Here is a 55656-nt window from a genome sequence, read left to right as displayed (position 1 = left end):
CCAGGGGACGATCTTATCCAGCACCGAGGTGCGGTCGGTCGGGCCAGCGGCGTTGGTGTGGTTGTACACCACGTCCATAATGACGTTCATTCCCAGATCCTGCTTGATCGCCTGAATCATGGTGCGGAACTCTTTAATGCGCGCCGTGCCTTCCGGGTCGGTGGCGTAGGATCCTTCCGGTACCGTGTAGTGGAACGGATCGTAGCCCCAGTTATAGGAATCGGTCTGCGCCACCAGCGTATTCAACGCCTGCACCTGAGGGTTATCCTTACTGTCGTTCTGCTTCAGCTGAGTCAGCACCTCTTCAACCGTCGAACCGCTGTCGCAATAGCCCGCGAACTCGCTGCTCTTCACCGCGCTGTTGACCTCGCACAGGCGACTGAACGGCTGCTGAATATCGGCGACTTTGTCGCTGAACTCATTGACCGTCGCCAGATCGAAGACCGGCAGCAGCTCAATATGGGTCACGCCCGAGGCCGACAGCTGCTTCAGATGCTGAACCATATTGCTCTCCTGGGCGGTGAGCGCCAGATACTTACCGCGCAGCTCCGCAGGAACGGTTTGATCCCAGGCGGAGAGATCGCGAATATGCGATTCGTGGATCGTCATCTTCGCCAGATCAGCTTTGGTTTTCTGCGCGTGCGGCATCGTCAGCCCGTCCCAGCCTTCCGGCTTCAGCGCGCTGTCGTTCAGATCGACCACCTGGCTGTACTCCGAGTTGGTCGACAAACTGTGGGCGTAGGGATCGGTCACTTCGTACTGCTCGACTTTGCGCGACTGCGGGTGGTAGACCGTCATCGCGTAGCGGTAGAACGCGCCCTTCAGGTCGCTCCCTCCCTGCCAGGACCAGGCGCCGGAGGCGCTGTCGCGGGTCATCGGGTGGCTGGCAACCACTTTCTTGTCCGCACTGTAGAGCACCAGCTCGACCTGCTGCGCCGTGGGCGCCCAGACGCGGAAGGTCACGCCGCTATCGGTTAGCTGGGCGCCATAGCTCAGCGCCTCGGCGGCGGCGGCATAGGTATCATCCAGCACGCCGGCGGTCTGCACCTGGGTGGCGGCGCTCAGTATCCCGTCGCTTTCGGCGGATATCGCCACCGTCTCGCCCTGCAGCAATTCCTCGACGTTGACGTCATCCGGCAGCTTAAAGGCAGGATAGCTGGCGAGATGCGGGAAGCGCATGCTCACCTGCTGGCTGACGGTGGTCGGGGTCAGCTTGACATACTTATCGGTAAATTCGCCGTTACTGTCGGCGGCCACCTTACTGCTGTGGCTGTAATAGAGACGCACAATGGGTTTATTTTCCCCGCCCGGCCACAGCAGAGTGGTCTTATCGACCCAGTGCGCATCGGCCAGCGCCACGCCAAAGGCGGCGCGGAAGGCGTCGGCGCGGGAGTCATAGACCGCGCTGTTGCCGGCGATGACCGATACCGTCCGATCGGTGAAATCACTGAAAGAGACGCGCAGGTCGCTGTCGATAAGCTTATTGGTGCCATCGCGGACGATCACGTTGATACACCCGCTCTCTTTAGTCAGCGGGATCACCCAGTAAGGGCCATATTTGTCGCTGCCGGTCGGCGTGGTGCTGACATCATTCCAGTCCGCCACCGGCGCGCTCAGCGCATCACAGGTTTCGTTATTCCACAGATAGAGGTTTTTGCTGGCATAGTCGGCCGGCGTGCTGCTGGTGATGCCGGCGATATCGACGAGGTGAATGACAGCCTGGTTGGCAGAGGCCTGTACCGCTTCGCCAGGGACGGCAACGTCCGGTAAACGGACGACGACATCCTGCGGGTCGGGCGTGCCAGGATTACCGGGTTCGCCAGGTGAGCCAGAGGAAGAGGAGGAAGAGCTGTTATCACAGCCACTCAATAATACTAACGATCCAAGAAATAGGGCATGACAGGTATATCTGAGCATTCGATAGTCCCTAATATGCTTATTAAATTATAAAAGGTAAGAAAGGATGAATATCTTTACAGCGCGCTAATTAGATATTTTTGCTTTCTCAGGCGCAATCATCCCCCACAAATGAGAGGGGGGCGTAGGAAGCCGGGGGAGTAAATGAATAAAGGGAATGACGACCGCAAACCGCAAACTGATTATGATTCGCCACGCTTATCGCCACTCTCCGGCAATAATTCATTCAAAAGCCAATAATCACCTACCTGTTTCGGTAGGGTATTACGCCAGCGTGCAGAAAAATAAATTAGCAAAGGGATTAAAATGCCAATTTCTGTGATGGGGTTAACAAATATAAATAAAGGGATAATTAAATTATTACCCCGAATTGTGACGCTCATCATATTAATAACCGCCATTCCGCAGCTGGCGAAATTAACCTGGCGAGTGGTATTCCCTGTCAGTTCTGAGGATATTTCCGCCCTGCCGTTAACTGCGCCTCCGGCAGCGGAACCGGAATTAAAAAACGTGCGGCCCGCGTTTACCCTGTTTGGCCTGGCGACGAAAAACCCCCCCGCGCCAGCGGAGGCCACCAGCCTCGATCAGGTGCCGGTTTCCAGCCTGAAGCTACGCCTGGCCGGGCTGCTCGCCAGCAGCAACCCGGCGCGTTCCATCGCGATTATTGAAAAAGGAAATCAGCAGGTTAGCCTTAGCGTCGGCGATACCACCCCGGGATACGATGCACAGATCGCTGCCATCCTGCCAGACCGGATCATCGTCAACTATCAGGGGCGCCAGGAGGCCATTTTATTATTTAACGATACCCGCGCGTCGTCGTCATCGCCCGCCGCCGCGCCCCGTCCGCCCCTTATGAAGCGACTCCGCGAGCAGCCGCAAAATATCCTCACTTATTTAACGATTTCGCCAGTACTCAGCGGCGACAAACTGCAGGGCTACCGACTTAACCCTGGCAAAGACGCCTCGCTGTTTCGCCAGGCCGGCCTGCAGGCAAATGATTTGGCGATCGCCTTAAATGGCATCGATTTACGCGATCAGGAACAAGCGCAACAGGCGCTGCAGAATCTGGCCGATATGACCGAAATAACGCTAACCGTTGAGCGGGAAGGCCAACGACACGATATTGCTTTCTCCCTGGGGGATGAATAATTGCCAACCATGAAACGCCTGCGAAAAATGCTTCCTGCGCTGCTGATATTAACCCCGCTGCTATTTTCTCCGGCCGCAGCGGAGGAATTTTCCGCCAGTTTTAAAGGCACCGATATCCAGGAATTTATCAATACCGTCAGCAAAAACCTGAATAAAACGGTGATTATCGATCCCAGCGTACGCGGCACTATCACCGTGCGCAGTTACGATATGCTCAATGAAGAGCAATATTATCAATTCTTCCTCAGCGTGCTGGATGTATATGGCTTCGCCGTGATTAATATGAATAACGGCGTGCTGAAGGTGGTCCGCGCCAAAGATGCCAAGACCTCGGCCGTTCCGGTCGCCAGCGAGGCCGCGCCGGGCGAAGGCGATGAGGTCGTCACCCGGGTGGTGCCCCTGACCAACGTCGCCGCTCGCGATCTCGCGCCGCTGCTCCGCCAGCTGAACGATAACGCTGGCGCCGGCAGCGTGGTCCATTATGAACCTTCCAACGTCCTGCTGATGACCGGCCGCGCGGCGGTGATCAAACGCCTGCTGACCATTGTCGAACGCGTCGACAACGCCGGGGATCGCAGCGTGGTGACCGTGCCTCTCTCCTGGGCCTCCGCCGCGGAGGTGGTCAAACTGGTTACCGAACTCAATAAAGACACCAGCAAGTCGGCGCTGCCGGGATCGATGGTGGCGAACGTGGTGGCCGATGAGCGCACCAACTCGGTGCTGGTGAGCGGCGAGCCAAACTCGCGCCAGCGCATTATCGCCATGATCAAACAGCTCGACCGCCAGCAGGCGGTGCAGGGCAACACCAAAGTGATCTACCTGAAGTACGCCAAAGCCGCCGATCTGGTGGAGGTCCTGACCGGGATCAGCAGCTCGCTGCAGAACGATAAGCAAAGCGCCAAACCGGTGGCCGCGATCGATAAAAATATTATTATCAAAGCCCACGGCCAGACCAACGCCCTGATCGTCACCGCGGCGCCGGACGTGATGAACGATCTGGAGCGGGTGATCGCCCAGCTGGATATCCGCCGCCCGCAGGTGCTGGTGGAGGCGATTATCGCCGAAGTGCAGGATGCCGACGGACTCAACCTCGGTATCCAGTGGGCCAATAAAAACGCCGGCATGACCCAGTTTACCAACAGCGGATTGCCGATCTCCACCGCGATCGCCGGCGCCAACCAGTACAACAAAGACGGCACCATCAGCAGCTCGCTGGCCAGCGCCCTCGGCTCGTTTAACGGTATCGCCGCCGGCTTCTACCAGGGGAACTGGGCGATGCTGCTCACCGCCCTCTCCAGCAGTACCAAGAACGATATTCTGGCCACCCCCAGCATCGTCACCCTCGACAATATGCAAGCCACCTTCAACGTCGGCCAGGAAGTCCCGGTGTTAACCGGCTCGCAAACCACCTCCGGCGACAACATCTTCAATACCGTCGAGCGCAAAACCGTGGGCATTAAGCTGAAGGTGAAACCGCAGATTAACGAAGGCGATGCCGTGCTGCTGGAGATTGAGCAGGAAGTATCGAGCGTCGCCGATTCGGCCTCCAGCACCAGCAGCGATCTCGGGGCGACCTTTAATACCCGGACGGTGAATAACGCCGTGCTGGTGGGTAGCGGCGAAACGGTGGTGGTTGGCGGGCTGCTGGATAAAAGCGTCACCGATAGCGCCGACAAAGTGCCGCTGCTCGGCGACATCCCAGTGATCGGCGCGCTGTTCCGCTCCGACAGCAAGAAAGTGTCGAAACGCAACCTGATGCTGTTTATCCGCCCGACCATTATTCGCGACCGCGATGAGTACCGCCGGGCCTCCTCCGGCCAGTACACCGCCTTCAACGATGCGCAAACCAAACAGCGGGGCAAAGAGAGCAGCGAAGCATCGCTCAGCAACGATCTGCTGCACATCTATCCGCAGCAGGAGACCCAGGCCTTCCGCCAGGTTAGCGCCGCCATTGACGCCTTTAACCTCGGAGGCCGCCCATGACGCCAGCCGCCGAACGCCGTCCGCTGTTGCCCTTCGCGTGGGCCCGCGCGCACCATCTGGTGCTGCTCAGCGACGGCGAACGCTGCGAAGCGCTGTGCCGCGCTGATACCGCCGCCCGGGCGCTGCTGGAAGCGCGCCGCCTGGCGGACGGGCCGATGAGCGTCAGCCGTCTGGCGCCGGAAGCGTTCGAGAAAGTGCTGGTGCTCAGCTATCAGCGCGACTCGGCGGAAGCGCACCGGATGATGGCCGACATCGGCAATGAGCTTGACCTCTATACCCTCGCCGAAGAGCTGCCGGATACCGACGATCTGCTCGACAGCGAAGACGATGCGCCGATTATCCGTCTGATCAACGCCATGCTCACCGAGGCCATCAAAGAGAAAGCCTCCGATATCCATATCGAAACCTATGAGCGCCATTTGCAAATTCGCTTTCGCGTCGACGGCGTGCTGCGGGAAATTCTGCGCCCGCAGCGGCGGCTGGCCGCGCTGCTCATTTCGCGCATCAAGGTGATGGCGAGCCTGGACATTGCCGAAAAACGGGTGCCCCAGGATGGCCGCATGGCGCTGCGTATCGGCGGGCGGGCGATAGACGTGCGCGTCTCCACCCTGCCCTCCAGCCACGGCGAACGCGTGGTGCTGCGCCTGCTGGACAAAAACAGCGTCAACCTGGATCTGCAGACGCTGGGCATGCCCCCCGCCCTGCTTGACCAGGTCGACGCGCTGATCGCCCGGCCACACGGCATCATTCTGGTCACCGGGCCGACCGGATCCGGGAAAAGCACAACGCTCTACGCCGCCCTCAGCCGCCTCGACGCCCGGGAGCGCAACATCATGACCATTGAAGATCCGGTGGAGTATGAGCTGGAAGGTATCGGCCAGACCCAGGTCAACGCCAAAGTCGAGATGACCTTCGCCCGCGGCCTGCGCGCCATACTGCGCCAGGATCCGGACGTGGTGCTGGTGGGCGAAATCCGCGATGGCGAAACCGCCCAGATCGCCGTCCAGGCCTCGCTGACCGGCCACCTGGTGCTGTCGACGCTGCACACCAACAGCGCGCTGGGGGCCGTTTCCCGCCTGCAGGATATGGGGGTGGAGCCCTTTTTACTCTCTACTTCGCTGCTGGCGGTGATGTCGCAGCGGCTGGTGCGTCGGCTGTGCCCGCACTGTCGTCAGCCCTGGCAGGCGGATGCTGACGCCGCCCGGCAGATGGCGGTCCCGGCCGGTACGCCGCTGTGGCAGCCAAAAGGCTGCGCCCGGTGTAATTTCACCGGCTATCGCGGACGCACCGGCATTCACGAGCTGCTGCTCATTGACGACCGCGTCCGCGCCGCCATCCACCGCGGCGAAAATGAGATCACCCTGATCCAGCAGCTGGGGCCAGCCTGGCAGACCCTGCGCCATGCCGGGCGCGATAAAGCGCTGGCGGGGATCACCAGCTGGGAGGAGGTGATGCGGGTCACCGAACAGCAAACGGCGGACAGCGTCTGAGATGGCCCTCTTTCGCTATCAGGCGCTGGACGCGCAGGGCAAAACCCGCCGCGGCGTTCAACAAGCCGACTCCGCCCGCCACGCCCGCCAGCTGCTGCGGGACAAGGGTTGGCTGGCGCTGGAAGTGGCCGCCGCCGACCCGGCGAGCCGGCTGTGGCGCGGCGGGCTGATCGCCCGGCGCACCAGCGCCGGTGATTTAGCCCTGCTCACTCGCCAGCTGGCCACCCTGGTCGCCGCCGGCATTCCGCTGGAAAAAGCGCTCGATGCCGTCGCCCAGCAGTGCGAAAAGGCGTCGCTGAGAACGTTAATGGCTGGGGTGCGCAGCAAAGTGCTTGAAGGCCATTCGCTGGCGGAGGCGATGCGCGCCTATCCCGCCTGCTTCGATGGCCTGTTCTGCGCCATGGTGGCGGCCGGCGAAACCTCCGGCCATCTCGACGGCGTGCTGAACCGGCTGGCGGACTATACCGAGCAGCGCCAGCAGCTTCGCGCCCGCCTGCTACAGGCGATGATCTACCCCATCGTGCTGACGCTGGTCGCCATCAGCGTGATCGCCATTCTGCTCTCCACCGTGGTGCCGAAAGTCGTCGAGCAGTTTGTTCACCTAAAACAGGCCCTGCCCTTTTCTACCCGGCTGCTAATGAGCCTGAGCGACATTGTGCGCAGCGCGGGCCCCTGGCTGGTGCTGCTGTCATTCCTGGCGCTGCTGGGGCTGCGCTATCTGCTGCGCCAGCCCGCCCGGCGGCTCGCCTGGGACCGGGCGCTGCTGCGTCTGCCGGTCATCGGCCGCGTGACGCGCAGCGTCAACAGCGCGCGCTACGCCCGCACCTTAAGCATTCTCAACGCCAGCGCGGTGCCGCTGCTGCTGTCGATGCGCATCAGCGCCGGCGTCCTCAGCAATGCCTGGGCGCGCAGCCAGCTGGAGACCGCCAGCGAATCGGTTCGCGAGGGCGTCAGCCTGCATCGCGCGCTGGAGGCCACGGCGCTGTTTCCGCCGATGATGCGCTACATGATCGCCAGCGGCGAGCAGAGCGGTGAGCTGACCGCCATGCTGGAGCGCGCGGCGGAGAACCAGGACCGGGAGCTGAGCGCGCAGATCCAGATGTCCCTCAGCCTGTTTGAACCCCTGCTGGTGGTCACCATGGCCGGCATGGTGCTGTTTATCGTGCTGGCCATCCTGCAGCCGATCCTGCAACTGAATACCCTTATGAGTATGTGACTGTATTAATGGAGAAAACTATGCAACGGCAACGCGGCTTCACGTTACTGGAAATTATGGTGGTGATCGTCATTCTCGGCATCCTCGCCAGCCTGGTGGTACCTAACCTGATGGGCAACAAGGAGAAAGCGGACCGCCAGAAGGTGGTCAGCGATCTGGTGGCGCTCGAGGGGGCGCTGGACATGTATAAGCTGGACAACAGCCGCTACCCGAATACCGAACAGGGACTGCAGGCGCTGGTAACCGCCCCGGCCGCCGAGCCGCATGCCCGCAACTACCCGGAAGGGGGCTATATCCGCCGCCTGCCGCAGGACCCGTGGGGAAATGAGTATCAGCTGTTAAGCCCCGGTCAGCATGGCGCCATCGACGTCTTCAGCGTCGGCCCGGACGGGATGCCCGACACCAATGACGACATCGGCAACTGGACCCTCGGGAAGAAATAGTGTCTCAGCGCGGTTTCACCCTCCTGGAAATGATGATGGTCCTGCTGCTGATCGGCATCAGCGCCAGCATGGTGCTGCTGGCGTTTCCCTCCGCCCGCACCCAGGAGGCCACGCAGATCCTGGCGCGCTTTCAGGCACAGCTGGACTTTGTCCGCGAGCGCGGGCAGCAAACCGGCCAGCTCTTCGGGATCGTCATCCACCCTGACCGCTGGCAGTTTATGCGCCTGCAGCCTGCAGACGAAGGCGCCCCGGCGGCGGCTGACGACCGCTGGGGCAACGCGCAGTGGCTGCCGCTGCAGGCCGGGCGCGCCACCACGGCGGAAACCCTCCCGCAGGCCAGGCTGACGCTGCGCTTTCCCGCCGGCCAGGCGTGGACGCCGGGCGAGCAGCCCGACGTGATCATCTTCCCCGGCGGCGAAGTCACGCCGTTTCAGCTGCGGATTGACGCCGCGACGGGCATCAACATCGACGCCCAGGGCGACAGTCAGCCGCTGGCGGCGCGGGAGCAGCCATGAAACGCGAGAGCGGAATGACGCTTATCGAAGTGATGGTCGCGCTGGTGATTTTCGCCCTCGCCGGCCTGGCGGTGATGCAGTCCACCCTGCAGCAGACGCGCCAGCTTGGGCGTATGGAAGAGAAAATCCTCGCCAGCTGGCTGGCGGATAATCAGCTGGTGCAGCTGCGGCTGGAGAAACGCTGGCCCGCCCTCAGCTGGTCCGAAACCACCGTGGAGGCCGCCGGGACGCGCTGGTTCGTCCGCTGGCAGGGGGTGGAAACCGCGCTGCCGCAGCTGCGGGCGCTGGACGTGGAGGTCCGGCGGCAAAAAAGCGATCCCGCACCGCTGGCGACGCTTCGCACCTGGGTGACGTCGCCATGATAACGAAAATGCGCGGTTTCACCCTGATTGAAACGCTGCTGGCGCTGGCTATCCTCGCCGTCCTCAGCGCCGCCGCCGTGATGGTGCTGCAGAACGTCATCCGCGCCGATGGCCTGACCCGCGAGAAGAGCCAGCAGATCGCCGCCCTCCAGCGCGCCTTTCGCCAGATCGCCGATGATGTCACGCACATCATTCCCCGTCGCGCCAGAAACAGCGACACGCTTTTCTTCGCCGGACGTTTCCAGTTGCAGAGCGACGACTGGGGGCTGGCCTTCAGCCGCAGCGGCTGGCCGAATCCGCTGGGGATCCTCCCGCGCTCGGAGATCCAGAACGTCAGCTACCGCCTGCGCCAGCAGCAGCTTGAACGACTCAGCTTCGATCAGCAGGATCCGCTGACCGGCAGCCAGCCGACGGTCCGGGTGCTGCTGCGCGAGGTGACGGCGTTTCGCCTGCGGTTTTATGCCGACGGGCGCTGGCAGGAGACCTGGGACCGCTCGCAGTCGCTGCCGCAGGGGCTGGAGATCACCCTGACGCTGGCGAACAGCGGGGAGATAACCCGCCTGTTTTTACTCACCCCGGGAGGCGGCCAGTGAAAAATCGGCAACGCGGCGTCGCGCTCCTGATGGTGCTGTTCATCCTCGCCCTGATGATGATCCTCGCCAGCGCCATGACCGAACGCACCTCGGTCATGTATCAACACACCGCCGTGACCCTCGATAATCTGCAGGCCAGATGGTACGCCCTGGCGGCGGAAAACATGGCCGCCGCGCTGCTGCAACGCGACGCGCTGGACTCGCCCAGTCAAACAAACCTGGCGCAAACCTGGGCGCAGGAGGGACGCCGCTTTACCCTCGACGATGGCGAAATCCTCGCCACGATCCGCGACGGGCACGCCTGCTTTAATCTCAATGCCATCAACCATCGCGCGGATGAGACCAGCGGCGGTACGCCCTACCCGACCGACGTCTTCGCCCGGCTGCTGGCGCTGCTCGGCGAGTCGCCGCTGCGCGCCAGCCAGATCGCCGCCGCCCTCGGCGACTGGACGGACAGCGACGGCCAGCCGCGGCTGAACGGCGCGGAAGACGAGGTCTATATGGCGCAAACCCCGGGCTATCTCGCCGCCAACCAGCCGATGCAGGATGTCAGCGAGCTGCGCCTGCTGGCCGGAATGGACGCCGCGCTCTATCAGCGCCTGCTCCCCTTCGTCTGCGTCCAGCCGGATGATGCGCTGCAGGTCAATGTCAACACCCTGCGCCCCTCCCAGGCCGCCCTGCTGGCGGCCCTCTTTCCCGGCGATCTGACGCTGCAGGAGGCGCAACAGCTGCTGCACAACCGCCCGCGAACCGGGTGGAGCAGCGTCGCCGCCTTTCTCGCGCAGCCGACGCTGCAGAAAACCGATACCACGCTCGCCCGTCCCTGGCTGACGGTGCACAGCACACGCTTTATCGCCGCCTTCACCGTGGTGACCGGCAACCTTCGCTTTCAGCTGCACAGCGTCCTGCAACAGGAGGGGCGCGCCTTTACCGTCGTCCAGCGGCGATACGGACTTTCTATGGTGGTTGATGAATAAGTTTAACGCTTCCCCCCAGGCCATGCTGATCGTGCGCTTCGCCCCCGGGCAGGCGCCGCTGCACTGGCAACTCTTCGCCCCCGGCGAGCCGCATCACGAAGCCAGCGGCCGGTGGCCGGCTGACGACGCCAGCCCTTTCCCGACGCTGGCGGCGCATTACCCGGCCTGGGTGCTGATCCCGGCCAGCGACTGCGCGTTTCACACCCTCACCCTGCCGGCGGGCCTGCGTAAACCGCCGCTGCAGGTGGCCCCCTTCCTGCTGGAAGAGCAGCTGGCCGACGAGGTGGAAGCCACCCATTTTGCCCTGCTCCACCGCCAGCAGGCCCAGTGCGAGATCGTCGCCGTGCAGCGGCAAAAAATGCGCGACTGGCTGGCGCGCTGCGAGTCGCTCTCGCTACGGCCCCTGGCGTTGACGCCCGATGTGCTGGCCCTGCCCTGGCAACCGCCGGCGTGGAGCGCGGTGCAGGCGGACGACCAGTGGCTGATCCGCCACCAGCCATGGGCCGGCATGGCGGCGGAAAGCCCCTGGCTGGCGGAGCTGCTGCAGGGCGAGGCGGAAGAGCACGTCATCGACAGCTATTCGCCGCCGCCCGCGGCGCCGGGAGAGTGGCGCGCGCAGCCTGCGCAGACGTTGCTCTCCCTCGCCGCAAGTCATCCGGCGGCGCAGAAGCTCAGTCTGCTGCAGGGGGAGTTCGCCGTCCGCCGTCGGCGGCCTGATCAGACGAGCTGGCGTCCGGCGCGGTATGCCGCGCTGGCCCTGGCGCTGCTGCTGGCGGTTAACAGCGTGCTGGATCATCGCGATCTGGCGCGTCAGGCCGAGGCCGCCCGGCAGGCCAGCCGGGCCTACTATCATCGCTGGTTTCCAACGGAGAAAAAGGTGATTAACCCGCGACTGCAGATGCAGCAGCATCTGCAAACCCTTGCCCGTCAGGCGCAGCATGCCCCCCTCGTCGACCGCCTCAGCGCGTTGCAAAATATCATCAGCGAAACGCCGGGGATCCGCCTGCGGGCGCTGAGCTGGGATGCCGCAGGCAACCGTCTGCAGCTGGATATCGCCGCGGCCTCTTCCCGGGCGCTGGAGCAGTTTACCCAGCGAGCGCAGCCGCGGTTTCGCGTCCGGCCAGGCGACATGACCACCAGGCCGGATGGCATTGAAGGACAGCTGACGCTGAAGGAAAACGATGGCTAATCTGCTCATCTGGTGGCGACAGCGCACGCTGTCGGAGCAGCGCCTGCTGCTCGGCCTGGCGGGATTGCTGACAGCCTGCGCCCTCTGGTACGGGCTGTGGCAGCCCTGGCGGGCCCGCGAGGCGCAGTGGCGGCAAACCCTGGTGAAAGAGCAGGCCAGCCTGCGCTGGATGACGCAGCAGGGTCCGCGCCTGCAGCAGCTCAGCCAGCAGCCCGCGCCGGCGGCAAAAGAGGCGCTCACCGCGCTGGTGATGCGCGAGGCGGCGAGCCACGGGCTGGAAGTCGTTCGTCTGCAGCCGCAGGGGAAACGTCTGCAGGTCACCCTTCAGCCCTGCGCCTTCCAGGCGCTAATGGACTGGCTGGACGCCCCGGCGATGCGCGGCGTCAACGCGGTCTCGCTGTCCGTAACCGGGCAGCCGTCGCGGCCGGGCTGGGTCACGGTCAACCATCTGCTGCTGGAGCGCGACGATGAAAGCTAACGGGCTCACGGGTGGGCTACTGCTGGCGCTCTATCTGCTGTGGTTGACCGCCACCGCCCCGGCGCGTCTGTTAGTCCCGATGCTGCCGCCCGAGGTACAGGTGGCCAACCTCAGCGGCAGCATCTGGCGCGGCGCGGCGCAGTCGGTCTCCTGGCGCGGCGTGCGGCTTGAGCGGCTGACGTGGTCGCTCACCCTGGCTGGCTGGCAGATCGCGCTCAGCGATCCCCGCGGCGTGGAGGGTCAGGCCCGGCTGTGGGGCATCCGCGATCTGCGTCTGCAGGAGGGGCGGCTCACCGCCCCCGCCAGCCTGCTTGGACGCTGGCTAACGCCGACTATGCCCGTCAGCGCCGAGGGAGAGGTCACGTTCAGCCTGGCCGAAGCGCACTTCAGCGAGGGGCGCTGCCGGCAAATCACCGCCGGACGCGCGCAGTGGCGTCAGGCCCGGCTGCACTCTCCGGTCGGTAGCCTGGAGCTGGCCCAGGTCAGTGGCGCCTTAAGCTGTACGGCGAACGGCGCCGTGGCGCTGGCCATCCGCCAAGATTCTCATCAGTTGAGCCTCAGCGGCCAGGGAACCCTGTCGCCCGATGGCCGCTATCTGTTTCGCGGTACGCTACAGCCCCGTCAGGGGATGCCGCCCCTGCTGGCGCTGCTGGTCACCCGCCCGATGGCGAAAAACGCCCCGGGCCCGACGCCGTGGCAGCTGCAGGGAAAATGGTGATTAAAGGAGCAAAAATGACGACATTAGCCGCATTATCGCTGCATTTTCCCCTTGTCTGGTATGGTTTCCTGCTGCTGTTCGGCCTGGCGCTGGGCAGCTTTTACAACGTGGTGATCTACCGTCTGCCGCGCATGCTGACCCAAACCGCGGACGACGAGCCGATAACCCTCAGCACGCCGGGCTCATCCTGCCCGCAGTGTCGCCAGCCGATAGCCTGGCGGGACAATATCCCGCTGCTCAGCTTCCTCTGGCTAGGCCGTCGCGCCCGCTGCTGTCAGGCGCGCATCTCGTGGAGCTATCCGCTGACCGAGCTGGCCACCGGCCTGCTGTTTATCCTCGCCGGGGCGCTGCTCGCGCCGGGCCTGGCGCTGGCGGGCGGCCTGGTGCTGCTCTCCTTCCTGCTGATACTGGCGCGGATTGACGCCCGGACCCAGCTGCTGCCCGATCGCCTGACCCTGCCCCTGCTGTGGGCCGGACTGCTGTTTAATCTTAACGAGGTGTACATTGCGCTGCCGGACGCGGTCGCCGGGGCGATGGCCGGTTATCTGGCGCTGTGGTCGGTCTACTGGCTGTTCCGCCTGCTGACCGGCAAAGAGGCCCTGGGCTATGGCGATTTTAAGCTGCTGGCGGCGCTGGGCGCCTGGTGCGGCTGGCAGGCGCTGCCGCAGGTGCTGTTGCTCGCCTCGGCCAGCGGGCTGGCGTGGACCCTGCTGCAACGCCTGTGGACCCGGCAGTCGCTGCAGCAGCCGCTGGCCTTCGGCCCCTGGCTGGCGCTGGCGGGAGGGGGCGTTTTTCTCTGGCAGCAGATGGTCTAGCGTGAGTGGTTCGCCTGGCCGGGCAGAATGCCGCCCGGCGCCTGGGGCTACGAATATTTTTTGCTGCGCCGGGTCGGGGCGGCGTTGGCCGGATCGTCCGGCCAGACGTGTTTCGGATAACGTCCCTTCATCTCTTTTTGTACCTCGCGGTAGCTTCCCTGCCAGAAGGCGCTGAGATCGCGAGTGATCTGCAGCGGACGCTGGGCGGGCGACAGCAGCTCAAGCACCAGCGGCACCCGCCCCTCGGCGATAACCGGCGTCGTGGCCTCGCCGAACATCTCCTGCATACGCACCGCCAGCGCCGGCGGGTTCTCCGCATGGTATCGGATCGCCAGACGGCTGCCGGTCGGCACGGTATAGTGCGTCGGCAGCTCGCGATCCAGCTTCTGGCGCAGCGGCCACGGCAGCCAGTCCTGTAGCGCCTGACGCAGATCCAACGCCTTCAGCGCCCGCAGCGAGTGAACGCCGTTCATCTGCGGCAGCAGCCATGCCTCGAGCGAGGCCAGCAGCGAAGCGTCATCCACCGCGGGCCATGCCTCTTCCGGCAGCCACTGCGCCGCACACTGCAGCCGCAGTCGCAGCTGCTCGGCCTCCGGCGTCCAGTTGAGCACCGCAAGGCCTTTCTCACGAATACCGTTGAGCATCGCCTGATGCAGCTCCGCCTCAGAAGGCTTCGCCAGCGGCTGGGTCTTGATCACCAATTGGCCCGTCACGGTCCGCCGCCAGGCTTTCAGCGTCCCCTGCGCTTCATCCCACTCCACCGTGTCGGAACGCTGCGCCAGCTCGGGACGGGCGGCGATCAGCTCGCCGATATCCACCGGCAGAGCCAGCAGCATGCGGGCATCCGGCGAGGCGCTGCCCTGCAGCAGCAGCGGGGCGATCAGCCACTCATGACGGCCCAGCGCGTCGTCGGCGTCAAGCATCGCGCCCATGCCGTTCGCCAGCTGATAGCGCCCCTCCTGACCGCGGCGACGGGCGATGCGGTCGGCGAAGGCCGACGCCAGTAGCGCGGCCATTCGTCCGGCGTCGGGCTGGCCGCTGCGGCAGGCCAGACGCTTCATCAGCTGCTGCGCCCGCTGTTGCCAGTTGGCCTGCTGACGGGAAAAGACGGCGGCCAAATCCACCAGCCCGCCGCGCGGCGGCTCCTCGAGGATCGCCGCCAGCCTGGCCGCCGTCGCCACCTCGTCATCGGTCTGCGCAGCGGCCAGCATCGCCGCCAGCCGGGGCTCGTTGCCGAGGGTCGCCATTTTGCGGCCAAACGCCGACAGCCGCTCGCCGTCCAGCGCCGAGAGCGCCTCCAGCAGGCGGCGCGCGGCGGCCAGGTTCACCGCCGGCGGCTGATCCAGCCAGGCCAGCGCAGCCGGATCGTGGCACCCCCACTGCAGCAGCTCCAGCAACAGCGCCGACAGATCGCTGTGCAGGATCTCCGGTTCGCTCTGCGCCGCCGCTCGTTCGGCCTGTTCTTTGCCAAGCAAATGCAGGCAGATCCCCGGGGAGAGACGACCGGCGCGTCCGGCGCGCTGCGTCATCGATGCCTGGCTGATGCGCTGCGTCACCAGCCGGGTCAGGCCGGTGCGCGGGTCAAAGCGGGCAACCCGCTCCTGGGCGCTGTCGACCACCAGGCGGATGCCCTCGATGGTCAAACTGGTCTCGGCAATGTTGGTGGCCAGCACCACTTTGCGCTTCCCGGCCGGCGCCGGGAGGATCGCTTTGCGCTGCTCGCTCAGGGGCAGCGCGCCATACAGCGGACAGAGGATGACATCCTCCGCCACGCGTTCCGTCAGCTGGTCGAGAACGCGCTGGATCTCGCCGACGCCGGGCAGAAACAGCAGCATCGACCCCTGTTCATGCCGCAGGAGCTCCGCCGCCGCTACCGCCACCGCCTCATCAAAACGCTGGTGCGCGGAGAGCGGGCTGAAGCGACGCTCCACCGGATAAGCGCGCCCCTCCGAGACCACCACCGGCGCCTCCGGCAGCAGACGCTGCAGGCGCTCGTTATCGAGGGTCGCCGACATAATCAGCAGTTTGAGATCGTCACGTAACCCCTGCTGGACATCAAGCAGCAGGGCCAGCGCCAGATCCGCCTGCAGGCTGCGCTCGTGAAACTCATCGAGGATCACCAGCCCCACGCCCGTCAGCTCGGGATCGCGCTGGATCATGCGCGTCAGGATCCCCTCCGTGACCACCTCCAGGCGGGTCTGCGGTCCGACGCAGGTTTCGGCGCGCATGCGGTAACCCACGGTCTCCCCCGGCTTTTCGCCGAGCAGTTCAGCCAGCCGCTGCGCGACATTGCGCGCCGCCAGACGCCTCGGCTCCAGCAGGATAATGCGTCCCGTGATGTTGCCCTCGGCAAGGATCTGCAGCGGCAGCCAGGTCGACTTCCCGGCGCCGGTCGGCGCGTTGAGCAAAACCTGCGGCGCATGCTGCAGGGCGGATAACAATTCTGGGAGGACGGCGGCAACCGGCAATGAGGACACAAAAGGCTCCGGGGGTTAACATTCAGGGGCTCGCATTGTAGCATCCCCCTAATTCATTACCGAGTCTCTATCATGTCTGAGCCGAAAAGGCTGTTTTTTGCGATTGAACTGCCGCCTGCCATCCGCAAACAGATTGTCCAGTGGCGGGCAACGCACTTCCCGGAGGATGCCGGCAGGCCCGTCGCGGCGGATAACCTTCACCTCACGCTGGCGTTTCTCGGCGAGGTGAGCGCGGAAAAACAGCGGGCGCTGACCGCCCTCGCCGGCCGCCTCCAGCCGCCGGGCTTTACCCTGACGCTGGACGATGCCGGACAGTGGCTGCGCTCGCGGGTGGTCTGGCTCGGGACCCGTCAGCCGCCGCGCGGCCTGCTGCAGCTCGCCAGCATGCTGCGCGCTCAGGCGGCGCGCAGCGGCTGCTATCAGAGTCCGCAGCCGTTTCATCCGCATATTACCCTGTGGCGCGACGCCCGCCAGGCGGTGCCGATCCCGCCGCCCGGCTTTCGCTGGACGTTTCCGGTGAACGAGTTCGTGCTCTATGAATCCAGCTTTAGCCGGGGGCGCACGCGCTACACGGCGCTGGAACATTATCCGTTTGATAAGGAAAGTTGATGCAGTTTGATCCGCCGTTGCAGCCCGCCATTTTGCTTAAACGTTACAAACGATTTCTTGCCGACGTGGTGACCCCCGATGGCCGCGAGCTGACGCTCCACTGCCCGAATACCGGGGCGATGACCGGCTGCGCCGCCCCGGGCGACACCGTCTGGTATTCCACCTCTGACAATGTGAAGCGCAAATATGCCCACACCTGGGAATTAACTGAAACGCAGCAGGGCGCCGTTATTTGCGTCAATACGCTGCGCGCGAATACGCTGGCGAAAGAGGCGATTTCCGCCGGAATAATCCCTGAACTTTCAGGCTATAACCAGCTGAAAAGCGAAGTGAAATACGGCGCAGAGAATAGCCGTATCGATATTATGTTACAGGCAGATGATCGCCAAAACTGCTATATTGAAGTGAAATCGGTTACGTTGGCGGAGAAAGAATACGGTTATTTTCCCGATGCGGTGACCACGCGCGGTCAGAAGCACCTGCGGGAGCTGATGGCCGTCGCGGCAAATGGCGACCGCGCGGTGATTTTATTTGCCGTCCTGCATTCGGCAATTGACCGTTTCTCTCCCGCGCATCATATTGATGCCAGATACGCACAGCTGTTAACAGAAGCCCGCGACAAGGGGGTGGAAATTCTCGCCTGGAAAGCGGAACTTTCTACGACGAGGATGACTCTGAATAAGCCGATCGCCGTGGTGTTAAACCCCGGTAAATAAGTGGCTAAATAGTGTTCGGGTCGCAAGCGCGAATACGCTTTTCTTCACAGGGTTGTCAAGTGTAACGTTTAGATAATTGCTATCCGGAAAAGCATCTGCTATTTATAGCGGCCTGATTTTCCCCCACATGGGGATCGATAGTGCGTGTTAAGGAGAAGCAACATGCAAGAAGGGCAAAACCGTAAAACATCGTCCCTGAGTATTCTCGCCATCGCTGGGGTGGAGCCGTACCAAGAGAAACCGGGCGAAGAGTATATGAACGAAGCCCAGCTGGCGCACTTCAAGCGTATTCTTGAAGCATGGCGTAATCAACTCAGGGATGAAGTGGATCGCACCGTATCGCACATGCAGGATGAAGCTGCTAACTTCCCGGACCCGGTAGACCGTGCCGCCCAGGAAGAAGAGTTCAGCCTGGAGCTGCGTAACCGCGACCGCGAACGTAAACTGATCAAAAAGATCGAGAAAACGCTGAAAAAAGTTGAAGACGAAGACTTCGGCTACTGCGAATCCTGCGGCGTGGAGATCGGCATTCGCCGTCTGGAAGCGCGTCCGACAGCGGATCTGTGCATTGACTGCAAAACCCTGGCGGAAATTCGCGAAAAACAGATGGCGGGCTAATCCCCTGCTGCCTCACTCTCTGGCGGGAGTCTCTCCCGCCTGGTTCTGTTGTCCGTATCATGACTGACTCACGCTATATAGGGCGCTTTGCTCCCTCCCCCTCCGGCGAACTCCACTTCGGCTCTCTGATCGCCGCGCTCGGCAGCTACCTGCAAGCCCGCGCGAACCAGGGTATCTGGCGCGTTCGTATTGAAGATATCGACCCGCCGCGCGAAGTCCCCGGGGCCGCCGACACCATCCTGCGCCAGCTCGACCACTACGGTCTGCACTGGGACGGCGAGGTGCTCTGGCAGTCGCAACGGCACGAAGCCTACCGCGAGGCGCTGTCCTGGCTGGGTGAGCAAGGGCTGAGCTATTACTGCACCTGCACCCGCGCGCGGATCCACGCCGTAGGCGGGATCTACGATGGTCACTGCCGCGACCTTGGCCTGGGGGCGGAAAACGCCGCGCTGCGTCTGCGCCAGACCCGTCCGGTTCTGCAGTTCACCGACCGCCTGCGCGGCACGCTGGTCGCCAACGAGCCGCTGGCGCGTGAAGATTTTATTATCCACCGTCGCGACGGGCTGTTTGCCTACAACCTGGCGGTGGTGGTGGATGATCACTTTCAGGGGATCACCGAGATCGTCCGCGGCGCCGATTTGATTGAGCCGACGGTGCGGCAGATTTCGCTGTATCAGCATTTTGGCTGGCAGGCGCCGGACTACCTCCATCTGCCGCTGGCCCTCAATGCCGACGGCAATAAGCTCTCTAAACAAAACCACGCGCCGGCGCTGCCGGAAGGCGATCCGCGCCCCGAAATCGTCCGCGCGCTCCGCTTTCTGAATCAGGAGATCGCCGGGGAGTGGCAGGCCCTGAGCGTCGATGATTTACTCGCCCAGGCCGTCGCCAACTGGCAGCCCGCGAAAATCGAGCATTCTCAAATGGCTCCCGCTGAGCTATGATTAGCCGCTATTTTTACACTGTACAGTTGATCTGAAGTCCGTCTGACACTACGAGGTGCACCATTTTTACCCGAGTCGCTAATTTTTGCCGTAAGGTGCTAAGCCGTGAGGAGCGCGAGGCAGAAGCCGCCGTCGAACCAACGCCTATGACGGTGATCCCGCGTGAGCAGCATGCTATTTCCCGCAAAGATATCAGTGAAAACGCCCTCAAGGTCATGTACCGCCTCAACAAGGCGGGCTACGAGTCCTGGCTGGTCGGCGGCGGCGTCCGCGACCTGCTGCTTGGCAAAAAGCCAAAAGATTTTGACGTCACGACCAACGCCACGCCGGATCAGGTGCGTAAGCTGTTCCGCAACTGCCGTCTGGTCGGGCGCCGTTTCCGCCTCGCGCACGTGATGTTCGGGCCGGAAATCATTGAGGTCGCTACCTTCCGTGGCCATCACGAAGGACACACTACCGATCGCGTCACCTCCCAGCGGGGCCAGAACGGCATGCTGCTGCGCGATAACATCTTCGGCTCGATCGAAGAGGACGCCCAGCGTCGCGACTTCACCATTAACAGCCTCTATTACAGCGTGGCGGACTTTACCGTGCGCGACTACGTCGGCGGCATGAAGGATCTGCAGGACGGCGTGATCCGCCTGATCGGCAATCCGGAAACCCGCTATCGCGAGGATCCGGTACGCATGCTGCGCGCGGTGCGCTTCGCCGCCAAGCTGGATATGACCATCAGCCCGGAAACGGCCGAACCGCTGCCGCGGCTGGCCGCCCTGCTCCACGACGTGCCGCCGGCGCGCCTGTTCGAAGAAGTGCTCAAGCTGCTGCAGGCCGGGCATGGCTATCAGACCTACCTGCTGCTGCGGGAATACAACCTGTTCCAGCCGCTGTTCCCGACCATCACCCGCTACTTTACCGAGCGCGGCGATAGCCCGATGGAGCGGATCATCAACCAGGTGCTGAAGAACACCGACACCCGCATTCATAACGACATGCGCGTCAATCCGGCCTTCCTCTTCTCGGTGATGTTCTGGTATCCGCTGCTGGAAACTGCGCAAAAAATCGCTCAGGAGAGCGGTCTGGCGTACTATGACGCCTTCGCGCTGGCGATGAACGACGTACTGGACGAAGCCTGCCGTACGCTGGCGATCCCTAAGCGCATCACCACCCTGATCCGCGATATCTGGCAGCTGCAGCTGCGCATGTCCCGTCGCCAGGGCAAACGCGCCTGGAAGCTGATGGAGCATCCGAAATTCCGCGCCGCCTACGATCTGCTGGAGCTACGCGCCGGCGCTGAAAACAACGGCGAACTGCAGCGTCTGACCAAATGGTGGGGCGAATTCCAGGTCGCCGCGCCGCCGGCGCAAAAAGATATGCTCAACGACCTCGGGGACGATCCGGCGCCGCGCCGTCGCCACCGCCGTCCGCGCAAGCGCGCGCCGCGCCAGGGTAACGCATGACCCTGGTCTATATCGCCCTCGGCAGTAACCTCGCTTCGCCACTGGCGCAGGTGCAGGCGGCCATCCGCGCCCTGGGCGAAATACCTTACAGCCGCGTGGTGAACGTCTCTTCGTTCTACCGCACGCCGCCGCTGGGCCCGCAGGATCAGCCGGACTATCTCAACGCCGCCGTCGCGCTGGAAACCACGCTGGCCCCCGAGGCGCTGCTCGATCACACCCAGCGCATTGAGCTGCAGCAGGGTCGGGTGCGCAAAGCCGAACGCTGGGGGCCGCGCACCCTCGATCTCGATATTATGCTGTTTGGCGATGCGGTCATTAACAGCGAGCGTCTGACCGTTCCGCACTACGATATGAAAAATCGCGGCTTTATGCTCTGGCCGCTGTTCGAGATCGCCCCGGACCTCCGCTTTCCTGACGGCCCTGCGCTGCGTACCGTACTGGATGATCTCGGCGCGGCAAAGCCCGCTATCTGGTAATTCCCTCTCCTTTTTTAGCATTTACGGCGATCGTCGTAATCGGTTGCCCAAAATCATTGCCCCTCTAAATGCTGCTGTTAGAATGCCGGTTAATATGACTTTCATCATCAGGAAATGTTATGAAACCGACCACCATTGCCCTGCTGCAAAAATGCAAACAGGAAAAGAAGCGCTTTGCCACCATTACCGCCTACGACCATAGCTTCGCGAAGCTGTTCGCCGATGAAGGCATTAATGTGCTGCTGGTGGGCGACTCGCTGGGAATGACGGTGCAGGGTCACGACTCCACCCTGCCGGTCACCGTGGAAGATATCGCCTATCACACCCGCGCCGTCCGCCGCGGCGCGCCGAACAGCCTGCTGCTCGCCGACCTGCCGTTTATGGCCTACGCCACGCCGGAGCAGACCTTCGAAAATGCCGCCATCGTGATGCGCGCCGGCGCCAATATGGTCAAACTCGAAGGCGGCGCCTGGCTGGCCGAGACCGTGAGGATGCTGGCGGAACGCGCGGTACCGGTTTGCGGCCACCTCGGCCTGACGCCGCAGTCGGTGAACGTATTCGGGGGCTATAAAGTGCAGGGCCGCGGCGATGCGGCGCAGACCCTGTTTGAAGACGCGTTAGCGCTGGAAGCGGCAGGCGCGCAGCTGCTGGTGCTGGAGTGCGTCCCGGTCGCCCTGGCGAAACGCATCACCGAAGCCCTGACCATTCCGGTGATCGGCATCGGCGCGGGCAACGTCACCGATGGGCAGATCCTGGTGATGCATGACGCTTTCGGCATTACCGGCGGCCACATTCCGAAATTTGCCAAGAATTTCCTTGCCGAGGCGGGCGACATCCGCGCCGCGGTGCGGCAGTATATTGCCGAAGTCGAATCCGGGGTCTATCCGGGCGAAGAACACAGTTTCCATTAAGGAGTCTTGTTGTGCTGATTATAGAATCCGTGCTGCTGCTGCGTCAGCATATCCGCCGTCTGCGTCAGGAAGGCAAGCGTATCGCGCTGGTCCCGACGATGGGCAACCTGCATGATGGTCATATGAAGCTGGTTGATGAAGCCAAAGCCAGCGCGGACGTGGTGGTGGTCAGTATTTTCGTCAATCCGATGCAGTTTGACCGCGCCGATGACCTGGCGCGCTACCCGCGCACCCTGCAGGATGATTGCGAAAAGCTGAACAAGCGTCATGTCGACTTTGTCTTCGCGCCGACGCCGGCGGAAGTCTACCCGCAGGGCACCGAAGGCCAGACCTACGTCGACGTCCCCGGCCTGTCCACTATGCTGGAAGGCGCCAGCCGTCCGGGCCATTTTCGCGGCGTGTCGACCATCGTCAGTAAGCTGTTCAACCTGGTTCAGCCAGACGTCGCCTGCTTTGGCGAGAAAGACTTCCAGCAGCTGGCGCTGATCCGCAAGATGGTTGCCGACATGGGCTACGATATCGATATTATCGGCGTGCCGATCGTCCGCGCGAAGGATGGCCTGGCGTTGAGCTCGCGTAACGGCTATCTGACCGCCGACCAGCGCAAAATCGCCCCCGGTCTGTATAAAGTGCTGAGCGCGGTGGCGGAAAAACTGGCCGCCGGCGACCGTCAGCTCGACGAGATCATCGCTATCGCCGAGCAGGAGCTGAACGAGAAAGGTTTCCGTGCCGACGACATTCAGATCCGCGATGCCGACACCCTGCTTGAGCTGACCGAAGCCAGCCAGCGCGCGGTGATCCTGATGGCCGCCTGGCTCGGTCAGGCCCGCCTGATCGACAACCAGATCGTCACGCTCGGTCAGTAGACAGCGGGTAAAAATCGGGCAATACTTGCCCGGGCTTTTCTCAGGGCGGACGTCGTGTCCGCTCTGCTACATTAAGGTTGAAGGGTAGAAGTTATGATGCGTAATATGCTGCAGGGCAAGCTCCACCGCGTAAAAGTGACGCAGGCTGACCTGCACTATGAAGGTTCCTGCGCCATTGACCAGGATTTCCTGGATGCGGCCGGTATTCTGGAGAATGAAACCATTCACCTCTGGAACGTCACCAACGGTAACCGTTTCTCCACCTACGCCATTGCCGCCGAGCGGGGTTCCAGAATCATCTCCGTTAACGGCGCCGCCGCGCACTGCGCCAGCGTCGGCGATATCCTGATCATCGCCAGCTTCGTCACCATGTCTGACGAAGAGGCGCGCCGCTGGCAGCCCAACATCGCCTACTTCGAAGGCGACAACGAAATGAAGCGCCAGGCGAAAGCGATTCCGGTGCAGGTCGCCTGATGACCACGACGCTGCGCTCAGGCGCAGCGCCGAAGTTTACCCCTGCGGCTGGTTACTGATCAGCCGCGACATCGTCTCCAGCGAATCCGTGCGTAAGATATATAACCGCTTTAGCAGAAACGGATTGTCCCCCGGCTTCACCTTCCCACGCACTGTCGTCACCGCCATATGAAACCCGGCGTCATTCGCCGCCTGCACCGCCGTGGCGTTATAGCCGCCGAAGGGATAGGAAAGGTAGAGCACATGTGGATTAAACTGGCTCAGCGCCCGACGCGAACGGGCAAAATCAAACAGAATATTATGGTAATTGCGGCTGAATAAGATCGGCCGCCGGCCGGCGTCCACCCGGTGCAGGAAGTGGGTATGCGACTGAATGTCAAAGACGTCCTGGATCTGCCGGAGCTCAGAAATGCTCATGAACTGCAGCGATTTCGGATCCCATTGCTGCGGATGACGCTTGATGCGCGAAGAGATAATAAAAGCGGTGGCGTGGAAGCCATACTGTTTCAACACCGGATAGGCGTAGCGGTTTACCGATTTCAAACCGTCATCGAAGGTAATGGCGACTGCCCGCGCCGGAAGGTTAATTTTATTGCGCACGTAGCCTTCCAGCTGATACAGGGTCAGCGTGGTATACCCCTGATCCCGCAGCCAGGTCATCTGGTTATTGAAGGCGCGTACCGAGGTGGTGGTCGAGGTATGGCGGAAACGGGTGTTCTCTTCGTCACGCAGAATATGGTGATAGGTCAGCACGGGGATCCCGTTATCCTCCTGCGCATCCAGACTGCTGACCCACGCCAGCCGATCGCCAATGCGGATCTGAAACCAGGTCTGATTGAGGCGGTCTTTCAGCTTGCTGAGGATCGGATAGCGCAGATTATTGGCCAGCGTGCCGAACGGCGCGCTGCTCACTGAGGGAGCGTCATAGAGCGGTGTATCTTTCCAGGTGAGTAAATTCTGGTTACTCAGCGGCTTATTGAGATCCCCCAGACGGTCCTCCACCCGCTGCTTACCCTGCACTGGCTCCAGATGGCCCTTGTCAATAAACCCGGTGCCGAAGCCGAAGCGAAACTCATAGTAATCAGCCGCCGTCGGGACAACCGCGAGGATCTGCCCGGCACGCACATTGCCCACGCTGACCACATGGTTCCCTACCTGCGCCCAGATCACCGCGTCTTCGGTGGTTTGCATATAGCGCACAGGTTTGCCCTGCTGACTAAGCAGACTGGCGGAGGCGCTGAGTGAGGTCAGTAAAAGAAGCAGAGTAAAAAATCGGACAAGCATGCGCATCGAACCGGTAAACCATCAACGGCGGTTATTGTAACAAAAGCGGCATCTGTCCCGCTGCTTAATTTCCAAAGGTATCATGACGCAACCGGAACGGGGGATTCTTCTGCTGCTGATGCCACAGGCTGCTCACCATCGGTCCGCCCGCGCTGACGATAGCCTGGCGAAACGCCTCGCTGCTTAACGTGTCCCGCAGCAGATACATTCGCTCAAGTAATGAATAGCTGACGCCGGAGATCACTTCGCAGTGGGTATGTTTGTGACTCATCAGCGCCGCGGCCCGATAAGGCGCCGCGCCGGTTCTGTCGGTTAGGAAAATGACCCCGTCCCCGGAGTCGGTGGCATGCAGCGCATCGCACATCATCCGGCTCAACATATTGCTGCTGAGATTGCGCCAGTAATTGACCGCCCGGCACTGGGCCAGCGGACCAAATTTTTGTTCAAGACGATCCAGCATCTCCTGCGCCAGCTCATCGTGGCAGGTAATGACCCAACCAAGCATGCTTCCCTCCTTAGCCAGCCAACAATGTAGCAAGGGGAAGATGGCGTATCGGTGATGGGGGTCAAAGATAAGCGGTTAGCGCTTCGCGTATTGGCGTCCGGAAGCGCTAACCGTGATGAGTATCAGCTACGCAGGCCGCGACCGCGCTGGATTAACGACCAGCAGAGGAGATAGAAGGCGACGATGAAGACCACCAGCACCGCAAAGGTGGTCACCAGCGGCACATCGTTGATACCGAGGAAGCCGAAGCGGAAGCCGCTGATCATGTAGACGATGGGGTTCAGATGCGACAGCCCCTGCCAGAACGGCGGCAGCAGGGTCAGCGAGTAGAACACCCCGCCGAGATAGGTCAGCGGCGTCAACACAAAGGTCGGGATCAGGCTGATGTCATCGAAGGTCTTGGCAAACACCGCGTTCAGCAGTCCGGCCAGCGAGAACAGCACCGCGGTGAGGAGCAGCGTCAGGGCGACAAACAGCCAGGAGTGAACCTGGAACGGCACAAAGAACAGCGACACCGCGGTCACCAGGATACCCACGCACAGCCCGCGCGCCACCCCGCCGCCCACGTAGCCGGCGATAATCACGTGCGTCGGCACCGGCGCCACCAGCAGCTCCTCAATGTTGCGCTGAAACTTGGCGCTGAAGAACGACGAGGCGACGTTGGCGTAAGCGTTGGTGATCACCGCCATCATGATCAGGCCCGGCACGATAAACTGCATGTAGGTAAAGCCATGCATCTCGCCGATGCGCGACCCGATCAGGTTGCCGAAAATCACGAAGTACAGGGTCATGGTGATCACCGGCGGCACCAGCGTCTGCACCCAGATGCGCATAAAACGGTGGATCTCTTTGGTCCAGATGCTTTTCAGCGCGACCCAATAAAGCTGCATCATGCTGACTCTCCTTTTCGCTCATGCACCAGGGTGACAAACAGCTCTTCCAGACGGTTGGCTTTGTTACGCATACTCAGTACTTGCACCCCCTGGGCGCTCAGCTGCGCGAAAACGCTGTTAATCCCCTGCTCGCGCAGGACCTCCACTTCCAGCGTCGAGGTATCGACCAGCTGATACTGGTAGCCCTCGAGCTTCGGCACCGGGCTTTTTGGCGCGAGGTCGAGAATAAAGGTCTCTGATTTCAGCTTCGACAGCAGCGCTTTCATCGAGGTGTTTTCCACCAGCGTACCGTGCTGGATGATGCCGATGTTGCGGCACAGCATTTCGGCCTCTTCCAGATAGTGGGTGGTCAGAATAATGGTGGTTCCACGATCGTTGAGATCCTTGAGGAAACCCCACATCGAGCGGCGTAGTTCGATATCGACGCCGGCGGTCGGCTCGTCGAGGATCAGCAGCTTCGGCTCATGCATCAACGCGCGAGCGATCATCAGGCGGCGCTTCATCCCCCCGGAGAGCATCCGCGCGCGTTCGCTGCGTTTTTCCCACAGATCGAGCTGTTTTAAGTACTTTTCGCTGCGGGCGATGGCTTCTTTACGCTCAACGCCGTAGTAACCCGCCTGGTTAACGACGATCTGCTGCACGGTCTCGAACGGGTTAAAGTTAAACTCCTGCGGCACCAGGCCAAGCTGGCGCTTGGCGTTGACGACGTCTTTCTCCAGATCGTAGCCAAAGACATTGACCTGACCGGAGGTTTTGTTCACCAGCGAGCTGATGATGCCGATCGTCGTGGATTTTCCCGCCCCGTTCGGGCCCAGCAGGGCATAGAAATCCCCCGCTTCAACCTGCAGGTCAATTCCCCGCAGCGCCTGAACCCCGCCGGGGTAGGTTTTTTTGAGCTGTTTTATTTCCAGAGCAATGGTCATTAAATATCTCTTCTCGTGTCATGACACGTCATTAACCCGCCTGACTGACGTTTGCGCTGTAGTGGCGCGGCCAGCGCATCTGCAGCCGGAAGTATCACGGGTTAAGATGGTTTTAAAAAAGGTGAGCTTACCCTATATTAGCGCAACGCACTTACTTGGTTACAGGCCGATAACGTCCATGAATGATATAGATACACTCATCAGCAATAATGCACTATGGTCAAAAATGCTGGTGGAAGAGGACCCCGGCTTTTTTGAGAAACTGTCGCAAACGCAGAAACCGCGCTTCCTGTGGATTGGCTGTTCTGACAGCCGCGTACCCGCTGAGCGACTCACCGGCCTGGAGCCAGGCGAACTGTTTGTGCATCGTAACGTGGCGAATCTGGTGATCCACACCGACCTCAACTGCCTGTCGGTGGTGCAGTATGCCGTCGATGTTCTCGAAGTCGAGCACATTATTATCTGCGGCCATTACGGCTGCGGCGGTGTACAGGCGGCGGTGGAGAACCCGGAGCTGGGGCTCATCGACAACTGGCTGCTGCATATCCGCGATATCTGGTTTAAACACAGCTCGCTGCTGGGGGAAATGCCGGAGGAGCGCCGTCTGGATACCCTTTGTGAACTGAACGTAATGGAGCAGGTGTACAACCTGGGACATTCGACGATTATGCAATCGGCGTGGAAGCGCGGACAGAAGGTGACCATCCACGGCTGGGCATATGGCATTCACGACGGACTGCTGCGCGATCTGGATGTGACCGCCGTGAGCCGGGAAACCCTTGAACAGCGCTATCGCCACGGGATCTCCAACCTCAAGATCAAGCACATCAACCACAAATAGCCTTCAGACTTAGCCACTCTGGCGCGCGCGCCAGAGTGGGATATCCCCTTACTCGTCCAGCAGGGTGACTTTGCCGATATACGGCAGATGGCGGTAGCGCTGAGCGTAGTCGATACCGTAGCCCACCACGAACTCGTCCGGAATGGCGAAACCGACGAACTCAACCGGGACATTCACTTCACGGCGGCTTGGTTTATCCAGCAGCGTACAAATGGCCAGCGACTTCGGCTCGCGCAAGCTGAGGATCTCACGCACTTTAGACAGGGTATTGCCGGAGTCGATGATATCTTCCACGATCAGAACGTCTTTACCACGGATGTCTTCGTCCAGATCTTTGAGGATTTTCACATCACGGGTAGTGGACATGCCGCTGCCGTAGCTCGAGGCGGTCATAAAATCGACTTCATGCGGCACCTGCACTTCACGGCACAGGTCGGCCATGAACATAAACGAGCCGCGCAGCAGCCCCACCAGCACCATTTCGCTGCCGCTGTCCTGATAATGTTCGTTGATTTGACGACCCAGTTCCGCGATGCGCGCTTTGATCTCGGATTCCGGGATCATCACTTCTACAATATGTTTCATAATCTATATATCCCACTGATTTTAATCAGTTAAACTCAGTTTCATGCTATGCAATTCAGTAAATATTGATACACCGATTGATATACGGATTATCACACAAACCAGAAATGATGCGACAGCATGAGCACCAAAGAAAGGCGGCGAGTATACAGTATTATGTTCTGAGAAGAAAAATGCAGCACTGACTATCAGTTCAAACTGTTAATCCCAGGCAAGGTGCCGTATTCTGGAAATCTGTTAAATGGGAAAAGGGGTAACAAGATGAGCCACCAAGAAGACTACGCTCGCGGGTACAGCGATGGCTACAAATCAGTACAAGGAAACGTCATTCCTCCAATAGCGCCAATCGGTCCAATAACCCCACTAGGTTCTGATCCTTACGAGGAAGGATACAAAGCCGGAGTTGAAGCTGCTGGAGGTTAGCAGAGAAAAACGACATGAACTGGCACTAATCAGTAACATGTTGTTTATAAAAGCATTAGAATTAGGGAAAAATAAAAGGGCGGTGGAATCGGAGATCTTCAAAGAAACCATGGAGTACGGGAAAAATTGATTGTGCATACGCTCTCGTTGTCCGTGGGCGTTGAATAACGGGCCTCTGTCGAAGAATTGGTGTATTACGTAAAAAGCTAAACATCATGTCTCAACGACCGTCTGCCCAGCAGAATAACAATCATTTATAAGGGTATTTATGCTTTTTTTACTTGTGGTTTTTCTTGTGCTATTGGGTGTGCTTTGGCATTGGTTTCAAAATAATATTACATTGATATCAGGACTTGCCACAGCTCTTGCATTTTTTGCAACAGCCTGGGCTGCCCATGAAGGCAGGAAAAGTGCCAGAGCAGCATTTCGTGCCGTAAAAACATCAGAGGATGCCCTAGAGGAAACAAGGAAAAACTATCTCAGAGATGCCTTCAATCAACGGTTCTCGTTATTACTTGAACAACACAACACCTATCTTGAAAAGGTAAATAATTATGTTCTTACTGAATCAGGATGGCTCTTCATAAAAGAAAAATTCTATTCAACTAATCATTTCGAAGCATTTAATGCGATGAGTGGGCATGTTATACTTAGCCCTTACATGCGTATTTTATATCACACGCTTAGATTTGTTGATCAAGATTATTTTGGCGAAAAAAACGATATAAAAGGAAAGAAAAAATACACTTCACTAATCAGATCACTTATAAGCAATGATGTATTGTTTTTGGTTGCAGTTAACTCTAGCTATGTTTCAAATGAAGGTAATAAGAATCAGTATTACAAGTATCAATATCTTTTACAGAGGTTTGATTTTTTTGAGCATGCAAATTTCATTAACATTAATCATCAAAACGAAACCAGCAAAAACTTTGCTTTAACAACTCCAATTCTAAATATTGAGGGCGATATTAAAAATACCTTTTATAATTACATCTCAGACGGAAACCACGATGCCACTTCAAATTTTAGAATAAACATGTACATACCAGCCATTGTTGCATACATATATAAAAACCCTCTTCAGGGTACAATGCGCACGTGGCTCGATAAAGCCCCCTCTTTTTTGTTTCACACTTTTATAGAGAATACAGACAAGAGAAGTTATGAAGATATTTTCAATATGTATTTATTTGAAAAGTTTTCTAACTGTTATATCGATAAAGCCATCTATAACACGAATATTCTATACAATGCAGAGAGCAAGAGAAAATTAGATAAAGAGATATTAAAAAGCATCATCAGGGCTGTCAGGGGTGAACGTTTACAATCTTACTCTCTTGATTCCATAAAGTTTGTCAAATTAAAAAACAACAGTAGCCACGTCTCAACCTGTTATAATTTTGAAACTCTTTATTATGATATAATAAATTATAAAAAACATATTGACAGAAAAAATTACATTTCATTTGGCAAGCGTTACTTACCTGTAAAAGACATGGCTACTAAATTCAGAAAATTTGAAAGTGAACTAAAAAAACAATGTGCTCTAACTTACATTGATTAACAGATTGTATACATAACACAATAACTACTTGATTTATCCGATACCGTCACTTTGGTCGTCATGCTTTCAGTGAATTCATATTTATAGCGCAGGTAAATCTTCAGCATCTCATAAGTCAAACAAGCTTTAGCGGTTCAATGATGAGAAGGAGCTATCGACGAGGTTCTGGTTTACGCCAGTGATATTCTGGTGCATTCATCCGCCGACGGTGCCGTTCTTTTGCTGCGAGAGTTCCAGCCACTCTGCAACGTAACTCCAGCATATCGGCGGCGTTCAGCTCATGCCCCTGCAGGCGGGCCAGCTCTTCAATTGCCGCCTCGATCTTCTTCTGTTTTAACATAGTTGTATCCTCCTGCCCTAAGGGCCCACCGGCTATGCCCTGAGCATCAATATAAAAAGCCAGCCCCGAGGGGCTGGAATAACAGGAGCCCGCTGGCACACTTTGCTTTAGTCGGTATCGTCGGCCAGGGCATACAGCAACGAAGGTATAACCCTCCGCATGGCTGTTTCTTCGGTTTCATCGCTCATGAGAGTCAGGGTGTAATCCCGGCACTCGTAAACCACATCATACGAAGACAGGCCGAACGCGCCACCCGCGATGATCTGCCCGATTTCATCGTCTGGCGTTTCAACAATCGACAGCCGGTAGCCGCCGAACGTCACAGGCGGGTTATAGGGGCCTTCGCTTACAAACAGCTCTACGGCCTTTGCAGCAACTTGGGCTCGTTCGTCCGGTTCCATCCCGGCCACCTTGGTGACGCCTGACGCTATGATGCGTTTAATCTCCGCAACACTCATTTCCACCAGCGTATTCCCCTGCGCCTGACCTGCTGGAGCAGACTTGATTTTGCCCCTGGCATTCTTCGTGCGCGGGTCACTGGCACTGCGGTATCGGGCCAGATAAGTATCACAGGCCTCCTGGTCAATCTTCCCGTCAACCCGCGCCGGAAATCCTTCATGGCTCTCCCAGTTATACAGTGCCTGCCGGCTCATTCCGGCATGTTTCGCGTACTGACTGACGCTCATTAGTGACATAACTTTTCTCCTGCCTCATTGTCGCCGGCTGGCCAGTGTGTCAACCCGCCAGCGGAAAACTGTCAATCAAACGTCAAGGGATCAACCGCTTGACACTTTTTTCTGTCAACTTGACACTTTTCGGGCTGAAAGTGTCAATCAAACTGTCAATCAAAATTCTCACGAACTCCCCTGCATCACGCGCCGCTTCTGGACTTTAACAACCTGTCAACAAAAAGTGTCAAGTGTAAAGTGTCAATCAAATTGAAAACCCGTTGCTACAAAAACACTGCGGCGCGCAATGCCCGTGCCTTACAAAAGTCTCAGGAAGGACCCATTTTTGTAAGGCGACGGTGGAAGCCCGCATCAATAGTTCATGGGCGTAATGATTTTCCCATTGTTTTCAACGTTGTACGTTTTCCGCTCGCCTTTATCGTTAATCATCGTTATTTCCAGTCTCAATGGTTGTTCTGCAAGAGCGTCCGTAAGGGAGCGGGTTATATTCTCGGTAATTACGTTAACATTACTGTCTCCGTCCGCAGGAGACAGTATGGAAGAGGATCGTCCTCCACCTCCGGCGCCAGAAATGATATCCCGACGCTGCTGCGTCAACCTTTCGGGGTTTCTCTGTCCAGACCACTGATCATCCATAATGGCTGACTGTATCGCCTTTTTCAGTTGCTCTTCAGTGTAGGGCTGTGAGCCCTGTTCGTGCTGAATCATTGAGGCCATCAGCGTCTTAAGAACTTCCGGGTTATGAAGGTCAAGCCGTTGATCGGCTCCATACCTGGTTCTTGAGGTCACATCGTCAATATATGCACGCGTGTTGTTTTCAGAACTCGGAGCATACGTATGAATAATTCCACCGGGAGTATTATTTCCACGATCGCCATAAAGCATCAGTTGGCGAGCCATAGCCGACAGACCATCATCATCGCTGGCAAATGTGGAAAATTTGCCCCTCTTCCCGGTTGAGTTAGGTGCAGCTTTCAGGTTTCCAGGGTTATGATTTCGAAATCCCGGTGTGTTTTTACTGGCCGGGCTATAGGGGATCTGACCGCGTACAGGAGCGGGTCGGGTAATAGCGTTGACATCCCTCAGTAGTTGCCGGGATCGATCCTGGTTATAAAAATACTGGTGATATTTCTTCCTTGCTTCATCGGTCATAACGCCAGCAGTTAGCTGGTTTTTTTCATTCCCATTAAGTCTTTTCTGGAATTCAGGATCTGCCAGCGCTCTGCGCATCAGCTCTGAGTCGTCGCCTTTGTTTTGTCCGGCAAACCGCCCCATGGAAATGTTGTCGAAATTATTCGCCAGCATATCCGTAAAGCCATTCACCATATCGGTAAGGCCATTGGTATCAATAGAGGCATAAACCTTACGTTCAAGCTTTGATTTGAATCCGTCCCAGGAAGCGCTCGCTTCCTTAACTGCAACATCGAAGCTTGTAAGTTGCTGGTTAAGGGCGGGATCCACCGTCAATCCTACCTTATCCGCTTTTGCCAGAAGCCCGGCATACTTCGAGCCTTCGCGCAACAGTGTCAACATTTCAGGGGTTAACCCCATGGCATTAGCGAACGACTTCTGCTGGTCAGGACGAAGTTTAGGGAAAATCCTTGCGATGGATTCAAGCGTCTTTAGCGTATTAACCGAACCATCTTTGTTTTTCTCAATTTGTGCGCCTATCTGCGCCATAGCAGACATGACAACAGCATTACCCGCACTGTTCGCTTCGTTGAGTGATTTAAAGATTCCCTCAATGGAAGAAGCAGCGCTTTCGCTATCGGCCCCCACAAGCTGAAGGGCACCTGAAAGGCGGGAAAAATCCTGAACGCTCATCGCGGTATTTTTCGCATGGGTGTCCAGGTCATAAGCGCCCCGAGCTGCCTCTTTGTAACTCTCGGCAAGTTTACCCGTTGCGTAAGCCACGCCACCGACGGCCCCAACAACTCCACCTGCCAGCCCCATTCCGGCAATTTTAGACGACATCTCCCCCACTATTTTTAATGGGGGGATCATGTCTCCGATAAACTGAACGTTATCGCGAGCCGTGCTGGCCATGATGTCCAGTCTGGAGTTATACCCATTCAGCCCATCAAGCGTCTCCTGTCCACCCAACTGTAACCCTTTCCGGGTCTTCTCCAGTTGAGGTTCAAGATTGCGAACAGCCTCGTCGATATGTGCTATTGCTTCGCTGACATGATCACCGGCAACCAGTTCAAAATCGAATGAATTACTCATGCTTCCTCCACCAGCGAATTAACGCTATTGGTGATGTCATCAAACGTAATGGGTTCTACAAACTTCTCCAGCGCCGACAGGGCAGCATTAAAACCTGCACGATAGCCGTTTGTGTCACCGTTAATCATGCTGTGCTGGAATGCCGCCATGTTCTGGTCTTCGGCATCAAGGAACTCCCAGCCAGGATAAACTTTCTCCATAGCCCGACGGGTAAAACGACTGAGCTGCCGAGCGCTGCCTTTTAGTCTGGCAATAGCCTGCTGATGTGGGATCCCTTCCGCGATAAGATGAAATGCCTGTATCGGATTTTGTTTTGCCTCTTTGCTCACCGCTATCAGATGAGCATCAGAATGGGCGTATTCAGGGAGTTCCTCTTCTTCAACCGATTGCTGAAGCTGACGCATGCGCTGCATACGGCGCCCGGAAAAGCCATATGCCTGCGCATCAGATTGCGGCTTGTTGAGGTGCTGAAAGTTCATAACGCTCATCTCCGCAGCTCTCAGAGAGGAACCTGTGATTTAAGGCGTTCGGCTTCGCCTGCTGGCCCTTCAATCTTGCCATTCACGCGACGGGTATCTCCCGGCAGGCTCACACCAGATGCCCGGATACGATCGTTACGGCGTGCAGCAGCCTGCGCGACCTCTTCCCGGTACTCTTCGTCAGCCTTACGGCGAGCATTCACATTCTGAGGTGACATAGGGTCATAGTCGTTTTGCATCTTAGATGCCTTGCTGGCTAATGCTTTAATCTCGTCTTCTGTCAGAGGCTCTTCCATCTTCTTCAGCGCCTTCAGAGCGCTACTCTGGGCAGCAGAGTAACCATTTGCATCACGGTTCTGCGTTGAAAACGTTAGCGCCGAGCGAGCTTTCTCTTCGTCATCCTGAAATTCCCAGGTCGGGTCGTTCTCTTCCATAAACTTTTGGGTAAACACAGAAAGCGCCATCGGCGACGATGCCAGCTGCAGCTTTATTTTCTTCGAAGAAAGCTCCGTTTCCTTCAACAAACGAACCGCCAGAACCGGGTTATTTTTTGCCTCCGGGGAAACCGCGACATTGTGGCCGCGACTGTGCTGCTTAGGTCTGGCGATCCTGGTGTCGTCACTGTCCAGTTTCAGTGGCACATTCCCGTTATCAGATTCACCCTTCGTTTTGTTTTTTCCTGAAAGATGCGAGAAATCGAACATAGATGGTTTTTCCTCAGAGAGTTGGGACTGTTTTTTCTTACCTTTCATACCGAACGCTGCTCGCGCCCATGAGGGTAGTTTCATTAGCGGCATTGGTTTCTCCTTTTTGGGCGGTAGCGTTACTTCTTGCCCGCCTCATGCCGGTGGATACCCTGCCGCAAAAGATGACGCGCCAGCTCCTGAATGCTTGGGGCTGCGCCAACGGCAGAACGTCGGCATTCATCATCCCGAAGGCGCTGTAAACCTTCGAGAATCGGCTGATCGACAAGAATCGGCTTTTTGCTGGTTACTGCCATTTCCTGACCTCCTGACACTGGTTAAACATACAGACTTCTTCTGCATGCGCTTAACTTATGATCAATAAATTGAATCGTCAAGATAAATTATTTTAATCAATATGGATGCGGTTTTCGGCAGGTTGAGGCACGTAGGAAGTTAAGCTGACTCACAATGAAGAAATGATAGAGTGAAGTTCAGAAAGGTCGCCAGCAGTTGTTACATGGAGAAGGAAACAACGAGAAGTGTTCAGAATCGCTTAGTAATTCAGTATTATTTTATCAAGCTAATACTATATAAATATAATCCTCTTAACGCTTTATGTAGATAAAGAGGATTATATTAGTCAAATGATTAGAGATCATTATTAATCATAATTTTATTATTTACACAATTAAAAACATAAGCGTTTTTCAATATCTTTTCTTCGCAGATTAAATTTATTTGTTTTTTAAGATCACCGAAAGCATCCTTTTTACTTTTGCCTGTAATTCTTCTCTCAAGGTTCAAATCATATTGCTCAAGAACATAATTCCCATCACATTCTTCCAAAAAGCCTTGCGCTGAAAATATGAATGAAAAAAATATTGATTCAAATGACAAAGATATAGCAAAAATAACACACATATCCTTTTTAACATCAAATAATAGTTCATCATCCTCAGTTCTTATGTTGATAGCCGGAAATTTACTTTCAACACTATCATTGCCATTTATAAAATTATAAATGGCAATGATATTAGCAGCATTGTTCTTTAGCGTATTCATACTTAGTTTTATTTTTGATTCAAATCTATTTTTGACTGCAAGAGATATTAAATTATCTATTGCAGTAATTGATAAAAGAAGATCTTTTTTATTGTTCTTATTTTCGCTATCCGAGATTCTAATTGTAAGTGGTATGGATGTTTTTTCATCGCTCTTTTTTAGATATAATGAAACCGGTGACTCATCTATAAATAACATTTTTATAGTAAGTAATACATTCCTCATTTCAAATATATCAATGGCCTTGCCAGGATCCAAAAATGTAACTTTCGTGCCTACATTGTCACTGTTGAATAAAATGTCGACATTATCACATTTGGCGCGAAGCACTGGAGCATTAGATGCTTTTTTTGAAAAAGGTGAAAAATAATATTCACATGGAAAAGACACGGTCTCACCAGCACTTTCGAAAACCGCCTCACCAGTTGTGACTGGTTGAACATTCAATATTTCTATAATTGCTTTTTCTTGAGTTAATTCTTCTTGTAATAATTTTATATTGAACCTATTACTCCATGAAACCATATTTCTTATATTAATCTTCTCTGGATAGCCAAGAGAGGCTCTTGCAAGTGACATGAGTTCACTGCTTGAATCTATTTCAAATTTCATTTCATAATTCAATTTTTCATACCCAAGTGTCTTTAGTTGTTTTTCTTTTCTTTTGACGTAGGTATTCATTCCTTCATTCACGTAAGACTCTATTTTTTCCTTCAAAGCCTTACCTGAGAATTCTTTTATCTCATCATTTTTACCATAAGGGATGTTCATTGTTATGTGATTTAATGGGAGTTTATCTCCCGCCTGATTTTCTCTAAGCCTTTTAAGTATTTTAAAAATCAAATCATCGTCTGTATGAACAAGATATATATTGTCTGGATTTATATTCCCATTATACTCTGCAATAAAAAAGAAACATGGTAAAGTTGAATCGCAAAAACGCTTCAAGTTTGATAATTTAACCTGAACGGATTTATTCTTATTGTCACTTGATTTGACCTGCACTTTACATTCTATAGCCCGATCATCTCCATCAATCAATATGCTGTCATGTTGTTTTAATGGGAAATCCACAAAAAAATCCCATCCAGCGCAATCATCACCTTGAGATGTCCCACATGCTAAACCTGCATCACCGCAGAGTTTTATAAAATCCCCCTGCCCTATATTTCCAACTTTTCTTTCATGCATAAACACACCTCTTTTACATGGGCACAGACATGTTATATCAATGTATCTACTATATACTCAATCAGTTATAGCAATCATTTTTCCATACTTACATCTGAAAGTCCCCTTGGCCACCATAGAGCATGTTTCTAACTTTTCTCGTTGCCTGGATCTCCAGTTCGGCCACGAGTCGCCTGTGTGCTGTAATCTACGAGGTCCTTTGCAGGACCTCAGCAGCGTTAGAAAGCAGGCATTTAGACGTTCGACGGCCAGCTCCGTGCTTTATGTCAACGAACCGGGCCATAAATCCAGAGTTTCCACCAGTGACCGGATATACATTCCCGCCTGATCAATAGCTGCTGCCTGCATGAACCCCGCCACCAGCTCAGGGTGTGCACTGGCATAGCCCGTGCCGAACTGTTTATCTATTGCCTCTACAGCCTCACGCATCCAGAGGGGCTGCGCTACCTGCTGATTTCTTCTCAACCATTCCGGCTTCCAGCATTTTTTCACCTCAGTTTTCTCTAATGAGATATAAAAATTAAAAGTTTTGAGTTTTTCTCTCTACCCTATCTACCTGATTGCTTTCAGCCCAGTAATGGCGCGGGTTTCAGGCGGGTAGATAGCATTAATTTACTACCTACCCTCTGTCTACCCAGAGGGTTTTTCTCTCTACCCATTGGGTAGACAAGGTAGATAGCAGGTAGACAGTAGGTAGATAGTAATTCTCATGCTATCTACCTCACTTAACTTACTGTTTTATATTACTTAATCATCCTTCTTCAACCGTTGGGTAGATAGTAATGATTTTTAAAAATTCTATTCTTCGTCTTTTGGCTGTTCAGAGCCGTATGCTCTGGGCATAAACTCATCAGCCAGCTCACTTATACCGACATTGGTCTGCCGCCTCCCCTTGATCGTTCTGGTGAGATATTCCTGACCATATTCCCGCGCTGCCGCTGTTATCGCTTTGCCAAAATTCGTGACCGCCAGCGGCTTAATGCCGTGATATTCAGCAAAGGCCAGATAGAGGTGATAAAGGTATTTCCTCGGCTCCAGCGCAGAATAATGACCGCCTCCCATCATCAGTCCTTTGGCCTCATCCATAAAAAACAGCGCTGCGCACAGGTCTATGATCGGGTCTGTACCCCGTTTAACCTCCATCGCCTCATCAGAACGTTGCTGTTCACGCAAAAGCTGTTTCACTTCGTCCTGTTTCACGAAACGGGTTAACAGGTGGCGGATAATCACAGGGAGTTCCGACTCGATTTTTTCCACCAGCATTGGATCACGCTGATCCTCACTGACCACATCTGAAAAATTAAAAATCACCCGCCGTCTTGATATCCCGCCACCAATATCACTGAACCGCATGGCATCATTGTTAACCGCCAGAATGACAGCCGGTATACGCATCGAGTAGGGTTGTCTGTACTTCGGGTTGATTGATACCTTATCCCCGCCGGTTATCGCTTTCAGCCCTGCGCCATCGCCTACGTAGCGAGTCATATCGGGCATGACGATAAGCGAATACCCCACCAGCAACTCACGCTCTTTGGGATTCTCCAGCGCTGACATGCTGGCCGACTGCGTATTGCCCTTACCCGCCAGCATGGTACAGATTTCAGCCATAACGCTTTTACCACTGCCGGCAGGGCCCGTTACTTCAAGAAACAACTGCCAGTCGTAGCGATTAGCCATCACCATATAAAGCGCGGCAAGCAGTCGTGACGCTTTTCTGTCATTTCTTGCGGTAGCATGCTGCAGCCAGCGCCAGAAGTTAGGCGCATGGGATTCAAGTGTCTCCCCCTGAGTCACCTTCCCGAATTCAACCTCACTGGCGACCAGTAACCAGTCCTCTCTCTGATGGGGACGGAATACCCCCTTCCGGGTATCAAAAACACCATTAGAGAAGCCAATCAGGTTACGTTCTGTGGCTCCCATCGGCGGCAGGCTCAACTTCATCGTATCGACCGCATTCTTCATGGCCGTCATGGAATATGGCGCATCAGCCTCAATAAATATTGCCGCCATCTGGCGGGCAAGCGCCTTATCGCTGATCGGCGTCCATATCACCCCGTTATAGTGGTGTACTGTGTCCGATTCCTGGTGAAGCGCCAGTAATCCACCATAGTGATCAAGAAGCACCTCCCCGCGCTGACTTGGGCCCATCTGGTTGAGTGAGGACGTGGCCGCATCAGTGACACGCTTCTTTTTCTCCGGCTTCGGTTGCGGAAATATCCGGTTAATCCGCTCTGCATCACAGAGAAGCTGTTTAACCTCATCGCCGATAACCTCTGCCACCAGCGCAATGCGGTTTTCTTTTTGTCTGCTGGCATCGGTCAATACCAGACCCAAATCACATAATTCTTCGTAAGTTGGGCCACTACCGGCAACAAATTCACACAGACGACGCGCCAGAACACCATAAGGCGAAGTACTGTCACGGTGGCGTGCTACGGCAGCATCTGCCCCTTTCTTGTCGATGGCATGGCCATTGACCCAGGAATACACGCAGGAAAAGAGCGCGTCGGAAATTTCTTCTGGTTTGATTACGGTGTCTGTCACTTCGGGATCCCTCCACTCATCTGGAATTTGCCTAACAACGGGTGATACCAGTATGCCGATCCGTATTTACGTTTAGCGCTACGCAACACCTGCCTAGCCACTTCCCTGAATTTCTCTTCCGGCGCAACAAAGCCACCCGCTTTTAACTTCACCATCATCACGCCAGTATTTTTCGCCAGCTCTTCCGCCTTTTTGGTGGAAATACCGAACTCAGCGGCCAGAGTAGATACCGGCGCCATACCCGGGGGTATTTCTCCCCCCTGGCTGTCAGTCAGTGATTTAACCTGCTGCTCAAGGAACAGCACCTTTTCAGTCAGCAGGTCTATACGCCTTTCAAGCGATTCGTTTAACTCTGCCGGGTTATGCATGGCCTACCTCCGGCAATTCTTGATCAAGCATGAAGGAAGCAAGCTCACACGAAATGTCGTAAGCAAGCTCAACCAACTGCTGTCTTTCATGCTCCTGCACAGCGTTCTCTGAAATCACCATAAGTAGCGTTGAAAGCTGTAAAGTTCGCGATTTCGCCTTCTTCGGGGTCAATATTTCGAGCCTAGACATTTCGTACCTCCCCAAGGCATAAATCGGTATTTACCGACTTTTTCGGGAGCAGATATAAATTACTCACGATTTGCCCTCCCTAAAGTCACGCATAACATAATCATGTAGCGCACTTTCTGCCTCGTTCATGGATTCCGGTACGCCATTTAACAATGTCATGAGCGAACCTAAGAGACGCGGAAGGTCTGGATCTGAATCTTTCGAGATTCTTTCCATCCAAAGAGATAAAACCGCCTGGGCCTGCTCAACCTGGCAGGTCGCATCAATAAGGGGTAAATGTCTCATGCTTTACCCTCCCGTTCTGTACGTGATTCCTCTTCTCCCAGAAAACCACCTACATCGCCGATCAAGTCTTTAACTATCGCGATCAGCGCGTCAATTTCGCTATCTTCCATGCGCACAGCCGACTTTCCCTGCATCAGGGCGAGAATAATTTCTGCCTGATATGCTTTATCAGCAGCCTGCTGGACGGTTAATTCACTCATGACGAACCTCCTGACCTGAAGGGAATGTCGGCGCAGGTACTTCATTGCGAAAGCCTGGCTCGGTTGTGGGAGGCAGTGATTTTGCATCTAACGCTTCTATCATCGTGATGGAATGCATGGCATCTACCCACACTGCTATTTCTTCTATTTCGTCGCGTTCAGTCGTATTGGCAATGCCAGGAAGGACCTCATTTAACAGGTGTAAGAGACCCGCGCTTATCCGCAATAAACGATCGTGTGAATTACTTTCTGGAGTATTAGGCACAATACTCTCTGTACGTCCAATGACCTGATTTACACGTTCCAGGATTCGAGCTCTTTGAGCAATATTCATACTGCCACCTCCATCACCTGAAAGGCATGAAATGGAAGGCGGGCGGCAAAAATGAGGGTTACGCCGGGCATGGTGTCGCGGGCTTCCTGCTCACTGGATGCGTTGACGTAAATAACCAACGGCTTTGCAGTAGGGTTTCGCTCGGAAGTGGAGAGAAAACGCCATGTAAATTCAGGGCGAGTTTGGGTATGCTGTGATCCAGCCATAACTGTTACCTCGACTAACGGTTTGTGGTTAGAGGCCCGGTTAGTGTTCCTAGCACTGCCGGGCTTCGCACTTACAAGGTGTATTTCACCTCTGATATTCAAGCTAGCCCAAAGTGAAATACACTTCAAGCCTTTTTCTTTTGTTTTTTTTGCGTATACTGAAATACACCTAACACAAGGAGTTTCAGTAATGGCAACCGGTGCGAAGAACGCAAAGTCACAAATGACTACAGTTCGAATCCCCCATGATGTGATGGAAGATATTGAAAGTTTGAAGCAAGAAGGCGAAAGCACCGCTGGTTTTCTCGTAACTGCAGCCAAAGGTGAGATCAAACGTCGCCAGCGTAAGCAGAACAAAACTTCAGGTGGAGTATCAGAGTAATGAAGAAGAATCGCTTTACCAGAGAACAAGCTATTGACCAAATGAAGGTTGCAGTTGCCCCCTTCATTGTTAGAACCGATAAGGCTCACGCTACAGACCCAATCAGTTATAGGATATTCGCATCTGCAGATGATGAAATGCATATTGAACACGGCGAATTTGGTTATAAAGACTACTCTAAACCAGAGGTCCTGTTGCCCCGCCTCAAGCGGATAAAAGAATGGCTTGATGGCATCTAGAAAATAGTGAGACTCAAATTCTTGGTAACGGATATACGGAATTTTTCCCACACTGACGATAGCCCACAGAGCTAAAAATTTAGCTCTGTAATTGACCACCACAATCAATGTGATATCCTGGCTCTGCTTAAATATTTGGTAGTGACATTGGCAGCTCTGCAAAGCTGCCTTTGTTTTATGCATCATCTTCAATTCCCTCCAGCAATCCGGGTTGATACTTTCTCCATAATCCAATTTCTTCCATCTCAAGACGGGCTTTCTCTCCTTTGCACGCCTGTAGGTCACTACCGCACTTACTGGCTTTCTTTGTGTACTGATCCTTGCGGCGGCTGAAGTCATTCAGGAATGAGAACGGGACGCCGTATGAACCGGTTTTACGTATGGACGGGATAACTTCGCGGAATACCCAATTGCTGAAGCGGTGGGCGAACGTCCCAGCAGTGGATGCCTTGCGGCTGCGGGCAATCAGTTTATAGAAGCCGGATTCTGCGGCCATATTCCAGCTACGTGCTCCACCACGCTTACCCGAATGACCCTCAGTTAAAGTTAGGGTCATTACCTCGTCACCATCCAGAGAGGCAACGGCACTGGTAGGGTTGCTGATTTCCAACGCCTGGCATACATCAGAGACAACGAACCACGGCTCACCGAAGACATTCACAATCCTGACTGTGCGTCCTTCAAATTTAATTACCGAAATATCATTTTCATTTGCCGTGAAATTCGCCTTTTTGCCGGTTTCAGGGTGAGTCTGGCCGCTGCCAGTTAAGGCAGTAAATTTTTTCTGAGTCATTTCTATCGCTCCAAAAGTTGTTATTCAGAGCCGCCGCGACAGCGTTAGGTATGCTGTAATATTTTTAACTCAACGACACGCAACAAAATTTCTTTTCGCTGATCAGACGAAGTTGCGTGTGGTTGCATTAATCTTCTGCTAGGCCGATTTACGGCTATATGGGTTATTGACGTTAGGTACTGCAGGAGGATTGCGAACCCACCAGAGCACATCGGACAAAAGCCAGGCGCAGCTATTGCGGCCAAAGTGGCAACGCGGAGGGAAGCGGCCTTCTTGCTCCATCTTCCAGCGACTGGAACGGGAAAGGCTGGTGATTTCGTTGCATTCATCTTCACGAATGCGGCGGTCGAACTTAAAGCCATACTCTTCCAATAGAGTGCGGCGTTGTTCGGGGTTGGGTGGGGTAAAGGTGATATTTGGCATGTTGCCTCCACTGTTTTGAAGTTTGCGGAGGCAGTATTTAGCTAACGGGTATTAATGAAAATGGCTTCAAAGTTTTAGACTGGTGCTTATAGCTTTAAAGAGGGTAATCTAATGATTAAAACACCCCTTCTAATCTTTAGAGGCCACTACGATCAAAACTTAAAATGCTTGCTGATATATGACGTGATTGTTTCAACACTCTTAACTGGACACTGCCCGTTAGGAAACAAGTGCACCCTGTCGGCAACAGCTCTCGCCCAAGCTGAAAAGTTGTAACTTCCGTCTTTTTTGATGCATTCCTCATTGAAAACATCCGAATTTGTTTCTTTGAATCTTATTGCTGCACTTAAAATTAATAGTTCATTTCTTGCATGACGTTCCTGTGCAGCCTCAGAGCGAATATTTGTCTCATTTCTAATTTCAATCTTATTTACCCCTCCGTTAAAATAATTAGGCAAATCATCAAATTCTTTATTATTTAAAATTAATTTAAAGTCATTCTTTATGATCAGCAAAGCATCAGGATTAATACTAAAAACTTCAGAATCTTCAAACAAAACAAACATTTTTCTACTGGAAGACAGCCACAGATCAAAAATCCCCGGTTTAAACTCATATAAACTATCCATATAATATGCAGATCGTGGCAACGCCCACAGCCCCGAAAATATACACGGCACTACATTATCTAATGGAGGATTTTTATCGAAAAAGTCAGAATAATATTTATTATCCTCACGAAAAAGAGCGCTAACAGTTGAAAAAACATCATTAGCAATAAATCCCTCCATAAAATCGATACTTAATTGACCATCTTCATCAACGAAATGAACATAACCCATACCTTCTTCTATTGGAATATATAAATTAATCCCCCCAACTGATGCCCAGTGAATTAAATCCTCTACTTTGCAATGAAGTGATTCAGCTGCCCGAGATAATGTATAATACTCACGTAATGGCATTCCCATATCGTCACCCTCAACGCCCCTAAATAACTTGCGGGCCAGGCGGGTAGGGTTTCCCGCTTTTCGGTTGGCCGACCTAGACCCGCAATATCAGTTTAATCTCTATTCGCTACAGGTAACAGAACCACATTTTGATGATTACCCGCAAGAAGCTCCAAGCGTTCATACCATTTGTTCAGAGCATCGAGCTTCTCCGGCAAGTACAGGCTACGGTTATAAATAGCCATGACGCCCGGTAGGGCATGACCCAGCAGCAGTTCTACAATATGCGGTGCTATGCCCATATTGTTTAGCCCCGTGGAGAACGTGCGACGCAGATCGTGAAGCGTCCAAGGCTCGTTATGGTGGAAATCTTTATAAAGCCTGCGCCCTTTCAATGATACAGCCTGACGGGTGCGATCTTCTCCCAGCAGTAGTCCCGTTTTGCCTGTCTCGCGTTTTAACTCTTCCAGCCACGGACGTATTGCTTCAGGTATCGATCTAACTATTTTCTCGCGAGTTTTGCTGTGCTCTTTCGGTACTGTCCAAATCCATGAGGAAAAATCCCACTCTGACCATCGAGAGAGGCGAACCTCCATCGTTCGTGCACCAAACAGCACTAGCATTTTGAGAAGACGTGAATAGTAAGGCTGCTGATCATCGCTGTCTGTGGAGCGCCACACATCAGCCAGCTCGCTATCTGACAATACGCGGTCACGTTGGCCGGATGGCTGGCCTACATCCTGAATGGTAAGAAAGGCAAGAGCATCACTGGCGGCATAGCGGCGAACCTTGCAGAAACGTAACGCCTGTTTAGAAATCTGAAACATGCGGCCGGCGGTCATGGGTTTGGTCAGGTTTATTTCATCAAAACAGGCCACCCAATGGCGGGTTTCACATCTGGTGAGCGGATAACGACCAAGGCGCGGGTAAATATGCTTACGTAGCTGTGCCCTTACCAGTTCTTCATCGCTGCGCTTTCTCCTGGCATAGTTCACCAGCCAGTATTCGAGAGCATCCTGTACTGTCACAGGTTTAAGCGTTTCTTCGGTGCTCAGTGCAAGCTCTGTTTTTGGATCAAGACCATTGGCCAACCACTGGCGACACTTTTCCCGCTTTTCTCTTGCAGCTTTTAGCGACAAATCAGGGTAACGGCCAATCGTTAAACGTTCGAGTTTGCTACCCCTTCCACCCAACCGGTAAGAGAATACCCAACTCAGTTGACCCTGTTTTGATGCCCTGACGCTTAAACCTTCACCATCTGCATACATTTCTGGCGCATCACGGTTGGCCGCCTGGAGTGCCTTGAGCTTTTTATCACTTAGCTTGTTAGTGCCCGCCATAGCCCGCCCTGCCTGGATTCTTGATTGCGATTGATACACCGATTGATACACCGTTCGTTGCTACAATCGAAAAACCGCATAAACATACGAACAAAAATAATCGTATCCTACTGATAATAAAAATCAAAATTGATAATTCACGAAATCATGCAAAAGCATGAAAACAAGAAGTATTTTGCTTCTACAGTATGTTTCATAAGACTAACCATTTGATTCTAAATATAAATCATCAAAGCCGCTGCTTTCGCCCCGACGATGACCGGCAAGCCATCCAGTATACCAGCAAAAAGAAATCTGCGGTGCAGGGATTAATAAAGCCATATTTGTGATTCCGATCACACTTGTTAAATCCTATAATTAATTGCAGTTAAAAAATTAACAAACACATGAGTAACTTTCTATGGCTGAAACAAAGTCTCAACAATCAAGGCTCCTGGTGACGCTGACTGCGCTATTTGCAGCGTTCTGCGGCCTCTATCTTTTAATCGGCGGAGCATGGCTGGTCGTGCTTGGCGGCTCCTGGTACTACCCCGTCGCCGGTCTGGTGATGCTGGGCGTGACCGTGATGCTGTTCCGCGGCAAGCGCGCTGCGCTGTGGCTGTACGCCGCGCTGCTGCTGGCGACCATGATCTGGGGCGTCTGGGAAGTCGGCTTCGACTTCTGGGCGCTGACGCCGCGTAGCGATATCCTCGTCTTCTTTGGTATCTGGCTGATCCTGCCCTTTGTCTGGCGTCGTCTGCCGGTGCCTTCCGCTGGCGCCGTAGGCGCGCTGGTCGTCGCCTTGCTGATCAGCGGCGGCATGCTGACCTGGGCCGGTTTTAACGACCCGCAGGAGATCAACGGCACTCTGAGCGCCGACGCCACCCCGGCGGCGCCGATCTCCAACGTTGCCGACGGCGACTGGCCGGCCTATGGCCGCAACCAGGAAGGCCAGCGCTTCTCCCCGCTGAAGCAGATTAACGCCGACAACGTGAAGAACCTGAAGGAAGCCTGGGTGTTCCGCACCGGCGACCTGAAACAGCCGAACGATCCGGGTGAAATCACTAACGAAGTGACGCCGATTAAAGTCGGCGACACGCTCTTCCTGTGTACCGCCCACCAGCGTCTGTTCGCGCTTGACGCCGCCTCCGGTAAAGAGAAGTGGCATTTTGACCCGCAGCTGAACGCCGACCCGTCGTTCCAGCACGTCACCTGCCGCGGTGTCTCGTATCACGAAGCGAAAGCGGATAACGCCCCTGCCGACGTCGTGGCCGACTGTCCGCGCCGCATTATCCTGCCGGTGAACGATGGTCGCCTGTTCGCAGTGAACGCCGACAACGGTAAGCTGTGCGAAACCTTTGCCAACAAAGGTATTCTCAACCTGCAGACCAACATGCCGGTGACCACGCCGGGCATGTATGAACCCACTTCCCCGCCGATTATCACCGATAAGACCATCGTGATTGCCGGCGCAGTTACCGATAACTTCTCTACCCGCGAGCCGTCAGGCGTGATCCGCGGCTTTGATGTGAATACCGGTAAACTGCTGTGGGCCTTCGATCCGGGCGCGAAAGATCCGAACGCCATCCCAAGCGATGAGCATCACTTCACGCTCAACTCACCCAACTCCTGGGCGCCTGCCGCCTACGACGCCAAACTGGATCTGGTCTATCTGCCGATGGGCGTGACCACTCCGGATATCTGGGGCGGTAACCGCACGCCGGAGCAAGAGCGCTATGCCAGCTCGATTGTCGCGCTGAACGCCACCACCGGTAAGCTGGCCTGGAGCTACCAGACCGTCCACCACGATCTGTGGGATATGGACATGCCTTCCCAGCCGACGCTGGCTGACATTGAAGTCAACGGCAAAACCGTGCCGGTCGTCTATGCTCCGGCGAAAACCGGCAACATCTTCGTGCTGGATCGCCGTAATGGCGAGCTGGTGGTCCCGGCCCCGGAAAAACCGGTTCCGCAGGGCGCCGCCAAAGGCGATTACGTCGCCAAAACCCAGCCGTTCTCCGATCTGAGCTTCCGTCCGAAGAAAGATCTGACCGGGGCGGACATGTGGGGCGCCACCATGTTCGACCAGCTGGTGTGCCGCGTGATTTTCCATCAGATGCGCTATGAGGGTATCTTCACCCCGCCATCTGAGCAGGGCACCCTCGTCTTCCCGGGTAACCTGGGGATGTTTGAATGGGGCGGTATCTCCGTCGATCCGAACCGTCAGGTGGCTATCGCCAACCCGATGGCGCTGCCGTTCGTCTCTAAACTGATCCCACGCGGCCCGGGCAACCCAATGGAGCCGCCGAAAGATGCGAAAGGCTCAGGCACCGAGTCCGGCGTGCAGCCGCAGTACGGCGTCCCGTACGGCGTCACCCTGAACCCGTTCCTGTCACCGTTCGGTCTGCCGTGCAAACAGCCGGCCTGGGGCTATATCTCCGCGCTGGATCTGAAAACTAACGAAGTGGTATGGAAAAAACGTATCGGTACCCCGCAGGACAGCCTGCCGTTCCCGATGCCGGTTAAACTCCCATTCACCATGGGTATGCCGATGCTGGGCGGTCCGATCTCCACGGCGGGCAACGTTCTGTTCATCGGCGCGACCGCGGATAACTACCTGCGCGCGTACAATATGAGCAACGGCGAGAAGCTGTGGGAAGCCCGTCTGCCAGCCGGCGGTCAGGCCACCCCGATGACCTACGAAGTGAATGGCAAACAGTATGTTGTCATCTCTGCCGGCGGTCACGGCTCGTTCGGTACCAAAATGGGCGATTATATCGTCGCCTATGCGCTCCCGGATGAGGCGAAATAAAACGCAAAACGGCAACGAAAGTTGCCGTTTTTTTTGTCTTTATCCCCTCTCCCACGCGCCAGGGTTATACCGCCCTAAACCGTGAACCCCAACATCATCCCGGTGTCTTCATGTTCCAGCAGGTGGCAGTGGGCCATATAGGCAAACTCCTTCGGCGCCGGATGATCAAACTTCACTAGTACTTCACTCACGTCCCCTTCCACACGCACGGTATCTTTCCAGCCGCGACGATGTGCCGCTGGCGGCTTGCCGTTTTCGCTCAGGATGCGGAACTGGGTGCCGTGGATATGGAACGGATGCAGCATCATGTCGCCCTTACCCGAAATCACCCAGCGCTCATACTGGCCTCTGGCGGCGGCGAACATCGGCACATTCATGTCGAAGGCTTTGCCGTTGATGCGGTTGGCGTTATGGAAATCAAATCCCTTGCCCGACGACATGCCATGATCCATGCCGGACCCGTGGTTCATGTTGCTCATGTCGCCTTGGTGCATATTCCCCATGTCGCCCATCCCGCCGTGCCCCATCATGCTGTGATCCATTCCGGCCATCGCCTGATCGCCATATTTCTCCATCAGCGCCTGCATGCCCATCCTGTCGAGCATCGGATCCATCGACAGCTGGAGTTGACGCTGCGTCAGCCCCGTCAGAGAAGGTAGCGCCGGCATAGCGGCCAGGGTATCCAGCAGCTTGCCGGAGGCAGGAATGACCAGCGGCTGGACGCGCAGTACCGGCTGTGGTTTATCAAAAGGCGCAATGGCCATGCCCATCTGGCTCACCGGCAGGGTCACCAGATCAAAAGGTTTGCCGTCGCTGGTGTCCACCAGCACCTCAAAACGCTCCCCCATCAAGACCGGCAACTCATTGACCTTCACCGGCTCTGCCAGCAGACCGCCGTCGCTGGCCACCACGTACAGCGGGCGCTTATCGCTGGTCGCAAAATTGAGGGAACGGGCATTACAGCCGTTCAGCAAGCGCAGACGTAGCCAGCCGCGCGGGGCGGCATGTTCAGGATAGAGAGCGCCATTGGTCAGCAGCGTATCGCCAAACCAGCCGACGGCAGCGCTCATCACATCCAGCTGATAATCAATTTCGCCAGCGGCGGTAAACTTCTTGTCCTGCACAATCACCGGTACATCATCGATTCCCCACTGCTTCGGCAACAGCAGGCGTCCGCTCTCTTCATCCTCGATCAGCACCAGCCCCGCCAGCCCCATCGCCACCTGCCGACCGGTGGTCCCGTGCTGATGCGGGTGAAACCAGCAGGTGGCCGCCCGCTGCGTTGGCGTGAAGCTCACCGTCCGAGTGGCGCCCGGGGCGATGACCCCCTGCGGTCCTCCGTCGACCTCGCCCGGTACCTCCAGACCATGCCAGTGCAGCGTCGTCTCCTCTGCCAGCTGGTTGGTAATGTCCACCGTGATAGCCTTCCCCTGCGTCAGCTGCAGCGCGGGACCCAGTAGCGAACCGTTATACCCCCAGGTGGTGGCGTTCAAAGCGCCAAACTGCGTTTTGCCCGCCTGGATGGTCAGCGCGATACGGTTGCGCGCATCAGCCGTCAACAGCGGCGGTACCGGCAGGGCCGGGCGACTGGCCGCAAAGACCGCACGGCTCCAAAGCGGTAACGCGCTGGCCATGCTGACCGCGGCGGTCAGTTTCAGGAAGTCTCGACGTTGCATATTCACATCCTTTTATTCTGCGGGCGAATATTTGAGCTTAAACCCTACCGTAACGGGAAGGTCAAGCAGAAGAGTAAGAATAAAGATCGGCGCTGTGTAAAGAAGTATGCTAATTTGAAGCGTCGGTGATCTAACGGTAGAAAAAATGAAGACGCTTTTCAGAACAATGGTACTCGGCAGCCTGCTTACTCTCTCCGCCAACAGCTACGCGCTCAGCGAATCAGAAGCGGAAGACATGGCTGATTTAACCGCGGTTTTTGTGTTTCTGAAAAACGACTGTGGCTACCAGAACCTGCCCAACACGCAGATCCGTCGCGCCCTGGTGTTCTTTGCCCAGCAGAACCAATGGGACCTGAGCAACTACGACAGCTACAACATGAAAGCCCTTGGCGAAGACAGCTATCGCGATCTCAGCGGCATTAACCTTCCGACGGCGAAAAAATGTAAAGCGCTGGCCCGCGATTCACTTAGCCTGCTGGCTTACGTCAAATAATTACACGCGCGGGCGGCAACGCGCCGCGCTTCTCCCCGATTCACCCGCCTTTAATATTTACCATTATTATTTTATACAAAATAAATTTTATCTACCTCGCAATACATCAAGCCAATAAATAAATTAAACCCGTACTAACAGCCCTGCCAGATAAAAACAATAAAATATCCCTAACGATATATTGCAAAATAAAAAGCAGCCTTTTAGAATCCGTTGAAAATATATCTACTTCATGGACTGAAATTGTGAATATCTCGCTGACTCTTCGTATTATTCCACTTGCCGCTATGTTATTAGCCGGCTGTAGCAATACCGCCTCTCGCCAGCAGGTAAAACCGCTCACCACCCCGCTAACGTCGCAGCAGCAGGCAGAGCAGGAGCGAGCGGCCAGCGAACAAGCGCGCATTGAATCCTGCCGACAGGCGCTGGACTCGCTAAAAGAGGTTAACCCACAGCAGGCAACCAAACTCAGCAATGACTTCAATGCCTTAGTGCGTGCGGCGTCACAATACAACAGCGTGCGCGAGAAAGTGGCGGATCCCACCCGGCTTGGCATTGACTCCATGTATCAGTTTAAATCCATCAAATTGTGCGCCGATATTCAGAAAACGCTAATCGATAGCCTGGTACAGCGGGGTGAAAGCAAGCAGCCATGAACAGAGCCGCCACGCTGACCCTCAACGCGCCCCTGCTGATGCTCGTCGCGGCGCTGGCGCTTTCAACACCTTTCTTCGCCGGCGCCGCGCCGGCGTTTCTTGACTACGCCCAGCAGCAAACCCAGGCGCATGAAAAAAGCGATGCTGCAACCGCAAAGCAAACGTCAGGCGATCGTCAACCTGCGGATAATAAAAAAAAGACGCCCAATACCGCACAATTGCAAAAAAGAATCGTCAGCCAGCAGGCGACGATTGAGCAAAAAAATAAAACTATTCAGCAATTAAAAAAACAGCTTGCTAACACTCCGGCCACAGAAACCTCCATCGCGAATGAGCAAGCGGCCTTAAATAACAAAATAAAAGAATTACAGATCGCCTTAACCGCCGCCACCGCGAAAAATGAGGCGTTAATTAAAAAAGAAGGCGCAGTCCAGAATACGACTCTGCAGCAAAGTCAGGCCGCCGCGCTGAAGCAGATCCAACAATTAACGTCACAGCTTCAGCAAGCCGCAGCTGAAAATAAACGGCTCAGCGCCAGCCTCACTGCTCTGAATACAGATAAGCAGACGCTGGCTAACCGGCTCGCCGCGGCAGAGAAGGCGCAGCAGACCACCCTCGACCAGGTCAAAACCCTTAACGCCGACAAACAGCCGTTGGTCAACCGGCTGGCGGCGGCGGAAAAAGAGAAGCAGACCGCCCTCGACCAGGTCAAAAACCTTAACGCCGATAAGCAGTCTCTGGCTAACCGGCTGGCGGCGGCGGAAAAAGAGAAGCAGGCTGCTCTCGACCAGGTCAAAACCCTTAACGCTGATAAACAGCCGCTGGTTAACCGGCTGGCAGCGGCGGAAAAAGAGAAACAGGCCGCCCTCGACCAGATCAAAGCCCTTAACGCCGACAAACAGCCGTTGGTCAACCGGCTGGCGGCGGCGGAAAAAGAGAAGCAGACCGCCCTCGACCAGATCAAAGCCCTTAACGCCGATAAGCAGTCGCTGGCTAACCGGCTCGCCGCGGCGGAGAAAGCGCCATCGAGCCGCGCCGATGCCGCCGTGGCGGCAAAAGATGAGCCCCCCGAGATGGCAGCCATAGTGGCGGCCTATCGCCTGCAGGCGGACAAAGATAACGCCCAGCTGCGGATGAAAGAGGATGAAATCCAGCTGCTGCGGACGCAGCTGACGGTCCCGCCGAGAAATACCACCGGCAAAACCGCCGCCAAACTCAGCGCGCCAGGTGAACAGCAGGCTTACGCCATCGGCGCCTCGATGGGTACAGAGGCGCTTAATGTCCTCACGACTCGTCGCACTCAGGGAGTTAACGTCGACGCTGGCCTGGTGCTGCAGGGCATCGAAGATGCTTTCAGCGGCCAGCTTCGCCTCGGCGAACAGGAGCGTAATAAAGCGCTGTTTGACATTTCACAGCAGGTTTTCCAGAACCTGAATAAAATCGAGCAGAAAAACATCAGCGCCGGTCAGAAATACCAGCAGGCGTTTGCGCGCAAAAAAGGTGTGGTCTTCAAAGAGGGCGTCTACAGCCGTATCGATTACCCGGGTAAAGGAAAAATTAGCGGCAACGATCTGGTGACCGTGGTGATCAAAGAGATGCTGACGGACGGAACGGTGATCAATGATATGGAGACGAAAGATCAGGCGCTTACCCAGAAACTGGATGCCTATCCCCCGGTATTTCGCGGGCCGCTGAAGCGCCTGCAGAACCACGGCTCCGTGACGCTAGTCGTCCCGCCCGACAAAGCCTATGGCAGTAAAGGGTTGCCACCGAAGATCCCCCCAGGCGCCACCATGGTCTATTCCGTGCGGATAGTGGATAGCCAACCCGCGCCGGCAAAATAGCCCTGTCTCCCCACCGCCCTCTCCGGGCGGTGCTGTTATTCCTGCCGCATTGCTGCAATAACCGCCGTGCATCCTCATCTATAGTTGTCTATGATGTTGCACTCGTTTTACGGGTGTAACAGATGTTAACGAAGGAGGAGCCTCACCGTGGCCGATAATCCACTGTGGCATGAAACGCTGCATGACCATTTTGGTCAGTACTTTAGCGTTGATAACGTGCTGTACCACGAAAAAACCGATCATCAGGATCTGATCATCTTTGACAACCGCGCCTTTGGTCGGGTGATGGCGCTGGATGGCGTCGTGCAAACCACCGAACGCGATGAGTTTATCTATCACGAAATGATGACCCACGTGCCGCTGCTGGCTCACGGCAACGCCAAGCATGTCCTGATCATCGGCGGCGGAGATGGCGCGATGCTGCGCGAAGTCTCTCGTCATCGCAGCATCGAAAGCATCACCATGGTGGAAATCGACGCCGGGGTGGTCTCATTCTGCCGCCAGTACCTGCCCAACCATAGCGCCGGCGCCTATGACGATCCGCGCTTTACGCTGGTGATTGATGATGGCGTCAATTTTGTTAACCAGACGACGCAAACGTTTGATGTGATCATTTCGGACTGTACCGACCCTATTGGCCCGGGGGAAAGCCTCTTCACCTCGGCTTTTTATGAAGGCTGCAAACGCTGCCTGAATCCGGGAGGGATTTTCGTTGCGCAGAACGGCGTCTGCTTCCTGCAGCAGGATGAAGCGGTCGGTAGCCATCGCAAACTGAGCCACTATTTTCGCGACGTCAGCTTCTACCAGGCGGCGATTCCGACCTATTACGGCGGGATAATGACCTTTGCCTGGGCGAGCGACAACGAGGCGCTGCGCCATCTTTCCAGCGAAATCATTCAGGCGCGCTTTCACAAAGCCAACCTGACCTGCCGTTACTACAATCCGGCAATCCATACGGCGGCCTTCGCCTTACCACAATATCTGCATGATGCTCTGTCCGCACCGTGAAGCGAAATAAGGGGGTGAACTAAATTGAAAAAATTGAAGCTGCACGGCTTTAACAACCTGACCAAAAGTCTGAGTTTTTGTATCTACGATATCTGTTACGCCAAAACGGCAGAAGAGCGCGACGGCTACATCGCCTATATCGACGAACTTTATAATGCCAATCGCCTGACAGAGATCCTGAGCGAAACCTGCTCTATTATTGGCGCTAATATCCTGAATATCGCCCGCCAGGATTATGAACCCCAGGGCGCCAGCGTGACCATTCTGGTAAGCGAAGAGCCCGTCGACCCGCGGCTTATCGACCAGACCGAACACCCCGGCCCGCTGCCTGAAACCGTGGTCGCCCATCTCGATAAAAGCCATATCTGCGTGCATACCTATCCGGAGAGTCACCCGGAAGGCGGCCTGTGCACCTTCCGCGCCGATATTGAAGTCTCTACCTGCGGGGTTATTTCACCGCTCAAAGCGCTGAACTATCTGATTCACCAGCTGGAATCGGACATTGTGACCATTGACTACCGCGTGCGTGGCTTTACCCGCGACATCAATGGGATGAAGCATTTTATCGATCATGAAATCAACTCAATTCAGAACTTTATGTCTGACGATATGAAGTCGCTGTATGACATGGTCGACGTCAACGTTTATCAGGAAAATATCTTCCATACCAAAATGTTGCTTAAGGAGTTCGACCTTAAGCATTACATGTTCCATACCCGACCGGAAGAGTTGACCGCTGAAGAGCGCAAGGTCATTACCGACCTGCTGTGGAAAGAGATGCGCGAGATTTACTACGGCCGCAATATTCCTGCCGTGTAATGCCTCAAATGCCCGGCGGCGCTTTTGCTTGCCGGGCCTGGGTTCTGCGCCGGCGGGAAGCGGGGAAAGGTACTCGTCGCGACCGGAGATGTGCCCTGCGCACGCGACGCTTAGCCGGGCTACGGTTTTCCGCAGCCCGGCGCACAACGAGTCATCAACGCTGCTGCATAAACTCACGATAGGCGGCAACCACCTGCAGGAAATCCTCAACACCGCACAGAGAGAGGCTTTCTTCGTCGTAGTAGCTCATCCCCTCCTCGATTTCGTCGCCGGAAAATTCCAGCTGATTGGCGCGGATCATCACCTCTTCGCCATCCAGCCACAGCGTATATTCATGTCCGGCACGCTGCCAGGAACGTTCACTGCCTTTCACGGTGCGCGCAGCCTGCTCCACTTCGTCAAGCAGAGCAAGATTGTCTTTCACCTCCTCGTTGAACCAGTGGCCAATCGCCTCGTGATCCATCGACATTCGCACCTTTACCACTCCGGTAATATCGCGCAGAAATTCGTAGTCCATCGTCTTTTCCTCTGCAAGGGCAATGCGTCACCGCTGCACTGTACCCATGGAGTAATTATCGCAGCAGACCGAAAGAAAAAAAGCGTAACAGGCAGGAGGTTTGGAAATAAAAATGCCCGGTGATGCAATGTTCACCGGGCATTGGGGAGTTTGTAGCCAAACGGTCAGCCAGGCTGACCGACTGGTTTTACACCGCGGTCTGGAAGATCACGCCGTCAGCTTTTTCAGTGTACTGATCCAGCTGGTTGAAGTTCAGATAGCGATAGGTATCTTCCGCTGTCTTATCCACCTGCGCCACGAAGGTCTGGTACTCTTCCGGCGTCGGCAGTTTACCAAGCAGAGAAGCCACCGCTGCCAGCTCGGCAGAGGCCAGATAGACGTTAGCGCCGGTACCTAAACGGTTCGGGAAGTTACGGGTAGAGGTGGAAACCACCGTCGCACCGTCGGCGACGCGCGCCTGGTTACCCATACACAGGGAACAGCCAGGGATTTCGATACGCGCCCCGCTCTT

63 protein-coding genes (2 of these 63 only partly in view) are annotated in these 55656 nt (G+C 55.8%); 33 read left to right on the top strand and 30 right to left on the bottom strand.

Translation table 11 applies throughout. The features are described 5' to 3' along the window. Window positions 1-1917, bottom strand: the 5' portion of a protein-coding gene (pulA, locus tag ACOI6Z_RS21885; protein WP_065812206.1) for a pullulanase-type alpha-1,6-glucosidase. The gene continues 1374 nt to the left of window position 1, outside the view; only the first 1917 of its 3291 coding nucleotides appear in the window; the start codon lies at window positions 1915-1917; its stop codon lies beyond the left edge, outside the window. A 184-nt stretch (window positions 1918-2101) separates the two neighbouring features. Between pulA and ACOI6Z_RS21880 the strand changes: the two genes are divergently transcribed. The 14 genes from ACOI6Z_RS21880 to ACOI6Z_RS21815 are packed head-to-tail and all read left to right on the top strand — an operon-like array spanning window position 2102 to window position 13845. Continuing rightward, a complete protein-coding gene (locus tag ACOI6Z_RS21880; protein ID WP_032429281.1) occupies window positions 2102-2239 on the top strand; it encodes a hypothetical protein in 138 nt (45 codons plus the stop codon). After that, window positions 2224-3066: a type II secretion system protein GspC gene (gspC, locus tag ACOI6Z_RS21875; protein ID WP_032452715.1), complete on the top strand. Its 843-nt coding sequence runs from the start codon at window positions 2224-2226 to the stop codon at window positions 3064-3066. Before ACOI6Z_RS21880 ends, gspC begins: the two co-directional genes overlap by 16 nt. A 9-nt stretch (window positions 3067-3075) precedes the next feature. Next, the gene (gene pulD / locus ACOI6Z_RS21870) at window positions 3076-5049 is read left to right on the top strand and encodes a GspD family T2SS secretin variant PulD (protein WP_023292027.1); all 1974 of its coding nucleotides are present in this window, start codon (window positions 3076-3078) and stop codon (window positions 5047-5049) included. Next, window positions 5046-6539 (top strand): type II secretion system ATPase GspE, encoded by a 1494-nt coding sequence (gene gspE / locus ACOI6Z_RS21865; RefSeq protein WP_044521064.1) that lies wholly within the window; start codon window positions 5046-5048, stop codon window positions 6537-6539. Before pulD ends, gspE begins: the two co-directional genes overlap by 4 nt. A gap of 1 nt (window position 6540) precedes the next feature. After that, complete coding sequence (gspF, locus tag ACOI6Z_RS21860; RefSeq protein WP_023292025.1) at window positions 6541-7755, top strand: type II secretion system inner membrane protein GspF; 1215 nt, start codon at window positions 6541-6543, stop codon at window positions 7753-7755. Window positions 7756-7775: 20 nt separating this feature from the next. Then, window positions 7776-8198: a type II secretion system major pseudopilin GspG gene (gene gspG / locus ACOI6Z_RS21855; protein ID WP_002889054.1), complete on the top strand. Its 423-nt coding sequence runs from the start codon at window positions 7776-7778 to the stop codon at window positions 8196-8198. Then, complete coding sequence (gene gspH, locus ACOI6Z_RS21850; protein ID WP_065812205.1) at window positions 8198-8713, top strand: type II secretion system minor pseudopilin GspH; 516 nt, start codon at window positions 8198-8200, stop codon at window positions 8711-8713. The genes gspG and gspH overlap by 1 nt, the downstream gene beginning before the upstream one ends. After that, the gene (gene gspI, locus ACOI6Z_RS21845; RefSeq protein WP_032452553.1) at window positions 8710-9075 is read left to right on the top strand and encodes a type II secretion system minor pseudopilin GspI; all 366 of its coding nucleotides are present in this window, start codon (window positions 8710-8712) and stop codon (window positions 9073-9075) included. The genes gspH and gspI overlap by 4 nt, the downstream gene beginning before the upstream one ends. Beyond that, window positions 9072-9668: a type II secretion system minor pseudopilin GspJ gene (gspJ, locus tag ACOI6Z_RS21840; RefSeq protein WP_023292022.1), complete on the top strand. Its 597-nt coding sequence runs from the start codon at window positions 9072-9074 to the stop codon at window positions 9666-9668. The genes gspI and gspJ overlap by 4 nt, the downstream gene beginning before the upstream one ends. Next, complete coding sequence (gene gspK / locus ACOI6Z_RS21835) at window positions 9665-10645, top strand: type II secretion system minor pseudopilin GspK (RefSeq protein WP_077259115.1); 981 nt, start codon at window positions 9665-9667, stop codon at window positions 10643-10645. Before gspJ ends, gspK begins: the two co-directional genes overlap by 4 nt. Continuing rightward, the gene (gene gspL, locus ACOI6Z_RS21830; RefSeq protein WP_420687516.1) at window positions 10638-11834 is read left to right on the top strand and encodes a type II secretion system protein GspL; all 1197 of its coding nucleotides are present in this window, start codon (window positions 10638-10640) and stop codon (window positions 11832-11834) included. The genes gspK and gspL overlap by 8 nt, the downstream gene beginning before the upstream one ends. After that, on the top strand, window positions 11827-12312 hold the full coding sequence (locus ACOI6Z_RS21825) for a type II secretion system protein M (RefSeq protein WP_023292019.1): 486 nt from the start codon (window positions 11827-11829) through the stop codon (window positions 12310-12312). Before gspL ends, ACOI6Z_RS21825 begins: the two co-directional genes overlap by 8 nt. Beyond that, window positions 12302-13030, top strand: coding sequence for a type II secretion system protein N (locus ACOI6Z_RS21820; RefSeq protein ID WP_065812204.1), 729 nt, complete (start codon window positions 12302-12304; stop codon window positions 13028-13030). The genes ACOI6Z_RS21825 and ACOI6Z_RS21820 overlap by 11 nt, the downstream gene beginning before the upstream one ends. 14 nt (window positions 13031-13044) lie before the next feature. Next, window positions 13045-13845, top strand: coding sequence for a prepilin peptidase (locus ACOI6Z_RS21815; protein WP_023292017.1), 801 nt, complete (start codon window positions 13045-13047; stop codon window positions 13843-13845). 47 nt (window positions 13846-13892) lie between these two features. Here ACOI6Z_RS21815 and hrpB read toward each other — a convergent pair whose 3' ends face one another. Then, window positions 13893-16322, bottom strand: a complete 2430-nt coding sequence (gene hrpB / locus ACOI6Z_RS21810) for an ATP-dependent helicase HrpB (RefSeq protein WP_044521056.1) — start codon at window positions 16320-16322, stop codon at window positions 13893-13895. 72 nt (window positions 16323-16394) lie between these two features. On the opposite strand from hrpB, the gene thpR reads away from it, so the two are divergent. The 9 genes from thpR to panD all read left to right on the top strand — a co-directional run bounded on the left by thpR (window position 16395) and on the right by panD (window position 23390). Continuing rightward, window positions 16395-16931 carry an RNA 2',3'-cyclic phosphodiesterase gene (gene thpR / locus ACOI6Z_RS21805; protein ID WP_023292015.1) on the top strand — a complete coding sequence of 179 codons (537 nt, stop codon included), beginning with the start codon at window positions 16395-16397 and terminating at the stop codon, window positions 16929-16931. After that, the gene (sfsA, locus tag ACOI6Z_RS21800; protein WP_023292014.1) at window positions 16931-17647 is read left to right on the top strand and encodes a DNA/RNA nuclease SfsA; all 717 of its coding nucleotides are present in this window, start codon (window positions 16931-16933) and stop codon (window positions 17645-17647) included. Before thpR ends, sfsA begins: the two co-directional genes overlap by 1 nt. Before the next feature lie 162 nt (window positions 17648-17809). Beyond that, window positions 17810-18265 carry an RNA polymerase-binding protein DksA gene (gene dksA / locus ACOI6Z_RS21795; protein WP_002888845.1) on the top strand — a complete coding sequence of 152 codons (456 nt, stop codon included), beginning with the start codon at window positions 17810-17812 and terminating at the stop codon, window positions 18263-18265. Between the two features lie 59 nt (window positions 18266-18324). Then, on the top strand, window positions 18325-19206 hold the full coding sequence (gene gluQRS / locus ACOI6Z_RS21790; RefSeq protein WP_044521054.1) for a tRNA glutamyl-Q(34) synthetase GluQRS: 882 nt from the start codon (window positions 18325-18327) through the stop codon (window positions 19204-19206). Between the two features lie 62 nt (window positions 19207-19268). Continuing rightward, window positions 19269-20663 (top strand): polynucleotide adenylyltransferase PcnB, encoded by a 1395-nt coding sequence (pcnB, locus tag ACOI6Z_RS21785; protein ID WP_071787251.1) that lies wholly within the window; start codon window positions 19269-19271, stop codon window positions 20661-20663. Further along, window positions 20660-21139, top strand: coding sequence for a 2-amino-4-hydroxy-6-hydroxymethyldihydropteridine diphosphokinase (folK, locus tag ACOI6Z_RS21780; protein ID WP_023292011.1), 480 nt, complete (start codon window positions 20660-20662; stop codon window positions 21137-21139). Before pcnB ends, folK begins: the two co-directional genes overlap by 4 nt. 119 nt (window positions 21140-21258) lie before the next feature. Continuing rightward, a complete protein-coding gene (gene panB / locus ACOI6Z_RS21775; protein ID WP_023292010.1) occupies window positions 21259-22050 on the top strand; it encodes a 3-methyl-2-oxobutanoate hydroxymethyltransferase in 792 nt (263 codons plus the stop codon). A gap of 11 nt (window positions 22051-22061) precedes the next feature. After that, window positions 22062-22916 carry a pantoate--beta-alanine ligase gene (panC, locus tag ACOI6Z_RS21770; RefSeq protein WP_023292009.1) on the top strand — a complete coding sequence of 285 codons (855 nt, stop codon included), beginning with the start codon at window positions 22062-22064 and terminating at the stop codon, window positions 22914-22916. Window positions 22917-23009: 93 nt separating this feature from the next. Beyond that, window positions 23010-23390 (top strand): aspartate 1-decarboxylase, encoded by a 381-nt coding sequence (gene panD / locus ACOI6Z_RS21765; RefSeq protein ID WP_004204397.1) that lies wholly within the window; start codon window positions 23010-23012, stop codon window positions 23388-23390. Between the two features lie 36 nt (window positions 23391-23426). Here the strand turns inward: panD and ACOI6Z_RS21760 are convergent, their stop codons facing one another. The 4 genes from ACOI6Z_RS21760 to ACOI6Z_RS21745 all read right to left on the bottom strand — a co-directional run bounded on the left by ACOI6Z_RS21760 (window position 23427) and on the right by ACOI6Z_RS21745 (window position 26995). After that, window positions 23427-24680: a polysaccharide deacetylase family protein gene (locus ACOI6Z_RS21760; protein WP_023292008.1), complete on the bottom strand. Its 1254-nt coding sequence runs from the start codon at window positions 24678-24680 to the stop codon at window positions 23427-23429. Window positions 24681-24738: 58 nt separating this feature from the next. Continuing rightward, window positions 24739-25179 carry a PTS sugar transporter subunit IIA gene (locus ACOI6Z_RS21755; protein WP_023292007.1) on the bottom strand — a complete coding sequence of 147 codons (441 nt, stop codon included), beginning with the start codon at window positions 25177-25179 and terminating at the stop codon, window positions 24739-24741. Window positions 25180-25301: 122 nt separating this feature from the next. Further along, the gene (locus tag ACOI6Z_RS21750; protein ID WP_004204389.1) at window positions 25302-26072 is read right to left on the bottom strand and encodes an ABC transporter permease; all 771 of its coding nucleotides are present in this window, start codon (window positions 26070-26072) and stop codon (window positions 25302-25304) included. Then, entirely contained in the window at window positions 26069-26995 is a 927-nt protein-coding gene (locus tag ACOI6Z_RS21745; protein WP_044521051.1) for an ABC transporter ATP-binding protein, read from the bottom strand. The genes ACOI6Z_RS21750 and ACOI6Z_RS21745 overlap by 4 nt, the downstream gene beginning before the upstream one ends. Before the next feature lie 178 nt (window positions 26996-27173). Here ACOI6Z_RS21745 and can point away from each other — a divergent pair, with 178 nt between their 5' ends. After that, window positions 27174-27836, top strand: coding sequence for a carbonate dehydratase (gene can, locus ACOI6Z_RS21740; RefSeq protein ID WP_004204385.1), 663 nt, complete (start codon window positions 27174-27176; stop codon window positions 27834-27836). Between the two features lie 48 nt (window positions 27837-27884). Here can and hpt read toward each other — a convergent pair whose 3' ends face one another. Next, on the bottom strand, window positions 27885-28421 hold the full coding sequence (gene hpt, locus ACOI6Z_RS21735) for a hypoxanthine phosphoribosyltransferase (protein ID WP_022065048.1): 537 nt from the start codon (window positions 28419-28421) through the stop codon (window positions 27885-27887). Window positions 28422-29112: 691 nt separating this feature from the next. Here hpt and ACOI6Z_RS21730 point away from each other — a divergent pair. Then, on the top strand, window positions 29113-30411 hold the full coding sequence (locus ACOI6Z_RS21730) for a putative phage abortive infection protein (protein ID WP_420687515.1): 1299 nt from the start codon (window positions 29113-29115) through the stop codon (window positions 30409-30411). A 151-nt stretch (window positions 30412-30562) separates the two neighbouring features. Here the strand turns inward: ACOI6Z_RS21730 and ACOI6Z_RS21725 are convergent, their stop codons facing one another. From ACOI6Z_RS21725 to ACOI6Z_RS21655, 15 genes are all read right to left on the bottom strand, one after another. Next, window positions 30563-30751: a hypothetical protein gene (locus ACOI6Z_RS21725; protein WP_049139129.1), complete on the bottom strand. Its 189-nt coding sequence runs from the start codon at window positions 30749-30751 to the stop codon at window positions 30563-30565. Window positions 30752-30858: 107 nt separating this feature from the next. Continuing rightward, window positions 30859-31446, bottom strand: coding sequence for a hypothetical protein (locus tag ACOI6Z_RS21720; protein ID WP_064158216.1), 588 nt, complete (start codon window positions 31444-31446; stop codon window positions 30859-30861). A 345-nt stretch (window positions 31447-31791) separates the two neighbouring features. Then, window positions 31792-33666, bottom strand: coding sequence for a hypothetical protein (locus ACOI6Z_RS21715; RefSeq protein ID WP_048965091.1), 1875 nt, complete (start codon window positions 33664-33666; stop codon window positions 31792-31794). Beyond that, complete coding sequence (locus ACOI6Z_RS21710) at window positions 33663-34145, bottom strand: hypothetical protein (protein ID WP_102781540.1); 483 nt, start codon at window positions 34143-34145, stop codon at window positions 33663-33665. Before ACOI6Z_RS21710 ends, ACOI6Z_RS21715 begins: the two co-directional genes overlap by 4 nt. 20 nt (window positions 34146-34165) lie before the next feature. Continuing rightward, window positions 34166-34897, bottom strand: coding sequence for a hypothetical protein (locus tag ACOI6Z_RS21705; RefSeq protein WP_088717017.1), 732 nt, complete (start codon window positions 34895-34897; stop codon window positions 34166-34168). Window positions 34898-34968: 71 nt separating this feature from the next. Beyond that, a complete protein-coding gene (locus ACOI6Z_RS21700; protein ID WP_012540151.1) occupies window positions 34969-35145 on the bottom strand; it encodes a hypothetical protein in 177 nt (58 codons plus the stop codon). A gap of 334 nt (window positions 35146-35479) precedes the next feature. Then, complete coding sequence (locus ACOI6Z_RS21695; protein WP_420687514.1) at window positions 35480-37084, bottom strand: hypothetical protein; 1605 nt, start codon at window positions 37082-37084, stop codon at window positions 35480-35482. 261 nt (window positions 37085-37345) lie between these two features. After that, a complete protein-coding gene (locus ACOI6Z_RS21690) occupies window positions 37346-37576 on the bottom strand; it encodes a hypothetical protein (RefSeq protein WP_049139297.1) in 231 nt (76 codons plus the stop codon). Between the two features lie 306 nt (window positions 37577-37882). Next, window positions 37883-39631 carry a DNA primase family protein gene (locus ACOI6Z_RS21685; RefSeq protein ID WP_049139299.1) on the bottom strand — a complete coding sequence of 583 codons (1749 nt, stop codon included), beginning with the start codon at window positions 39629-39631 and terminating at the stop codon, window positions 37883-37885. Next, complete coding sequence (locus ACOI6Z_RS21680; protein WP_040968884.1) at window positions 39628-39999, bottom strand: hypothetical protein; 372 nt, start codon at window positions 39997-39999, stop codon at window positions 39628-39630. Before ACOI6Z_RS21680 ends, ACOI6Z_RS21685 begins: the two co-directional genes overlap by 4 nt. Continuing rightward, window positions 39992-40189, bottom strand: a complete 198-nt coding sequence (locus tag ACOI6Z_RS21675) for a hypothetical protein (protein ID WP_049139300.1) — start codon at window positions 40187-40189, stop codon at window positions 39992-39994. The genes ACOI6Z_RS21680 and ACOI6Z_RS21675 overlap by 8 nt, the downstream gene beginning before the upstream one ends. Before the next feature lie 63 nt (window positions 40190-40252). Continuing rightward, window positions 40253-40474: a hypothetical protein gene (locus ACOI6Z_RS21670; RefSeq protein ID WP_049139301.1), complete on the bottom strand. Its 222-nt coding sequence runs from the start codon at window positions 40472-40474 to the stop codon at window positions 40253-40255. After that, window positions 40471-40674 carry a hypothetical protein gene (locus tag ACOI6Z_RS21665; RefSeq protein WP_049139302.1) on the bottom strand — a complete coding sequence of 68 codons (204 nt, stop codon included), beginning with the start codon at window positions 40672-40674 and terminating at the stop codon, window positions 40471-40473. Before ACOI6Z_RS21665 ends, ACOI6Z_RS21670 begins: the two co-directional genes overlap by 4 nt. Continuing rightward, window positions 40667-41008, bottom strand: a complete 342-nt coding sequence (locus ACOI6Z_RS21660) for a hypothetical protein (protein WP_227508102.1) — start codon at window positions 41006-41008, stop codon at window positions 40667-40669. The genes ACOI6Z_RS21665 and ACOI6Z_RS21660 overlap by 8 nt, the downstream gene beginning before the upstream one ends. Further along, on the bottom strand, window positions 41005-41214 hold the full coding sequence (locus tag ACOI6Z_RS21655; protein WP_158442634.1) for a host cell division inhibitor Icd-like protein: 210 nt from the start codon (window positions 41212-41214) through the stop codon (window positions 41005-41007). The genes ACOI6Z_RS21660 and ACOI6Z_RS21655 overlap by 4 nt, the downstream gene beginning before the upstream one ends. Window positions 41215-41404: 190 nt before the next feature. Here ACOI6Z_RS21655 and ACOI6Z_RS21650 point away from each other — a divergent pair, with 190 nt between their 5' ends. Together ACOI6Z_RS21650 and ACOI6Z_RS21645 are read left to right on the top strand one after the other, a co-directional pair. After that, the gene (locus ACOI6Z_RS21650) at window positions 41405-41596 is read left to right on the top strand and encodes a YlcI/YnfO family protein (RefSeq protein ID WP_049139303.1); all 192 of its coding nucleotides are present in this window, start codon (window positions 41405-41407) and stop codon (window positions 41594-41596) included. Beyond that, window positions 41596-41835: a hypothetical protein gene (locus ACOI6Z_RS21645; RefSeq protein ID WP_049139304.1), complete on the top strand. Its 240-nt coding sequence runs from the start codon at window positions 41596-41598 to the stop codon at window positions 41833-41835. The genes ACOI6Z_RS21650 and ACOI6Z_RS21645 overlap by 1 nt, the downstream gene beginning before the upstream one ends. 175 nt (window positions 41836-42010) lie before the next feature. On the opposite strand, the gene ACOI6Z_RS21640 is transcribed toward ACOI6Z_RS21645, so the two are convergent. The 5 genes from ACOI6Z_RS21640 to ACOI6Z_RS21620 all read right to left on the bottom strand — a co-directional run bounded on the left by ACOI6Z_RS21640 (window position 42011) and on the right by ACOI6Z_RS21620 (window position 45662). Then, on the bottom strand, window positions 42011-42628 hold the full coding sequence (locus ACOI6Z_RS21640) for a Bro-N domain-containing protein (protein WP_049139305.1): 618 nt from the start codon (window positions 42626-42628) through the stop codon (window positions 42011-42013). Window positions 42629-42766: 138 nt separating this feature from the next. Continuing rightward, window positions 42767-43051, bottom strand: coding sequence for a helix-turn-helix transcriptional regulator (locus ACOI6Z_RS21635; protein ID WP_049139306.1), 285 nt, complete (start codon window positions 43049-43051; stop codon window positions 42767-42769). A 152-nt stretch (window positions 43052-43203) separates the two neighbouring features. Beyond that, entirely contained in the window at window positions 43204-44022 is an 819-nt protein-coding gene (locus ACOI6Z_RS21630) for a hypothetical protein (protein ID WP_137036800.1), read from the bottom strand. A gap of 92 nt (window positions 44023-44114) precedes the next feature. Further along, on the bottom strand, window positions 44115-45341 hold the full coding sequence (locus ACOI6Z_RS21625) for a tyrosine-type recombinase/integrase (RefSeq protein WP_049139945.1): 1227 nt from the start codon (window positions 45339-45341) through the stop codon (window positions 44115-44117). A gap of 201 nt (window positions 45342-45542) precedes the next feature. Beyond that, window positions 45543-45662: a hypothetical protein gene (locus ACOI6Z_RS21620; protein ID WP_032426021.1), complete on the bottom strand. Its 120-nt coding sequence runs from the start codon at window positions 45660-45662 to the stop codon at window positions 45543-45545. A gap of 79 nt (window positions 45663-45741) precedes the next feature. On the opposite strand from ACOI6Z_RS21620, the gene ACOI6Z_RS21615 reads away from it, so the two are divergent. Continuing rightward, window positions 45742-48132, top strand: coding sequence for a glucose/quinate/shikimate family membrane-bound PQQ-dependent dehydrogenase (locus ACOI6Z_RS21615; protein WP_032455031.1), 2391 nt, complete (start codon window positions 45742-45744; stop codon window positions 48130-48132). A 74-nt stretch (window positions 48133-48206) separates the two neighbouring features. Here the strand turns inward: ACOI6Z_RS21615 and cueO are convergent, their stop codons facing one another. Then, window positions 48207-49808: a multicopper oxidase CueO gene (gene cueO, locus ACOI6Z_RS21610; RefSeq protein ID WP_065813034.1), complete on the bottom strand. Its 1602-nt coding sequence runs from the start codon at window positions 49806-49808 to the stop codon at window positions 48207-48209. A gap of 145 nt (window positions 49809-49953) precedes the next feature. Between cueO and ACOI6Z_RS21605 the strand changes: the two genes are divergently transcribed. The 5 genes from ACOI6Z_RS21605 (at window position 49954) to speD (ending at window position 54628) form a co-directional block, all read left to right on the top strand. Then, a complete protein-coding gene (locus tag ACOI6Z_RS21605) occupies window positions 49954-50301 on the top strand; it encodes a YacC family pilotin-like protein (protein ID WP_004204381.1) in 348 nt (115 codons plus the stop codon). Window positions 50302-50546: 245 nt separating this feature from the next. Beyond that, window positions 50547-50957: a hypothetical protein gene (locus ACOI6Z_RS21600; protein WP_004204380.1), complete on the top strand. Its 411-nt coding sequence runs from the start codon at window positions 50547-50549 to the stop codon at window positions 50955-50957. 653 nt (window positions 50958-51610) lie between these two features. Continuing rightward, a complete protein-coding gene (locus ACOI6Z_RS21595) occupies window positions 51611-52801 on the top strand; it encodes an FKBP-type peptidyl-prolyl cis-trans isomerase N-terminal domain-containing protein (protein ID WP_167878546.1) in 1191 nt (396 codons plus the stop codon). Between the two features lie 147 nt (window positions 52802-52948). After that, a complete protein-coding gene (speE, locus tag ACOI6Z_RS21590; RefSeq protein WP_004204376.1) occupies window positions 52949-53809 on the top strand; it encodes a polyamine aminopropyltransferase in 861 nt (286 codons plus the stop codon). 24 nt (window positions 53810-53833) lie between these two features. Further along, window positions 53834-54628, top strand: coding sequence for an adenosylmethionine decarboxylase (speD, locus tag ACOI6Z_RS21585; protein WP_004204375.1), 795 nt, complete (start codon window positions 53834-53836; stop codon window positions 54626-54628). Window positions 54629-54782: 154 nt separating this feature from the next. Here the strand turns inward: speD and yacL are convergent, their stop codons facing one another. Together yacL and acnB are read right to left on the bottom strand one after the other, a co-directional pair. After that, window positions 54783-55145, bottom strand: coding sequence for a protein YacL (gene yacL, locus ACOI6Z_RS21580; RefSeq protein ID WP_004204373.1), 363 nt, complete (start codon window positions 55143-55145; stop codon window positions 54783-54785). A 187-nt stretch (window positions 55146-55332) separates the two neighbouring features. Continuing rightward, window positions 55333-55656: the end of a bifunctional aconitate hydratase 2/2-methylisocitrate dehydratase gene (acnB, locus tag ACOI6Z_RS21575; RefSeq protein WP_004204372.1), read on the bottom strand. 2274 nt of this gene lie beyond the right edge of the window; the window shows 324 of its 2598 coding nt (coding positions 2275-2598); its start codon lies beyond the right edge, outside the window; its stop codon occupies window positions 55333-55335.

It is taken from the genome of Klebsiella sp. C239, assembly GCF_048822715.1.
GTDB lineage: Bacteria > Pseudomonadota > Gammaproteobacteria > Enterobacterales > Enterobacteriaceae > Klebsiella > Klebsiella quasipneumoniae.
The sequence above is the reverse complement of the archived record's forward strand: the minus strand, read 5'-3'. Positions and strand labels throughout refer to the sequence as shown.

Excerpts from the sequence above, each read along its gene's own strand:
- ACOI6Z_RS21880 (WP_032429281.1), top strand. The coding sequence starts at position 2,102 with ATGATTCGCCACGCTTATCGCCACTCTCCGGCAATAATTCATTCAAAA.
- gspC (WP_032452715.1), top strand. The coding sequence starts at position 2,224 with ATGCCAATTTCTGTGATGGGGTTAACAAATATAAATAAAGGGATAATT.
- pulD (WP_023292027.1), top strand. The coding sequence starts at position 3,076 with ATGAAACGCCTGCGAAAAATGCTTCCTGCGCTGCTGATATTAACCCCG.
- gspE (WP_044521064.1), top strand. The coding sequence starts at position 5,046 with ATGACGCCAGCCGCCGAACGCCGTCCGCTGTTGCCCTTCGCGTGGGCC.
- gspF (WP_023292025.1), top strand. The coding sequence starts at position 6,541 with ATGGCCCTCTTTCGCTATCAGGCGCTGGACGCGCAGGGCAAAACCCGC.
- gspG (WP_002889054.1), top strand. The coding sequence starts at position 7,776 with ATGCAACGGCAACGCGGCTTCACGTTACTGGAAATTATGGTGGTGATC.
- gspI (WP_032452553.1), top strand. The coding sequence starts at position 8,710 with ATGAAACGCGAGAGCGGAATGACGCTTATCGAAGTGATGGTCGCGCTG.
- gspJ (WP_023292022.1), top strand. The coding sequence starts at position 9,072 with ATGATAACGAAAATGCGCGGTTTCACCCTGATTGAAACGCTGCTGGCG.
- gspL (WP_420687516.1), top strand. The coding sequence starts at position 10,638 with ATGAATAAGTTTAACGCTTCCCCCCAGGCCATGCTGATCGTGCGCTTC.
- ACOI6Z_RS21825 (WP_023292019.1), top strand. The coding sequence starts at position 11,827 with ATGGCTAATCTGCTCATCTGGTGGCGACAGCGCACGCTGTCGGAGCAG.
- ACOI6Z_RS21820 (WP_065812204.1), top strand. The coding sequence starts at position 12,302 with ATGAAAGCTAACGGGCTCACGGGTGGGCTACTGCTGGCGCTCTATCTG.
- ACOI6Z_RS21815 (WP_023292017.1), top strand. The coding sequence starts at position 13,045 with ATGACGACATTAGCCGCATTATCGCTGCATTTTCCCCTTGTCTGGTAT.
- thpR (WP_023292015.1), top strand. The coding sequence starts at position 16,395 with ATGTCTGAGCCGAAAAGGCTGTTTTTTGCGATTGAACTGCCGCCTGCC.
- sfsA (WP_023292014.1), top strand. The coding sequence starts at position 16,931 with ATGCAGTTTGATCCGCCGTTGCAGCCCGCCATTTTGCTTAAACGTTAC.
- dksA (WP_002888845.1), top strand. The coding sequence starts at position 17,810 with ATGCAAGAAGGGCAAAACCGTAAAACATCGTCCCTGAGTATTCTCGCC.
- gluQRS (WP_044521054.1), top strand. The coding sequence starts at position 18,325 with ATGACTGACTCACGCTATATAGGGCGCTTTGCTCCCTCCCCCTCCGGC.
- folK (WP_023292011.1), top strand. The coding sequence starts at position 20,660 with ATGACCCTGGTCTATATCGCCCTCGGCAGTAACCTCGCTTCGCCACTG.
- panB (WP_023292010.1), top strand. The coding sequence starts at position 21,259 with ATGAAACCGACCACCATTGCCCTGCTGCAAAAATGCAAACAGGAAAAG.
- panD (WP_004204397.1), top strand. The coding sequence starts at position 23,010 with ATGATGCGTAATATGCTGCAGGGCAAGCTCCACCGCGTAAAAGTGACG.
- ACOI6Z_RS21760 (WP_023292008.1), bottom strand. The coding sequence starts at position 24,680 with ATGCGCATGCTTGTCCGATTTTTTACTCTGCTTCTTTTACTGACCTCA.
- ACOI6Z_RS21755 (WP_023292007.1), bottom strand. The coding sequence starts at position 25,179 with ATGCTTGGTTGGGTCATTACCTGCCACGATGAGCTGGCGCAGGAGATG.
- ACOI6Z_RS21750 (WP_004204389.1), bottom strand. The coding sequence starts at position 26,072 with ATGATGCAGCTTTATTGGGTCGCGCTGAAAAGCATCTGGACCAAAGAG.
- ACOI6Z_RS21745 (WP_044521051.1), bottom strand. The coding sequence starts at position 26,995 with ATGACCATTGCTCTGGAAATAAAACAGCTCAAAAAAACCTACCCCGGC.
- can (WP_004204385.1), top strand. The coding sequence starts at position 27,174 with ATGAATGATATAGATACACTCATCAGCAATAATGCACTATGGTCAAAA.
- hpt (WP_022065048.1), bottom strand. The coding sequence starts at position 28,421 with ATGAAACATATTGTAGAAGTGATGATCCCGGAATCCGAGATCAAAGCG.
- ACOI6Z_RS21730 (WP_420687515.1), top strand. The coding sequence starts at position 29,113 with ATGCTTTTTTTACTTGTGGTTTTTCTTGTGCTATTGGGTGTGCTTTGG.
- ACOI6Z_RS21725 (WP_049139129.1), bottom strand. The coding sequence starts at position 30,751 with ATGTTAAAACAGAAGAAGATCGAGGCGGCAATTGAAGAGCTGGCCCGC.
- ACOI6Z_RS21720 (WP_064158216.1), bottom strand. The coding sequence starts at position 31,446 with ATGTCACTAATGAGCGTCAGTCAGTACGCGAAACATGCCGGAATGAGC.
- ACOI6Z_RS21715 (WP_048965091.1), bottom strand. The coding sequence starts at position 33,666 with ATGAGTAATTCATTCGATTTTGAACTGGTTGCCGGTGATCATGTCAGC.
- ACOI6Z_RS21710 (WP_102781540.1), bottom strand. The coding sequence starts at position 34,145 with ATGAACTTTCAGCACCTCAACAAGCCGCAATCTGATGCGCAGGCATAT.
- ACOI6Z_RS21705 (WP_088717017.1), bottom strand. The coding sequence starts at position 34,897 with ATGAAAGGTAAGAAAAAACAGTCCCAACTCTCTGAGGAAAAACCATCT.
- ACOI6Z_RS21700 (WP_012540151.1), bottom strand. The coding sequence starts at position 35,145 with ATGGCAGTAACCAGCAAAAAGCCGATTCTTGTCGATCAGCCGATTCTC.
- ACOI6Z_RS21695 (WP_420687514.1), bottom strand. The coding sequence starts at position 37,084 with ATGCATGAAAGAAAAGTTGGAAATATAGGGCAGGGGGATTTTATAAAA.
- ACOI6Z_RS21680 (WP_040968884.1), bottom strand. The coding sequence starts at position 39,999 with ATGCATAACCCGGCAGAGTTAAACGAATCGCTTGAAAGGCGTATAGAC.
- ACOI6Z_RS21675 (WP_049139300.1), bottom strand. The coding sequence starts at position 40,189 with ATGTCTAGGCTCGAAATATTGACCCCGAAGAAGGCGAAATCGCGAACT.
- ACOI6Z_RS21670 (WP_049139301.1), bottom strand. The coding sequence starts at position 40,474 with ATGAGACATTTACCCCTTATTGATGCGACCTGCCAGGTTGAGCAGGCC.
- ACOI6Z_RS21665 (WP_049139302.1), bottom strand. The coding sequence starts at position 40,674 with ATGAGTGAATTAACCGTCCAGCAGGCTGCTGATAAAGCATATCAGGCA.
- ACOI6Z_RS21660 (WP_227508102.1), bottom strand. The coding sequence starts at position 41,008 with ATGAATATTGCTCAAAGAGCTCGAATCCTGGAACGTGTAAATCAGGTC.
- ACOI6Z_RS21655 (WP_158442634.1), bottom strand. The coding sequence starts at position 41,214 with ATGGCTGGATCACAGCATACCCAAACTCGCCCTGAATTTACATGGCGT.
- ACOI6Z_RS21650 (WP_049139303.1), top strand. The coding sequence starts at position 41,405 with ATGGCAACCGGTGCGAAGAACGCAAAGTCACAAATGACTACAGTTCGA.
- ACOI6Z_RS21645 (WP_049139304.1), top strand. The coding sequence starts at position 41,596 with ATGAAGAAGAATCGCTTTACCAGAGAACAAGCTATTGACCAAATGAAG.
- ACOI6Z_RS21640 (WP_049139305.1), bottom strand. The coding sequence starts at position 42,628 with ATGACTCAGAAAAAATTTACTGCCTTAACTGGCAGCGGCCAGACTCAC.
- ACOI6Z_RS21635 (WP_049139306.1), bottom strand. The coding sequence starts at position 43,051 with ATGCCAAATATCACCTTTACCCCACCCAACCCCGAACAACGCCGCACT.
- ACOI6Z_RS21630 (WP_137036800.1), bottom strand. The coding sequence starts at position 44,022 with ATGGGAATGCCATTACGTGAGTATTATACATTATCTCGGGCAGCTGAA.
- ACOI6Z_RS21625 (WP_049139945.1), bottom strand. The coding sequence starts at position 45,341 with ATGGCGGGCACTAACAAGCTAAGTGATAAAAAGCTCAAGGCACTCCAG.
- ACOI6Z_RS21620 (WP_032426021.1), bottom strand. The coding sequence starts at position 45,662 with ATGGCTTTATTAATCCCTGCACCGCAGATTTCTTTTTGCTGGTATACT.
- ACOI6Z_RS21615 (WP_032455031.1), top strand. The coding sequence starts at position 45,742 with ATGGCTGAAACAAAGTCTCAACAATCAAGGCTCCTGGTGACGCTGACT.
- cueO (WP_065813034.1), bottom strand. The coding sequence starts at position 49,808 with ATGCAACGTCGAGACTTCCTGAAACTGACCGCCGCGGTCAGCATGGCC.
- ACOI6Z_RS21605 (WP_004204381.1), top strand. The coding sequence starts at position 49,954 with ATGAAGACGCTTTTCAGAACAATGGTACTCGGCAGCCTGCTTACTCTC.
- yacL (WP_004204373.1), bottom strand. The coding sequence starts at position 55,145 with ATGGACTACGAATTTCTGCGCGATATTACCGGAGTGGTAAAGGTGCGA.